The organism is Paenacidovorax caeni (assembly GCF_001298675.1).
GTDB classification, from domain to species: domain Bacteria; phylum Pseudomonadota; class Gammaproteobacteria; order Burkholderiales; family Burkholderiaceae_C; genus Paenacidovorax; species Paenacidovorax caeni.
The window spans coordinates 1-57,671 of the sequence record NZ_CYIG01000020.1 but is presented as its reverse complement, the minus strand read 5'-3'; the positions used below and the strand labels follow the sequence as shown (position 1 = coordinate 57,671).

Genomic DNA, 57,671 nt, shown 5'->3' with positions numbered 1-57,671 from the left:
CAGGTACAGCAGCAGCGGCAGGGGCGCGCCCTCGGTGGGCGCGTACAGGCGCGCTGGCAGGGCATGGCCGTCGCGTGCGGGGATGTGCAGGTCTTCCACACGGGGCAGCGCGGCCTTGGGCAGCTCCAGCACGCCAGCGCCGGCCTCGTAGGCGGCACGCGCCTGCGCCACGGGCAGGGTGTGCAGCGGCGCGCGCGCGGCGCGCTCCATGCCCTGGAGCACGGCGCGCATCTGGGGGGTGAGGCGGTGGGAGGAAACGGGGGCGGTCACGGGCGGGCTCATTCACACGTTCTCAGCGGGCAAAGCCGGCCATCATGCCGGAAGAACGTGCGCACGCACGCCGATCGCGCCCATCGCGCCCATCGCGCCCCGCCGCCGGTCACTTGAACATGACCCGCACCGGCTGCGCGCCCGGCAGCCCCTCGTAGGTGGCCGTGACCGCGAGGCCCGGCTTGGGCGGCAGCAGTGGCGAGAACGATCCCAGGCTGACCAGGTCGCCCGGCTGCAGTGCGATACCTTCCTGCTGCAGCGCCTGCGCCAGCCACACCACGGCGTTCAGTGGGTGCTCCAGGATGTCGCTGCCCTTGCCCCGGCCTAGCACGGCGCCCTGCGCATCGGTCAGGGTCACCTGCATGTTCTGCAGCGCGTCCAGCAGCGCATAGCGTTCGGCACGCAACACCGGCACGGCCAGGGGCTGGCCGGCCACGCCCAGGCGCGCGCCCACATTGATGGCCCCTACCCCGGCACCATTGAGCTTGGACGGCGCCTGTACCAGCAGGTCGGGCAGCTCGATGAAGGGGACCACCTGGTCAATGGCCTCCAGCACCTCCATGGGCGTGCGCGCCTGGTTGACGGCCGCGCTTTTCACGCGCACCAGCATGTCGGCCTCGAACAGCGGACGCGCACCGAACGCGGCGTCGATGGTGGCGCCGCTCGGCTGCACCATGCCCTCGTAGAGCTTGCCCCACACCGGCTTGTCGGTGCCGAAACGCTTTTGCACCGCTGGGTTGGTCAGCCCGGCCTTGTAGCCCACCACCTTGCCCAGGCGCGGGGCGATGCGGGCGTTGAACTTGGCGCGGGTGCACGCGCCATCGGCATCGCTCAGGCCCTCCAGGTTGGCCGCTGGCGTGCGGGCCAGGTAGTGCGCCGCCAGGTCGTCCGCCTGGGCGTCGCTGAGGCATTCGGCCTGCGCGCTTGTCGCGCAGGCGACGCCCAGCAGCAGGGCGATGAGGGTTTGCTTTGTATGCATATTTGTCTCCTGGGAATAAAGTTCGCAGCCATCCTATCTGCAACCGTTGGCACCGCACACCATGGCTTTCATCAACTACGTTACCCAGATTCAGTTTGAATTCGGCGCCGTGCGCCTGCTCGCGCAGGAATGCGCGCGCGTGGGCATTGCGCGCCCGCTCGTCGTTACCGACCCCGGCGTAAAGGCTGCCGGTGTGCTGCAAAAGGCCCTGGATGCAATGGCCGAACTGCCCGTGGCCGTGTTCGACCAGACCCCGCCCAACCCCACCGAGGCCGCTGTGCGCGCCGCTGCCGCGCTCTATAAGGCGCAGGGCTGCGACGGCCTGGTGGCCGTGGGCGGTGGCTCGGCCATCGACTGCGCCAAGGGCGTGGCGATCGCCGTGGCGCACGAAGGCCCCCTGACGCACTACGCCACCATCGAGGGCGGCTCACCGCGCATCACCGAACGCGCCGCGCCACTGATCGCCGTGCCCACCACCAGCGGCACCGGCAGTGAGGTGGCGCGCGGCGCCATCATCATCGTCGACGACCACCGCAAGCTCGGCTTCCACTCGTGGAACCTGGTACCCAAGGCCGCCATCTGCGACCCCGAACTGACGCTGGGCCTGCCGCCCCTGCTGACGGCGGCCACCGGCATGGACGCGATTGCACACTGCATGGAGACCTTCATGTCGGCCGCGTTCAACCCTCCGGCCGATGGCATTGCGCTGGACGGGCTGGAGCGCGGCTGGGCGCACATCGAGGCGGCCACGAAGAACGGTGGCGACCGCGAGGCGCGCCTGAACATGATGAGCGCCAGCATGCAAGGTGCCATGGCCTTCCAGAAGGGGCTGGGCGCAGTGCACAGCCTGAGCCACAGCCTGGGCGGCGTGAACCCGCGCCTGCACCACGGCACGCTGAACGCCATGTTCCTACCCGCCGTGGTGCGCTTCAACGCCAGCGCCGAATCGGTACAAAAAGAAAATCGCCTGGAGCGCATGGCCCACGCCATGGGCCTGGCCGCGGCCGGCGATATTCCCGACGCCATCCGCGCCATGAACGCCCGCCTGGGCCTGCCCAGCGCCTTGGCCGCCATGGGCGTGACACCCGACGTGTTTGACGACGTGATCAAGGGCGCGCTGGCGGACCACTGCCACAAGACCAACCCGCGCATCGCCACGGCCGAGGAATACCGCGAGATGCTGCACGCCTCGCTGTAGCCAACGCTTTTGTTTTGATAGCTGCCAACGCTTGCTGGCAAAGGGCTGAAGGCCTATTTCCCTCAAAATTGAGGGGGAAGGCCCTCACACATAGTCGCCCGCGTCCGGCCGCGCCGTCCAGTCGATCGGATCCTGCTGCAGCACCATGTCGATGTCCAGCCCCAGCGCCAGCCCGACCTCGCCCGGAAAAGACACGGCCAGCTCTTTCTCGCCCCAGCCAATTTCGCGCGCGCGGGCGCGCCAGGCCGCCAGGTGCAGCACCCCAGCCAGCGGCTCGTACACGTCGTTGTCGAAGGGCGCGCTGAGGTAGCGCAGCGCATCCACCACCACCTCAGGCAACTGCCAGCGTTGCGCCATGGCGGCACTCACCTGGGCGTAGCAATAGCCAAAGATGCGCTGCTCGATCTTGGCGCGGCGCGGGTCGAACGGTGGCACCAGCGTGTCCACCGACTGCGCCTTGTCGGTATCCACCAGGTGCAGCACCACCTCCCCCAGGCCATGCAACAGGCCCGCGGTATACGCCGCGATCTGGTTGTGGTGCACAAAGCCGGCCAGCGAGCGCGCCATCTTGGCGGTGTTCAGGCTGTAGCGCCAGAACTGCGGCAGGTTCACGCCCGGCACCGTGCGCGAGGCCGCGCCCAGCGGCGCCGCAGCCACCAGTGCGCGCAGCTGGGCTGTGCCCAGCAGGGCCAGCGCCTCGGGCACGCCCACGATCTGCCCCGGCGCCTGGAAGGTGGCCGAGTTGGCTTGCTCCAGCAGGCGGGCCGACAAGCCCGGGTCGATGCAGAAGAGCTGGTTGACCCGCCGCAGATTGGGCTCTGCCGGGGCCAGCGCATTCATCAGCAGCGCCACCGTGCGCGGCATGCAAGGCAAGGCGACGGGGGTCGCCAGCAGGGCGTTGATCTCCATGGAAAGCCTGAGTGGGGGTGCCCGCGATTATGTACCGCAGGCACGTTTTGTTACCGCCCCGAGGGCCGGTCAGCGCCCGCGCTGTTGCAGTTTGGCGAATGCCGAGGCCATGGCGCCCTGCGGCGCGGGCTCATTCGTTCGGCGCTGCGGCGCGGCATAGCCACGGCCCGCGCCCTCGAAGCGGTTGTCACGCGGGCCATCGCGGCGCGGGGCCTGTGCGTCCAACTTCATCGTCAGGCTGATGCGCTTGCGCGCCGCGTCCACCTCCAGCACCTTCACTTTGACAATGTCGCCGGTCTTGACCACCTCACGCGCATCCTGAACGAACTTGTGGCTGAGCTGGCTCACGTGCACCAGCCCGTCCTGGTGTACGCCCAGGTCCACGAAGGCGCCGAACTGGGCCACGTTGCTCACCGTGCCCTCCAGCACCATGCCTTCCTTGAGGTCGGCAATGTCTTCCACACCCTCGTTGAAGCGCGCCACCTTGAAGTCGGGGCGCGGGTCGCGGCCGGGCTTTTCCAGCTCGCCCAGGATGTCGCGCACGGTGATCACGCCGAACTTTTCGTTGGCGAACAGCTCGGGCTTGAGCGTCTTGAGCATCTCGGCGCGGCCCATGAGCTCGGCCACCGGCTTGCCGGTCTTTTCCATGATCTGCTCGACCACCGGGTAGGTCTCGGGGTGCACGCCGGTCATGTCCAGCGGGTTGTCGCCATCGCGGATGCGCAAAAAGCCCGCCGCCTGCTCGAAGGTCTTGGCGCCCAGGCCGCTGACCTCCATGAGCTGCTTGCGGTTCTTGAAGGCACCGTGCTGCTCGCGCCAGCGCACCACGGCCTTGGCCACGCTGCCCGACAGGCCCGACACGCGCGCCAGCAGCGGCGCGCTGGCGGTGTTCAGGTCCACGCCGACGGAGTTCACGCAGTCCTCGACCACGGCGTCCAGCGTGCGCGCCAGCTCGCTCTGGTTCACGTCGTGCTGGTACTGGCCCACGCCGATGCTCTTGGGCTCGATCTTTACCAGCTCGGCCAGCGGGTCCTGCAGGCGGCGCGCAATGCTGGCGGCGCCGCGCAGGCTCACGTCCACGTCGGGCATTTCCTGGCTGGCGTACTCGCTGGCCGAATACACCGAGGCGCCGGCCTCGCTCACCACTATCTTTTCAATAGCTGGCAGCGCTTGCCCCGCCTGGTCTACGGCCTGTTTTTGCATTAATTTGATCAGCTCGGCCGCCAGCTTGTCGGTCTCGCGGCTGGCGGTGCCGTTGCCGATGGCGATGAGCTGCACGCCGTGCTTCATGCACAGGCGGCCCAGCGTGGCCAGGCTGCCGTCCCAGTCGCGGCGCGGCTCGTGCGGGTAGACGGTGGCGGTCTCCACCAGCTTGCCGGTGCGGTCCACCACGGCCACCTTCACGCCGGTGCGAATGCCCGGGTCCAGCCCCATCACGGCGCGCGGGCCGGCGGGCGCGGCCAGCAGCAGGTCGCGCAGGTTGTCGGCAAACACCTTGATGGCCACCTTCTCGGCCTCTTCGCGCAGGCGCGAGAACAGGTCGCGCTCGGTGGACAGGCTGAGCTTCACGCGCCAGGTCCAGGCCACGCACTTGCGCAGCAGGTCGTCGCTCTTGCGGCCCTGATGGCTCCAGCCCAGGTGCAGGGCGATCTTGCCCTCGGCAATGCTGGGCTGGCCCGGCTCGGGCTCCACGGGCAGCACCAGCTTGGCTTCCAGTATTTCCAGCGCGCGGCCGCGGAACACCGCCAGCGCGCGGTGCGAGGGCACGCGGCCAATCGGTTCGTCGTACTCGAAGTAGTCGCGGAACTTGGCGACCTCGGGGTCGCTTTCGTTCTTGCCCTCCACCTTCTTACTGCGCAAGAGCCCCTCGGCCCACAGCCATTCGCGCAGCGACTGCACCAGCACGGCGTCCTCGGCCCAGCGCTCGGACAGGATGTCGCGCACGCCGTCGAGCACGGCGAAGGTGGTCGAAAAATCGGGCCCCGGCTTGCCGTCATCGAGCGTGGTGGCGGGCTGGCAGAAGGCCTGGGCCTCGGCGTGCGGGTCCAGCGTGGGGTCGGCCAGCAGCTTGTCGGCCAGCGGCTCGATGCCGAACTCCTTGGCAATCTGGCCCTTGGTGCGGCGCTTTTGCTTGAAGGGCAGGTAGATGTCTTCCAGCTCCTGCTTCGTTGGAGCAGCAGCAATGGCGGCGCGCAATGCGTCGGTCAGCTTGCCCTGCTCGTCGATGCTTTTCAGCACCGCCACGCGGCGGTCTTCCAGTTCGCGCAGGTAGGCCAGGCGCGCTTCGAGCTCGCGCAGTTGCACATCGTCCAGGCCGCCGGTCACCTCCTTGCGGTAGCGTGCGATGAAGGGCACGGTGGCCCCGCCATCGAGCAGTTCCACCGCGGCGCGGACCTGGGATTCGGTGATCTTGATTTCTGCGGCCAACTGCCGGACGATTTGCTGCATATGCCTTGAGGGACTCGGGAAAATGCGAAGCGCGGGAGTTTGCCATAGCGCGGCAGATGCCTCGGGCCGCAAAGCCCGCCAGGCGGCCACGCCCACAATCGATGACCTTTTTGATGCAGGACGACCTCTTCGGCGCCACGCCGCCCCACCTCCAGCCCCCTGAAAAAGCCAACGCCAAAGCCCCTGCACGCCGCGCCGGCATCCAGCCCGTGGTGTGGGACGAAGCCCTGCATGCGCTGGCCCGCCGCCTGCCGCCGCAACTGCGCTTGGGCACCTCGTCGTGGAGCTACCCCGGCTGGCAAGGCCTGGTCTGGGAAGGCGCGCATTCCGAGCCCACGCTGGCCAAGAAGGGGTTGCCCGTGTACGCCCAGCACCCGCTGCTGCGCACCGTGAGCATCGACCGCAGCTTCTACCGCCCCTTGAGCGCCAGCGACTACCTGCGCTACGCCGAACAGGTGCCGGCGGATTTCCGCTTCGTCGTCAAGGCGCCCAGCCTCGTCACCGATGCGCTGGTGCGCAGCGAGGACGGCCAGGGGCGCGCGCCCAACCCGGCCTTTCTGGACCCGCTGCTGGCCACGCAGGAGTTCGTGGCGCCTGCGCTTGCGGGGCTGGGGGCACGCACCGGCGCACTGGTGTTCCAGCTCAGCCCGCTACCCTGGCAGCAGCTGGAACGCCTGCCCGTGGTGCTGGAGCGCCTGCGCGCCATGCTGCAAACCCAGCCACCCCTCACCGCGCCCGATGCCGTGCTGGCCGTGGAGGTGCGCGACCCCACCTGGCTGGCGCCCGCGCATCTGCCGCACTTCGCCGATGTGCTGCGCAGCACCGGCGCCACCTACTGCCTGGGCCTGCACGCACGCATGCCACCACTGCAAGCACAGCTGCCCCTGCTGCGCCTGCTCTGGCCCGGCCCCCTGGTATGCCGCTGGAACCTGCACCCGGCCAATGGCCCGCACGGCTACGAGGATGCGCAAAAGCGCTATGCGCCTTATGACCGCATCCACGACCCGGAGCCGCAGCTGCTGGCGGAACTGGCGCGGGTGATCGCCGGCACCACGGGGCGCGGCCAGCGCGCGTACGTGACCATCAGCAACCACGCCGAGGGCTGCGCGCCGCTGACCGTGCGGCGCCTGGCCGAGCAAATCGTGGCACGCCTGGATTGACGCTCCTGGATTGATAGCTTCCAGCGCTTTCCAGTAAAGGCCTAGAGGCCTCCTGGGGCATCAAAATGAAGCAAGACTCAACGCGGCGCGTGGCGCGCCCTGCGCCGCCGCTCGGGCAGGCACTGCGGCGTCACGACCAAGCGAATGCACGTGCCCTGCACCGCGGGCGGGCCAAGAATCTGCAGCGTGCCCCCCCCAGCAACTGGGCCCGCCTGCGAATGCCCACCAGGCCATGGCCCGTGGCGGCGGTGACGTGCCCCTCCGGCACGGTGATGCCGTGGCCGTTGTCACGCACCTCCAGCAGCAAGCCGGCCTGCCGGTGCAGCGGCTCCAGCAGCACCTCCACGCGCGTCGCGTGGGTGTGGCGCAAGATATTGCCTAGCGCCTCCTGCACGATTTTCAGCACGTGCACCGTGCTTTGCGCAGGCAGCCACTGCGTGTCCATGCCGTCCGCGATCCGCCATACCAGCTCAATCACCCGGTGGTTCAGCGCCGGCTGGATGCGGTAGCGCAGCCCTCCAATGCGCAGCGACAAGACGGATACCAGCTTCGCGGCGATGATCCATCTCGCAGCCGGGGTTATCAACTCTCGGTAATTCTCAACAGACCCTACGCCGAAGCCATCCGGATGTACCAGATTGCCGCATCTGCGGGCAGCCGGCCCGCACAGCACATGCTCGGGCTGATCTCCTCCCGCCCCAACAGCGCTGGGGGCGTTGACATTGCCTGGATGCAGCAGTTGGCCAGGCTGGATGTAGAGCATGACCAAGGCACCCAGGCCCTGTCGGCACAATTACCGACCCTGCCAGCCGTGAGCCCGCAGCTCTACGTGCACGACCCCACGCCCCTGTACGATCTTCTGCCCGCGTACTGGCGATCCCGGCCCTGAGAGCCTGCTCATGATCTTTTCCTAGCGCCCGTTGCCCCGCAAAAGTGGCAGGTGCAAGGCGCAAAGCGCAGCCGGGCTGGTGGCCCGGCGAGCATTGGCAACGCCGCAGATGCCACCTTTGCGGGGCAACCCTTCGGGCAAGGCAGCAAAAAGCCGCACTCGGCGTTGCGCACCTTGGCCAGGCCGCCAGCATGGCCTGCGGCGCGCGCCTGGATTGCGACTCTCTGCTGCCTTGCGGGCACTAGGAAAAGATCATGAGCAGGCTCTGAGAGCAAGCAAACCCAGGGTCCCTACGGGCTGTCACCGCTGATGCCATGGGCGACAATCAGCACAACCCGCCCACAGGAGTGTTCCGCCATGCCCATCCTGCGCCGCCTCTGGATCGTGCTTGCCCTACCGGCCTGTGCCTGGGGCCAGGGCGCCCCACTGGCGCCGAACCAGCCCCATCTGCAGCCCTCTGACGATGGCGCCTATGTCATCGATACCCAATCGCGCCTGGCGTGGCCGCGCTGCGTGGAAGGCATGTCATGGACGGGCAGTACCTGCATGGGCACGCCGCGCACGCTCACGCACGCACAGGCCCTGGCACTGGCAACCCAGCGCTGGAAAGCCGAAGGCGTGCGCTGGCGCCTGCCGCGCGTACCTGAGTTGCGCCGCCTGGTGGACAAGAGCAGCCAGCCGCCGGGCCTGAACCCGCGCCTGTTTCCGCGCGCCCCCGCCGACTGGCACTGGACCGCCACGGCCAACGTGAACACCGCCGCCGTCAACCCTTACGCCTATGGCAATGTGACACGCGGCGGCCAGGGCGAAAGCAGCCTCTCGCTGGTTCAGGGCTGGGCCGTGGACACCGGCAGCGGCGAAGCACGCTCGGACTTTGGCCGGGGCACGCCGCTGTATGTGCGCCTGGTGCGCCCCGCCCCGCAACTGCCCCAGCCCGAGGCGGCAGCGGCAGACAGCGAGGACGAGGACGACAACTAAAGCGCAGTGCGCGGCCTCAGCCGGCGCGCAGCGCCGCCTTGAGCTGCGCGCCCACCTCCGGCCGCTCCAGGAACGGATCGGCCGGGTTCTCGATGCGCAGGATGCTCTCCATGCGGCTTTGCAGGTTGCCCAGCGCCTTCGGGTGGCTGAAGATGTAGAACTGGTCGGCCGCAATGGCGTCAAACACCTTCTGTGCCACGTCCGCCGCCGTCACCTTGCCGCTGGTGACTGCCTTGTCCGTCATGGCCTGGCCGATGAGCTGGCTCTTGGTCGGTTTCTCATCGGCCATGCTGGCCGGGCGGTTGCGCTCGCTGTGGCTGATGCCGGTGGGCACGAAGTACGGGCACAGCACGCTGGCGCCGATCTGGTCGGTCACAAGGCGCAGATCCTGGTACAGCGTCTCCGACAAACTCACCACGGCGTGCTTGCTGACGTTGTACACGCCCATGTTGGGCGGCGTGAGCAGGCCGGCCATGCTGGCGGTATTGACGATGTGGCCCCGGTAACCCGGGTCGGCCTGGGCGGCAGCCAGCATCATGGGCGTGAACAGGCGCACGCCGTGGATCACGCCCCAGAGATTGACGCCCAGCACCCACTCCCAGTCGCGCACGGTGTTTTCCCACACCAGGCCGCCCGAGCCCACGCCCGCGTTGTTGAACACGAAGTGCGGCGCACCAAAGCGCTGCTGCACCGCGTCGGCCAGCGCCTGCATTTGCGCGGCGTCAGACACATCCACACGCTGCGCCAGCACTGCGCAGCCCGTGGCCTGCAGCTCGGCTGCAGCTGCATCCAGTGCGTCCTGCTGCACGTCCACCAGCACCAGGTTCATGCCCAGGCACGCGCCGATACGCGCGCACTCGAGCCCGAAGCCCGAGCCCGCGCCGGTCAGCACGGCGGTCTTGCCTTTGAAGTCTTGGATCATGGCCGCGCCCTCAGACCAGCTTCACCAGCTGCTTGCCGAAGTTCTTGCCCTTGAGCATGCCCAGGAAGGCTTCAGGCGCAGCAGCGAGGCCCTGCGCCACCGACTCGCGCGGGCGCAGCTTGCCCGTGGCCACCAGGGTACCGAGCTCCTTGAGCGCCTCGGGCCACACCTCCATGTGCTCGCTCACGATGAAGCCTTCGATCTTGACGCGGTTGATGAGGATAAGCGCGGGGTTCTGCAGCGGCAGCGGCTGGCCGTCGTAGCCCGCGATCATGCCGCACAGCGCAATACGCGCAAAGGCGTTGGCGCGCAGCAGCACGGCGTCGAGGATGTGGCCGCCCACGTTCTCGAAAAAGCCGTCGATGCCATCGGGGCAGGCCTCCTTGAGCGCGCGCGCCATGCTCTTGAGGTCGGGGTGCTCGCGGTGGTCGATGCAGGCGTCAAAACCCAGTTCCTCGGTAGCGTAGCGGCACTTTTCCGGGCCGCCGGCTATGCCCACCACGCGGCAGCCGCGCGCCTTGGCCAGGGCGGCAAAGGCGCTGCCCACGGCGCCGGTGGCGGCGCTGACCACCATGGTCTGGCCCGGCTTGGGGTCGATGATCTTCACCAGCCCGTACCAGGCGGTAACGCCAGGCATACCCACGGCGCCCAGGTAGTGCGACAGCGGCACGTGCGTGGTGTCTACTTTGCGCAGCAAGCCGGGCGTGTTGCCGTCCACCACGCTGTATTCCTGCCAGCCCCCCATGCCCACCACTTTGTCGCCCACGGCGTACTTGGGATGGCGGCTTTCCACCACCTCGCCCACGGTGCCGCCGATCATCACCTCGCCCAGCGGCTGGGAGGCAGCGTAGCTCTTGCTGTCGTTCATGCGGCCGCGCATGTACGGGTCCAGGCTCAGATAGTGGTGGCGCACCAGCACCTGGCCGTCCTGCAGCGGCGGGGTGTCGGTGGCAACGAGCTTGAAGTTGCTCGCCGTGGCTTCGCCTTGCGGGCGGTTGTCAAGCAGGATTTGCTGGTTGCGTGGCATGGAGTGTCTCCTGGTCGGTGAACTATGTTTTTGAGAGCTGCCAGCGCTTGCCTGGCAAGGGCTGGAGGGATTTTTGGTATCTAAAAAAGGCTCAGTCGGACGCCACGGTGCCCCCCGCCTGCGCGGCGGGCACGAGCTTGAACGTGCCCGAAGCATGGCAGCACAGGTTGCCCTGGGTGTCGAACACGCTGCCCTCGACAAAGGCCATGGCGCGCGTGCGGTGCAGCAGCCGCCCACGCGCCACCAGCGGGCCGCGTGCGGGCTGCAGGAAGCTGGTCTTCATCTCGATGGTGACGGCCCCCATGCCCGGCGCCACGCTGCGCGCGGCGATGGCCATGGTGACGTCCAGCAGCGTCATGCTGGCGCCGCCATGGGTGACGCCGAAGGAATTGAGATGCCCGGGCTGCGCTTCGTAGTGCAGCTCCGACTCGCCATGCTCTGCCCGCGCCAGGCGAAAGCCCAACGTGTGGACAAAGGGAATGTCAGCGCCGAATTCGCGCATGCGCTGCGTTGTGCCGGTGTCCATCCGTCGCCGCTCAGCCGCCGACGAGCGCGCTCACGCCACCGTCCACCGCCATCCACTGGCCGGTGATGTGCTTGCCTGCGGCGCTGGCATAGAGCATGGTGATGCCCTTGAGGTCTTCATCGTCGCCCAGACGGCGCAGGGGGGCGTGGCGCTTCATTTCATCCTCGCCCAGGGTGTCGATGAGCACCTCGGCCATCTTGGTGCGGAAGAAGCCGGGGCAGATGGCATTCACCGTGATGCCGTGCACGCCCCACTCGCCCGCCAGGGCGCGCGTGAAATTCAGCACCGCGCCCTTGGAGGTGTTGTAGGCAATGGTCTTCATGCCCACGGGGTTACCACCCAGCCCGGCGATGGAGGCGATGTTGATGATGCGGCCGCTTTGGCGCGGAATCATGCTGTGCTTGGCGATGGCCTGCGACAGCAGGAAGTAGCCGCGCACGTTCAGGTTCATGACCTTGTCCCAGGCGGCCAGCGGGTGGTCTTCTGCCGGTGCGCCCCAACTCGCGCCGGCGTTGTTCACGAGAATGTCCACATGGCCCATGCGCTGCAGCGTCTCAGAGGCCAGGCGGGCGATGTCCTCCTCCTTGGCGCAGTCGGCGGCGATCCAGCGCGCGTCGATGCCCTGGGCCTGCAGCTCGGCCGCGGCCTGCTCCAGGTCCGCCGCCTTGCGCGAGGTGAGCATGACACGCGCGCCCGCTTCGCCCAGCGCCTGCGCCATCTGCAGGCCCAGACCGCGCGAGCCGCCGGTGACGAGGGCGGTCTGGCCCGTGAGATCGAAAAGTTGTTGCACGCTGCGCGCCATGGTGTGTTCTCCTGATAGTGGTTCTTGCGAAAAAGTATTGTGAAGAGAGCCGGGCAGCGCGGCTGTCGCCTGTGCGATTGGCACAGGTTTGGCTGCCCGCAAGCGTCTCAGAAGGCGTCTTCGGCCAGCCCTGCGCAGGTGGCATCGCGCGTGCGCACCACGGCCAGCCAGGCGCCGATCTTCGGCAGCTCGTAATGAAAGAAATAGCGTGTAGCGCCCATGCGGCCAGCGCTAGCAGCTACTGAAAGCGTAGCATCCGCAGCGAGCACGCTGCACGCCACGTCAAGCCACATCCATGCCAACACCACATGGCCGAAGGCCTGCATGTAGGGCACGGCATTGGCCAGGGCCTCGCCCGGGTTGCCCGTGGCCCAGGCGGCCTGGGTGGCTTCGCCCACGTCCTGCAGCGCCTGGGCGAGCTGGCCTGCGTACACCGCCAGCGCCGGGTGCTGGCGCGCCTTGGCAAGGGTGGCTTCGATGGTGCGCGCCAACAGCTGCAGCCCGGCTCCGCCTTGCATCACGACCTTGCGGCCCAGCAGGTCGGCGGCCTGGATGCCGTGCGTGCCCTCGTGGATCATGTTCAGGCGGTTGTCGCGCCAGTACTGCTCCACCGGGAAGTCGCGCGTGTAGCCGTAGCCGCCGTGGATCTGGATGGCCAGCGAGTTGGCCTCCAGGCAGAACTCGCTGGGCCAGCTCTTGGCGATGGGCGTGAGCACCTCCAGCAGCAGCTTGGCCTGGGCGGCGGCCTCGGCATCGCCCGTGCGGCCCTCGTCCACCAGCTTGGCGCAATACAGGTTGAGCGCCAGCGCGCCCTCGCTGTAGCTCTTTTGTGCCAGCAGCATGCGCTTGACGTCGGCATGCTCGATCAGACGCACCTGGGGCGCGCTGGCGTCCTTGCCGCCATTGCCGACCGGACGGCCCTGCAGGCGCGTCTTGGCGTAGTCCAGGCTGGCGTAGTAGCCCGCCAAGCCCAGCATGGTGGCGGCCATGCCGATGGAGATGCGCGCCTCGTTCATCATGTGGAACATGCACTTGAGGCCCTCGCCCGGCTTGCCCACCAGGTAGCCGATGGCGCCCGCACCACCACGCACGGGGTACTTGCCTTCGCCAAAATTCAGCAGCGTGTTGGTGGTGCCGCGCCAGCCCAGCTTGTGGTTCAGGCCGGCCAGGGCTACGTCGTTGCGCTCGCCGGTCAGGTTGCCTTCGGTGTCCACCAGTTTCTTGGGCACGATGAACAGCGAGATGCCCTTCACGCCCGGCACCAGCTTGCCGTCGGGCCCCGGAATCTTGGCCAGCACGAGGTGCACGATGTTTTCGGTCAGCTCATGGTCGCCCGAGCTGATCCACATCTTGTTGCCGCGCAGGCGGTAGCGCGGGCCCAGCGGGTCGGCCTCGAAACCCTCGCCATCGGCTTCGGCGCGGGTGGTGATGTCGCTCAAGGAAGAGCCAGCCTGCGGCTCGCTCAGGCACATGGTGCCCGCCCAGCGGCCGTTGAACTCGTTGGCGGCAAACACCTGCTGCTGCATGGGCGTGCCGTGCACCAGGATGGCGTTGGCGTTGCCGGTGGTCAGCAAGTTGGAGCCGATGCTGATGGACGCGCAGGCGAAGAAGCTGCCCGCCGCCGACTCGACCACGTAGGGCAGTTGCATGCCGCCCATTTCATAGTCCTGCGCGGCGCTGAGCATGCCGCTGTCGGCAAAGGCCTTGCGCGCGTCATAGGTGCACTGCGGCAGGATGACCTTCTCGCCGTCGAACTGCGGCTCTTGCGTGTCCACAGTGCGGTTGAACGGCGCGTACTTCTCGCGCGCGATGCGCTCGCAGGTATCGAGCACGGCATCAAAGGTCTCGCGCGAGTGGTCGGCGAAGCGCGCACGCGCGGTGAGCGAACCCGCTTGCAACCAGTCGTAGAGCAAAAAATCGAGGGTGGAGCGAAGGGAGGTGGTCATGCGGCAAATTATGAAAGCACCACCCCGGCGCGGCATGTCCGCTGCGTGACGCAGCGAGGCGGCAAGACGGCTAGCTCGCCCGGCCCCGCGTTGCCAGCCAGCACAGGATGGCCCCGCCGCACACCATGAACGCGCCGATCCAGAACGAGGCCGGCAGCGGCACCCGCAGCAGCGCCGCCGCCAGCGAGGCCGAGAGCACCGGGATGAAATACGACGCCCCCGCCAGGATGGTGACGTTGCCATGCAGGATGCCCACGTTCCACGCCGCATAGCCGAACCCCATGGCCGCCGCCGCGAGTGCCAGCTGGATAACCGTGGGCACACTCCAGTGCATGCCGCCCCCCCCGCCCACCAGGAACTTGCCCCACAGCGCCAGGGCCGTGAGCATGAAGAACAGCGTGATGCCGTTCTTGCCCTCGGCCATGCGTGCCGTGACGGCGCAGTAAGCGGCCCAGATCAGCGCGCCCGAAAAGGCCAGCCCGTAGCTCAGGGGGTTGTCCTGCACGTTCTCCAGCATGCCCGCCAGGTCCACGCCGCGCTCGCCCCCCAGCACCCAGCCAATGCCGGCCAGCGACACCAGCAGCCCTGGCACCACAAGCCAGTTGGCGCGCTGCCCGTTGAAAAGGATGGCCGCCACCATGGTGAAAGTGGGCCAGAGGTAGTTGACCATGCCCACCTCGATGGCCTGCTGCCCCGTGTTGGCGTAGCCGATAGACAGCGACAGGCACAGCTCATAGGAAACAAACAGCAGGCTGCCCCAGAACAGGTAGCGCCGGGGCATGTCGCGCAGCCGCGTGAAGCCCACCGTGGCCAGCAGCAGCGCCGAGGCGACGGTGTAGATCATGGCCGCGCCCCCCGTGGCCCCCAGCCCCTGGCTGACGCCACGGATCAGCCCCACGATGGAGGCCCACAGGACGATGGCGATGAGGCCGATGAGCGTGGCTCTGTTCTTGCTAATCATGGGCGGGGATTATCCGCAGGCTTGGAATACGCAGCATTTTGGCCTGAAAACCGCTTGCAGCAAGCGCTAGAAGCTATCAAAAATGAAGTCCATCGGTCGCAGCGACACCACGACTGCGCCCCCGCACGGCGGCATTTCTGGGCATGAGAGCGCACAGCGCATGCACATGCGCTTAATGCATTTGTACGATGGACGCCCTCTGCACGCTTCTCTAGACTGCAGCGCATTTGCGCAACCCGAAGGATCTCCGCATGAAACGACGCACCCTGCTTCAGCACTCCGCCGCCCTGCCCTTGCTGGGCTTGCTCACAGCCTGCGGTGGCAGCGGCCCCAGCGAGGACTTGCCGAGCACGGCGCAGACCACGCTGCTGGTGTATCTGGTGGCCTCGGACCTGCTGGATGGCAGCGGCGCCGAGCGCGACCTGCTCAACATGCTCAAGGCACGCAACAGCGCCAACGTGAGCGTGGTGCTGCAGATCGGCGGTGGCGCCACGGCAGGCCAATACCCGGGCATCGACATGCAGGAAACGCGCCGCTACCGCCTGGTGCCGCGCCCGGGCACGGCCGAGGGCTGGGCGCTGCAGGCCCTGCCGGATGTCCAGCAACCGCCCGCCGTGGCCATGAACCTGCCGCAGACGCTGCAGGATTTCATCCAGTGGGGCACGCGCCTGTTCCCGGCCAGGCAGTACGCACTGGCGCTGTGGGACCATGGCGGCGGCCCCATCCACGGCTTCGGCAACGACAAGGCCCTGGGTGGCGGCAAGGCGCTGTCGCTGGCGGACATTGCCTCGGCGCTGAAGAACGCGGGCGTGGGCTTCGAACTGATCGGCTTCGACTGCTGCCTGATGGCCAGCCTGGAGGTGGCCTCGGGGCTGGCCCCGCACGGCCGCTACCTGGTGGGCTCCGAGGAGGTCACCACCGGCTGGGACTGGACCAAGGTAGTGGATTTCATCGCCGCCAACCCGCAAGCCAGGGGAGACGCCCTGGGCCGCGCCATCGTGGACAGCTACAAGGCGTTCGACGAAACCGACCCGCTGGATTTCACGGCCTACTCGGTCTCCGACCTGGGCAAGACCGCGGCGCTGGTGCAGGTGCTGGACCAGGTGGCGCTCACGCTCCAGAGCGCCATTGCCTCCCAGGGGCTGCAAGCCTGGTGGGCCATCGCCGTGGCGCGGCGCGCGGCGCAGGACTTCCAGTCCAACCTGTTCCAGACCGATGCGGACCTGGTGGACGTGAAGTCATGGATCCATGAACTCGCCAAGGTGGACATGCTGCCGGCGGCACTGGTCAGCCAGTTCGACGCGGCCTTCGGCGCGATGGTGGTGCACGCCGATGGCGGCGAAGACGACGCCTATGGCCTGATGATGTATTTCCCGCTCTACTCCACGCTAAATGCCCAACTGCTGGCGAAATACCGCGCGGTGCCGTTCTCATCGACCTACCACGCGCTCATCGACACCTATACGGCCTTTGCCGCCAGCGACCAGATGCCGTACATCGACGTGGGCACGCCCCGCATCGAGGGCGGCGTGGCCGTGGCCGACGTGCGTACGGTGCCCCGCCCCACGCTGCAAAAGGCGTTGCCGGTGCTCACGCGCCCGTTCGACGAAGGCTTTTGCGCCCTGGCCGTGGACGGCATGGCGGTGTCGATGCAGGCGGCCACCGTCCAGGACCAGCAGATACGCATGGCGCGCCACCAGCTCTGGCCCATGGTGCAAGGCCAGTTCGTCACGCTGCTGCCGGAAGACCCGCAGGACGACAGCCTGTACCAGATTCCCGTGCTGCGGGTGGACGGCGGCCGCGACGACAACGGCCTGCTGATGGCCATGCGCGAGAGCGACGGCCGCCTGCGCATCCGCTGGTTCGTCGCGCAGGGCACGCTGGCGGGCTCCTCCGCCGCCATGCTCACGCTGTCCCCTGGCGAACAGTACCAGCCGCAGCGCCTGAACCTGGAAACCCATGCCTGGGAGCCTGCCGATATCGCGCTCACGGCCCCAGAAGGGGACTGGCTGGTGACCCTGCAAGCGCCTCCACCGCCAGTGGAGTACTACACCCTGCACATGGTGGCGTCGGATCTGACCGGCCAGTTGCGCAGCTCAACACCCGGGCTCGTGCTGTAAGCCGGGTGCCGCGCCACATCGGGTTTACCGGTGTGGCGCGACACGCCCCGCGCAGCGGCGCGCCGGCGGGAAAAGCATCCCATGAGAAAATCGCGGGTTATTTCAAATCAAGAGCCAGGACACCCGCACCATGGAAGCAGAACGCATCAACCTCATCGGCACCACCCTCGAAGACCTGTCGAACCGGACGCAAGAGTTACGGAGGTATCTTTGACTACGATGCTAAGTACGAACGCCTGCGCACGGTAAACGCCTCGCTGGAAGACCCCGGCGTCTGGAACGACCCGAAAAAGGCCCAGGAACTGGGCAAGGAAAAGAAGTCGCTCGACGCCGTGGTGCTGACGCTGCAAAAGCTCACCACCGAACTGGCCGACAACGCCGAGCTCTATGAAATGAGCAAGGAAGAAGGCGACGACACGGGCCTGGAAACCATCGAGGCCGAAACCGCCAAGCTGCGCCCGCTGATCGAGGAGCTGGAGTTCCGCCGCATGTTCAGCAACGAGGCCGACCCGCTCAACTGCTTCGTGGACATCCAGGCCGGCGCCGGTGGCACCGAGGCCTGCGACTGGGCCAGCATGCTGCTGCGCCAGTACCTGAAGTACGCCGAGCGCAAGGGCTTCAAGGCCACGGTGGAAGACGAAACCCCTGGCGACGTGGCCGGCATCAAGAGTGCCACGATCAAGATCGAGGGCGAATACGCCTATGGCCTGCTGCGCACCGAAACCGGCGTGCACCGCCTGGTGCGCAAGAGCCCGTTCGACAGCTCGGGCGGCCGCCACACCTCGTTTGCCTCGCTGTTCGTTTACCCCGAGATCGACGACTCGATCGAGATCAACATCAACCCTGCCGACGTGCGCACCGACACCTTCCGCGCTTCCGGTGCGGGCGGGCAGCACATCAACAAGACCGACTCGGCCGTGCGCCTGACGCACATTCCGACCGGCATCGTCGTGCAGTGCCAGGACGGCCGCAGCCAGCACAGCAACCGCGATGTGGCGTGGCAGCGCCTGCGCTCGCGCCTGTACGACTTCGAGATGCGCAAGCGCATGGAAGAACAGCAGAAGCTGGAAGACACCAAAACCGATGTGGGCTGGGGCCACCAGATCCGCTCGTACGTGCTGGACAACAGCCGCATCAAGGACCTGCGCACCAACGTTGAAGTCTCCGCCACACAGAAGGTGCTGGACGGCGACCTGGACGTGTTCATCGAAGCCTCGCTCAAGCAGGGCGTTTAAGGAAGCATGATGAAAGAAGGACAAGCCACCGCCATCCACCGCCTCGACTATGCGCCTCCGGCGTACTGGATCGACACGGTGGACCTCGCATTCGACCTCGACCCCGTCAAGACCCGCGTGCTGAACAAAATGCGCCTGCGCCGCAACCCGGCCGTGGCGCCCCAGCCGCTGCGCCTCGATGGCGAAGAGCTGAACCTGGCGCGCGTGCTGGTCAACGGCGCGGGCACCTCGTTCAAGATGGAAGGTGGCCAACTGGTGCTGGAGAACCTGCCCGAGGGCGATGCGCCGTTCGAGCTGGAGATCTTCACCACCTGCGCGCCGGCAAAGAACACCCAGCTGTCGGGCCTGTACGTGAGCGGCGACACCTTCTTCACACAGTGTGAGGCCGAGGGCTTCCGGCGCATCACCTACTTCCTCGACCGGCCCGACGTGATGGCCAGCTACACCGTCACGCTGCGCGCCGACAAGGTGGCCTACCCGGTGCTGCTGTCCAACGGCAACCTGGTGGACAGCGGCGCGCTGGAAGACGGCCCCAACGGCCCCCGGCATTTCGCCAAGTGGGTCGACCCCCACAAAAAGCCCTGCTATCTGTTCGCCCTGGTGGCCGGCAAGCTGGTGGCACGCGAGCAGAAGATCAAGAGCCGCGCGGGGCGCGAGCACCTGCTGCAGGTGTACGTGCGCCCCGGCGACCTGGAGAAGACCGAGCACGCCATGAACTCGCTCATGGCCAGCATCGCCTGGGACGAGGCGCGCTTCGGCCTCTCGCTCGACCTCGACCGCTTCATGATCGTCGCCACCAGCGACTTCAACATGGGTGCGATGGAGAACAAGGGCCTGAACGTCTTCAACACCAAGTTCGTACTGGCCAGCCAGTCCACCGCGACCGATGTCGATTTCGCCAACATCGAAAGCGTGGTCGGGCACGAGTACTTCCACAACTGGACCGGCAACCGCGTCACCTGCCGCGACTGGTTCCAGCTCTCGCTGAAAGAGGGCCTGACCGTGTTCCGCGACCAGGAATTCAGCATGGACATGGCGGGCAGCGCCTCGGCACGCGCCGTCAAGCGCATTGAGGACGTGCGCGTGCTGCGCACCGTGCAGTTCCCCGAGGATGCCGGCCCCATGGCCCACCCGGTGCGGCCCGACAGCTACGTTGAAATCAACAACTTCTACACCGTCACCATCTACGAAAAGGGTGCCGAGGTCGTGCGCATGCAGCACAACCTGGTGGGCCGCGAGGGCTTCGCCCGGGGCATGAAGCTCTACTTCGAGCGCCACGACGGCCAAGCCGTAACCTGCGACGACTTCGCCCAGGCCATTGCCGACGCCAACCCGGGCAGTGAGCTTGCCAATCGGCTGGAGCCCTTCAAGCGCTGGTACAGCCAGGCCGGTACGCCGCGCGTGCGAGCCGAAGGACAGTACGACGCAGCGGCCCGCAGCTACACCCTCACGCTGACGCAAAGCTGCCCACACACGCCGGGACAAGCAGAGAAGCAGCCCTTCGTCATCCCGGTCACCCTGGGCCTGCTGGCGCCGGACGGCACCGCCCTGCCGCTGCAACTGGCCGGCGAAGCCGCACCTGGCGCCACCGAGCGTACCGTGGTGCTGGCCGAGCCGCAGCTGACGCTCACCTTCGTCCACCTGGATAGCGCACCCGTGCCGTCGCTGCTGCGCGGTTTCAGCGCCCCGGTGGTGCTGGACTGCGCCTACAGCGATGCCGAACTGCTGACCCTGCTGGCCCACGACAGCGATGCGTTCAACCGCTGGGAAGCGGGCCAGCGCCTGGCACTGCGCTTTGCTATCAATGCAATAGCTGGTAGCGCAGACCAGGAAAGCGCTGGAGCCGAAAAACCCTTGCACCCCGCATTCGTGCAGGCCATGCGCGAGGTGCTGCGGCACCCGCAGCTTGACGCGGCGTTCAAGGAGCTGGTGCTCACCCTGCCCTCCGAGGCCTACATCGCCGAGCAGCTCGACGTGGTCGATCCGCAGCGTATCCACGCGGTTCGCGAAGCCATGCGTGCCCAGTTGGCCGACGAACTGCAGGCCGACTGGGCCTGGGCTTGGGAAGAGCACCAGGACTGCGGTGCCTACCGGCCTGATGCGGTGAGCACCGGCCGCCGCGCGCTGGCTGGCCTGGCGCTGTCCATGCTGTGCCTGGCGGCCCGCACCAGCGGGGACACGGTTTGGCCCGGCAAGACCTACCAGCGCTTCAAGACGGCGACCAACATGACCGACCGCTTTAATGCGCTGTCGGCCCTCGTCAGCAGCGGCCACGAGCTGGCCCAGCCGGCGCTGGCGCGTTTCCATGCCCTGTTCAAAGACGAGGCGCTGGTCATCGACAAGTGGTTCGCCCTGCAGGCCAGCGCGCCCGACCGTGGCGGCGACGTGCTGCCGGCCGTGCGCCAGCTCATGAAGCACCCGCAGTTCTCGCTCAAGAACCCCAACCGCGCGCGCAGCGTGATCTTCAGCTACTGCAGCGCCAATCCGGGCGCCTTCCACCGCGCCGATGCGGCGGGCTACGTGTTCTGGGCCGACCGCGTGCTGGAACTCGACGCCCTCAACCCCCAGGTGGCCGCCCGTCTGTCGCGCGCGCTGGACCGCTGGCGCAAGCTGGCCGAGCCCTACCGCACCGCGGCCCGCGAAGCCATTGCCCGCGTGGCCGCCAAGACCGACCTGTCCAACGACGTGCGCGAAGTCGTAACGCGCGCGCTGGCTGACGGCACCGATTGACCAAGGAGTTTGAAACCATGAAGCAAAAGAACATCAGCCTGACCCGCTACCTGGTGGAGCAGCAGCGCGTGGACGGCCTCATTCCCGGCCAGCTGCGCCTGCTGCTCGAAGTGGTGGCACGCGCCTGCAAGCGCATCGCCCTCGCCGTCAACAAGGGCGAGCTGGGCGAAGTCATGGGCTCCGCCGGCACCGAGAACATCCAGGGTGAAGTGCAGAAGAAGCTGGACATCATCGCCAACGAAACCCTGATCGAAGCCAACGAATGGGGCGGCCACCTCGCCGCCATGGCCAGCGAGGAAATGGAAGGCATCTACCTGGTGCCCAACCGCTACCCGCTGGGCGAATACCTGCTGATGTTCGACCCGCTCGACGGCTCGTCCAACATCGACGTGAACGTCAGCATCGGCACCATCTTCAGCGTGCTCAAGAAACCCGAGGGCCACCCCGGCGTGACCGAGGACGACTTCATGCAGCCCGGCAACCAGCAGGTGGCCGCCGGCTACTGCATCTACGGCCCGCAGACCACGCTGGTGCTCACGGTGGGCGACGGCGTGGCCATGTTCACGCTGGACCGCGAGCAGGGCTCCTTCGTGCTCACGCGCGAAAACGTGCGCATTCCCGAGGACACCAAGGAATTCGCCATCAACATGAGCAACATGCGCCACTGGGACGAGCCGGTCAAGCGCTACATCGACGAATGCCTGCAGGGCAAGGAAGGCCCGCGCGGCAAAGACTTCAACATGCGCTGGATCGCCAGCATGGTGTCCGACGTGCACCGCATCCTGTGCCGTGGCGGCGTCTTCATGTACCCCTGGGACAAGCGCGAGCCCAACAAGCCCGGCAAGCTGCGCCTGATGTACGAAGCAAATCCCATGGGCTGGCTCGTCGAACAGGCGGGCGGTGCGGCCACCAACGGACGCCAGCGCATCCTGGACATTCAGCCCACGCAATTGCACGAACGCGTGAGCGTGATCCTGGGCTCGAAAAATGAAGTGGAACGCGTGACCAGCTACCACAGCGGCACCTGAGTTCGCCCCGCGCGGGCGTTGGGCCATGGACTCGCCCAAAGTCCATGGCCCGTCCTACGATCGCACTACACGTCGATCAAAGAAAGCGGCAAACATAGGCAATCCAGCGGGCTGGCTTAAAATCCTTGCCCCCACCTCATCCGCCAGGCCGCCCTGCGGAACCTCCATGAATTCACATGCCCACGAAGCGGCCGCGACTTCTGCGACCGCCAAGACACCCAAGGTCGGGTTCGTCTCCCTCGGATGCCCGAAGGCACTCACCGACTCCGAACTCATCCTCACGCAGCTCTCTGCCGAGGGCTACCAGACCTCCAAGACGTTTGAAGGCGCGGACCTGGTGATCGTCAACACCTGCGGTTTCATCGACGATGCCGTGAAGGAAAGCCTCGACACCATCGGCGAAGCGCTGGCGGAGAACGGCAAGGTCATCGTCACCGGCTGCCTGGGCGCGCGTGCCGACGATGGCGGCGGCAACTTGGTGAAAGGCGTGCACCCCAGTGTTCTGGCGGTCACGGGCCCGCATGCCACGCAGGAGGTGATGGAAGCCGTGCACACGCACCTGCCCAAGCCGCACGACCCCTTCCTGGACCTGGTGCCCGGCGCCTTTGGCGAGGCAGGCATCAAGCTCACGCCGCGCCACTATGCCTACCTCAAAATCAGCGAGGGCTGCAACCACCGCTGCACCTTCTGCATCATCCCGTCGATGCGCGGCGACCTGGTGTCGCGCCCCGTGGGCGATGTGCTCAAGGAAGCCAAGGCACTGTTCGAAGGCGGGGTGAAGGAGCTGCTGGTCATCAGCCAGGACACCTCGGCCTACGGCGTGGACGTGAAGTACCGCACAGGCTTCTGGGACGGCAAGCCGGTCAAGACGCGCACGCTGGAGCTGGTGCGTACGCTGGGCGAGATTGCCGCGCCCTACGGCGCCTGGGTGCGCCTGCACTACGTGTACCCCTACCCGAGTTTGGACGAGATCATTCCGCTGATGGCCGAAGGGCTGGTGCTGCCCTACCTGGACGTGCCCTTCCAGCACAGCCACCCCGACGTGCTCAAGCGCATGAAGCGCCCGGCCAGCGGCGAGAAGAACCTGGAGCGCATCCAGCGCTGGCGCGCCATGTGCCCGGATCTGGTGATCCGTAGCACGTTCATCGCGGGCTTTCCAGGTGAGACGGAAGAAGAATTCCAGCACCTGCTCGACTTCATGCGCGAGGCGCAGATCGACCGTGCGGGCTGCTTCGCCTACAGCGATGTGCATGGCGCCGACGCCAACCAACTGCCCGGCATGCTGCCGCAGGCAGAGCGCGAGGCGCGCCGTGCGCGCTTCATGGCCGTGGCCGAAGAAGTCTCCACCACCAAGCTGCGCAGCCGGGTGGGCGCCACCATGCAGGTGCTGGTGGACCATGCACCGGCCATGGGCCGCAAGGGCGGGCGCGGGCGCAGCTATGCCGATGCGCCCGAGATCGATGGCGTGGTGCACCTGCTGCCGCCCGAGAAGATCAGCAAGCAGTTCAAGGTGGGCGACTTCGTGCGCGCGCGCATCGTCCAGGCGCAGGGGCATGACCTCGTAGCGCAACCGCTCTGAAACTTCATTTTTGATAGCTGCTAGCGCTTGTCAGCAAAGCGCTGGAGCACGATTTCATGCCTAAACCTTACCCCTGCAGCCCCGGCGGGCTCTGGGATAGGGACGGCTAGAATCCCCCTCCTATGTCCTATCTCGTACTCGCCCGCAAGTACCGCCCGCGCAATTTCTCGGAAATGGTCGGGCAGGAGCATGTGGTGCAGGCGCTGACCAACGCCCTCACGCAGCAGCGACTGCACCATGCCTACCTGTTCACCGGTACGCGCGGCGTGGGCAAGACCACGGTGTCGCGCATCCTGGCCAAGTCGCTGAACTGCCAGGGGCCGGACGGCCAGGGTGGCATCACCGCCACGCCATGCGGCGTGTGCCCGGCCTGCACAGCCATCGACAGCGGGCGTTTCCCCGACTACACCGAGCTGGATGCGGCCTCGAACCGCGGTGTGGACGAGGTGCAGGGCCTGCTGGAGCAGGCCGTGTACAAACCGGTGCAGGGGCGCTTCAAGGTCTTCATGATCGACGAAGTGCACATGCTCACGAACACGGCGTTCAACGCCATGCTCAAGACGCTGGAGGAGCCGCCCGAGTACCTCAAGTTCGTACTGGCCACCACCGACCCGCAGAAGGTGCCGGTCACCGTGCTCTCGCGCTGCCTGCAGTTCAACCTGCGGCCGATGGCACCCGAAACCGTGCTGGAGCACCTCACGCGCGTGCTGGCCCAGGAGAACGTACCCGCCGAGCCGCAGGCGCTGCGCCTGCTGGCGCGCGCGGCGCGTGGCTCCATGCGCGACGCGCTTTCACTCACCGACCAGGCCATCGCCTTCGGCAGCGGCCAGCTGCAGGAAGCCGGCGTGCGCCAAATGCTGGGCGCCGTGGACCGTTCGCATGTGCTGCGCCTGATTGAGGCGCTGGCACTCGGCGATGGCCGCGCGGTCGTGGAGACGTCGGACACGCTGCGCGTCAACGGCCTGTCCGCCGCATCCACGCTGGAAGACATGTGCGCCGTGCTGCAGCGCATGGCCGTGCTGCAGGCTGTACCGCAAATGGCCGAGGCGGTCGATGGCAGCGACCCTGAGGCTGCGGAAACCGTGCGCCTGGCCCAGTTGCTGCCCGCCGACGAAACCCAGCTGCTCTACAGCATTTGCCTGCACGGACGCACCGAGCTGGGGCTGGCCCCTGACGAATACGCCGCACTCACCATGGCGCTGCTGCGCCTGCTGGCGTTCAAGCCCCCGGGGTTTGTAGCGGGCAGCGTGGAAAAAAAAACTCTAACGCCTGCTGAGCCCGTGCCCTCGGGGGGCTCCGAGACCGTCACGGCCACGCCAACAGCCACGGCGGCGCACGCCGAGCAAAGCCCTGGCGTGCCACCCATGCCTCCTGCGCCGGCCGATGCGGGAGTCCCCGAGGCATTTGACACCTCCGCGCCCCCTTTCGAGGAAACCTTCCCCACGCCGGAATCCCCGCCCGAGCCAATGGCAGTGGATGCCGCCGCCCCCATCGCCCTGCCCGTGCGCTCCATCGAGGAGGTGGCACAGCGCGTACCGCTGGAGCCACCCGCTGCGCATGAGCCGCCACCCGTCATGCGCATTCCCGTGCGCGAAGCGCCAGAGCCCGGGCCGCGCCTGCAGCGACAGGGCGCCAGCAGCGGCGCGGCAACGCGCTTCACGCCCACGCCGGATGGCGCCTTTTGGCACACCACGGTGCAGGCGCTGATCGCGGCAGAGGCCATTACGGCGCTGGCGCGCGAGCTGGCTCTACAGTCCCAGCTCGTGGCCCGCGACGGTGCGCACTGGATGGTTCGCGTCGAGCGCGAGTCGCTCAACCAGCCCACGGCACGCGAGCGCCTGCGCACCGCCCTGGAAGCCGCCGGCCACGCCCAACAGCTCACGGTGGAGGTGGGCGCCGTCACCGACACCCCGGCGCGCCGCAACGCCGCCGCGGCCGCCGAGCGCCAGCGCGTGGCAGAAGATATCGTGAACAACGACCCGACCGTACAGGCCCTGGTGCGCGAGCACGGCGCGAAAATCGTGCCCGGCAGCATCAAGCCCGTTCAACCCTAGACCATTGAAAGCAAGGAAACACGCATGTTCAACAAAGGACAACTCGCCGGCCTCATGAAGCAAGCCCAGGCCATGCAAGAAAACCTCAAGAAGGCCCAGGACGAACTGGGCAACATCGAGGTCGAAGGCGAATCGGGCGCCGGCCTGGTGAAGGTTGTGATGACCTGCAAGCACGACGTAAAGCGCGTGACCATCGACCCCAGCCTGCTGGCCGACGACAAGGACATGCTCGAAGACCTGGTGGCCGCCGCCTTCAACGCCGCCGTGCGCAAGGCCGAGGAAACCTCGCAGGAAAAGATGGGCAAGCTCACCGCAGGCATGCCCGGCCTGCCCGGCGGGATGAAGTTCCCGTTCTGACCGATGGCAGACGCGGGCGCGCTTGACGCGCTGGTCCAGGCCCTGCGCATTCTGCCGGGCGTCGGCATCAAGTCCGCACAGCGCATGGCGTTCCATTTGCTGCAACGCGACCGCGCGGGCGCCGGCCAACTGGCCCTGGCCTTGCAAACGGCAGCGACCTCGGTGCGCCACTGCGAGCGCTGCCACACCTTCACCGAAGCACCGGTGTGTGCCACCTGCCTCGACCCGGCGCGCGACCGGGCCCGGCTGTGCGTGGTCGAAACCCCGGCCGACCAGGCTGCCATGGAGCGCACCGGCGCCTATGCCGGGTTGTACTTCGTCCTCATGGGGCGCCTGTCTCCGCTGGACGGTGTCGGCCCCAAGGAAATCGGACTCACCCAGTTGATTGAGCGCGCCTGCGACGGCCAGGTGCAAGAAGTGATTCTGGCCACCGGCTTCACAGCCGAGGGCGAGGCCACGGCCCATGCCATCAGCGAAGCGCTGAAGCGGCGCGGGCTGCACGTCACCCGGCTGGCGCGCGGCGTGCCCGTGGGCAGCGAGCTGGAATATGTCGATCTGGGTACCATTGCCCACGCATTGGTCGATCGGCGATGAGCGTACAGCGGCTCTTTTTGCTCACCTATTCATAGCACCTAGCGCACGGCTGGCGGGCGCAAGAACCCTCAAAGGCTTGAAATGAACACCCCCTTGCATGTTGCCCGCTTCACGGTGGCTTACTGGTGCGTTCTGGTTGCGGCTGTGCTGCCGCTGGTATGCGCTTTGCTCGCCAAGCGGGCGGGCATGGACAAGTCCTCCCGCCAGGGTGGCTATGACAACCACGACCCGCGCGGCTGGCTGGCGCGCCAGACGGATTGGCGCGCCCGCGCCAATGCGGCGCAGGCCAACAGCTTTGAAGCGCTGCCGTTCTTCATTGGCGCCGTGGTCATTGCCCACCAACTGGGCGCGCCCCAAACCCTACTGGACCTGCTGGCGTGCCTGTACATCCTGCTACGCGGCTTTTACATCATGATGTACGTCGCCGACATGGCCACCGCGCGCAGCGCAGTGTGGGGGGTGGCCTTTCTGGTGAATATCGGTATCCTCTTCATCGGCTATCGCTGACAGCCACCAGCGCCACGGCCCGCAAGCAGCGCGCCCGGATTCTCAGCGGCGCTTCACCTTCGAGGGCGTACCGCCTCGGCGCGAAGGCTTGCTCTCCCTGGCAGGTGCCTGCGCGGTCTTGCGCGTGCCGCCACCGCCCTTGCCCGCGCTGGCACGCACGGGCAGGTGCAAGACGATCTGCTGGCCAACCTTGAAGGCCGAACCCAGCTTCACATCGTTCCAGTCGGCCACGCTGGAGGCGCTGACCCGGTAGCGCTGGGCGACGCTGGCGACGGTGTCGCGCTTGCCAGCGCGCACGGTGGTGCGCTTGGTAACAATCTCTGGTGCGAGCGCCAGTTGGCCGTTATCGGCCAGGCGGCCAGTCACGTCTTCCTGGATGGCGCTGCCACGCGGCACGATCAGGGCCGAGCCTGCCTTGATGAGCATGCGTGGGGGAATATCGTTGAGGCTACGCAGGGCACTTTCACTCATGCCCACGCGCTGTGCGGCGTCGCTCACGCTCAAGGTACGTGGTGCCGTCCAGACGGTCCAGCTCGCGTACTGGCCCTGGTCGTAAGCCTCCAGGTTGCGGCGGAACACCTGGGCGTTATCCCAGGGCAGCAAAATCTGCGGTGTGCCTGCAGCAAAGATCACCGGCTTATTGAGCGAGGGGTTCAGCGCGCGGAAGTCCTTGAGGTCCACGCTGGCCAGCTTGGCCACCAGTTCCACGTCGATGTCCCGATCGATCTCCACGGTCTGGAAATAGGGGTGGTTGGCGATCAGGGGCAGCTCGGCCCGGAAGCTGTCCGGGTCGGCCACGATGTTTTTTACCGCCTGCAACTTGGGTACATACAAGCGCGTCTCGGCAGGCATGTTCAGCTCCGTATAGCTGGTGCCCAAGCCCAGGCGCTGATTGCGGGCAATGGCCCGGCTCACACTGCCCTCGCCCCAGTTGTAGGCGGCCAGGGCCAGGTGCCAGTCACCAAACATGCCGTACAGCTTTTGCAGGTAGTCCAGCGCCGCACGGGTGGAGGCGAGCACATCGCGCCGGTCATCGCGGAAAGCGTTTTGCTTGAGGTCGAAGTAAGTCCCCGTGGCAGGCATGAATTGCCACATGCCTGCGGCCTTGGCACTGGAAACAGCCTGCGGGTTGAAGGCACTTTCGATATAGGGCAACAGCGCCAGCTCGGTGGGCATGCCACGGCGCTCCAGTTCCTCAACGATGTGAAACAGGTACTTACTGGAGCGCTGCGTCATGCGCAGGATGTAATCAGGCCGGGTGGAGTACCACTGCTCGCGCTCCTGCACCAGGTCCGTCTGCAGGTCCGGCATGGCAAATCCGCGCCGGATGCGATCCCACAGGTCGGCCGGTGGCGTCAGCGAAGCCACGCCGGGGCGCCGCACTTGCGCCGGCGTGATGGGCTGCAGAGGCTGTGAGGGTATGAGGCTGCTGGAGGTTCCTTGGGACTCAGAGGCAACGTCGCTGGAGGAGCTTGCGCCCCCCTGGGTGGTGGCGCAGCCTGTGAGCCACAGCAGGCCGGCGAGCAAGAGAACGTGCAATAACTTCATCGAAAATCGTTTTTCCAAGCACGCAGCGCGGCAAGCACCGCGACTGCATTGTGGGGATCAACCTGGGGATCATGCGCCTGGGCGCTGGCAGCCACCGCCTTTTCGCGCGTACGCAGGAAGGGGTTGATGGCACGCTCCTGGGCCATGCGCGCTGGCAACGTGGGCAGGCCCTGCGCACGCAAGGCCTCACACTCGGCCTGGTAATGGAGCAACGCTGCGTTGCCTGGTTCCACGGCATGCGCGAAACGCAGGTTGGAAAGTGTGTACTCGTGCGCACAACACACGCGGGTGTCGTCCGGCAGCGCAGCCAACTGATCGAGCGAGGCCAGCATCTGGGCTGGCGTTCCCTCGAACAAGCGGCCACAGCCGCCGGAGAACAGCGTGTCGCCGCAAAACAGTAGCGGTGCTGCATCGTCCGGCACAGCGTAATAAGCAATGTGCCCTGCTGTGTGGCCAGGAACATCAAGCACCTGCCAAGAGCATCCCAGCAAATCCAGGGCCTGTCCCTGGGACAGGCCCGTGAAGGGCCCTGGGATGGCCTCCCGTGCGGGACCGTACACGGGCGCACGGGTGGCTGCGTGGAGTTGTGCCAAGCCACCGACATGGTCGCCATGGTGGTGGGTGACTAGAATGGCTTGCAGCTGCAGCCGCAGGTTTTGCAAGGCCTGCAGCACCGGCGCAGCATCGCCTGGATCGACCACCAGGGCCTCGCGCCCATCGTGCAGCATCCAGATGTAGTTGTCGGCGAAAGCAGGCAGTGGCAGCAAATACATGAGCGACGAAATTATAGGTTTGCACCAATGGTTCGAGTCTGCCCCGGGCCGTTACCTGCTCGAATGGGAACAGGCGCATCTGGATGATGCCGTGGCCGATGTATTCGGCTACCACGCGTTGCAGGTGGGCATGCCCTGGCTGCAGGGGCTGCGCGCCAACCGCATGACGCACCGCTGGCTGGCCCTTGGGACGGAGTACCTGGCACAGCCAGTGCAGCAGCCCGCCCTGTGGGCTGATCCCGTGGCACTGCCCTTCCCGGCAAACAGCCTGGATCTCGTGCTCCTGCCGCACGCCCTGGAACACAGCCCCGACCCCCATGCCGTATTGCGGGAGGTGGCGCGCGTGCTGGTCCCCGAGGGGCGGGTTGTGGTGTGCAGCATCAACCCGGCCAGCCTATGGGGACTACGCCAGCGCCTGAGCTGGGGCCAGTTGTACCTGCCCGACGCCGGCGAGTTCATCGGCCACTGGCGCCTGCGCGACTGGCTGCGGCTGCTCGACTTCGAGGTCGAGGGCACGCACTTCGGCTGCTGGCGCCCGGCGGTGCGCAGCAGCCAATGGCTGGAGAGATTTCGCTGGTTTGACGTCTGGGGCCGCCGCTGGTGGCCGATACTCGGGGCCGCTTATTTTGTGGTGGCGGTCAAACGCGTGCATGGCATGCGCCTGCTTGAGCCCGCGTGGCGCAGCCAGCGCCAACGTGCCGGGGCCTCGGTCCCGCTGGTCAGCCGCGCGCCAGGCACCTGGGCCGGCCACCACCTTCACAAGGACTGAGTTTGAACCAAGTCGAGATTTATACCGATGGTGCCTGCAAAGGCAACCCGGGCCCCGGGGGCTGGGGCGTACTTTTGCGCGCGGGCAATGTGGAAAAGGAGTTGTTTGGCGGTGAGCTGGGCACCACCAACAACCGCATGGAGTTGCAGGCCGTGATTGAGGCCTTGTCCGCACTCAAGCGCCCTTGCGCTGTCACGCTGTACCTGGACAGTGAGTATGTGCGCAAGGGCATCACCGAATGGATCCATAACTGGAAGGCCAAGGGCTGGCGCACAGCGTCCAAGCAGCCGGTCAAGAACGTCGAACTATGGCAGCGCCTCGACCACCTTGTGGGCCAAGCGGGCCACCGCATCGAGTGGCGCTGGGTGAAAGGACACGCTGGTGACCCTGGCAATGAGCGTGCGGACGCCCTGGCCAACAAGGGCGTCGACAAGGCGCTGGGCAGGGGATAGCGCGGCGGCGCACGCTGCATGCGGCAAGATAGCCGCCGCCCCTGCACGCTTTGGGCAGGCTTTTACCAGGGACAAGTGCTCCTCCAGGGAGGCTCAACACACGCCCGAGTGGTTCACGCAGACCATCCCTGGCTAGAATGCTCTTTTACCGTTTTTTCCTGCGGACATGACCTCTCCCAGCGCCCCCCTCACCGGCAGCATCGTCGCCCTCGTCACACCCATGCACGAGGATGGCAGCGTGGACTACGCCACGCTGCGTACATTGATCGACTGGCACATTCAGGAAGGCACGGACTGCATCGGTGTGGTCGGCACCACCGGCGAATCCCCCACGGTCAACGTGGAAGAGCACTGCGAAATCATTCGCGTTGCTGTGGAACAAGCTGCCAAGCGCGTGCCCATCATGGCGGGTTGCGGCGCCAACTCGACGGCCGAAGCCATCGAACTGGCAAAGTTCGCCAAAAAGGTCGGGGCTGACAGCCAGCTTCAGGTCGTGCCGTACTACAACAAGCCCACGCAGGAAGGCCAGTACCAGCACTTCAAGGCCATTGCCGAAGCCACCGGTGAACTGCCCATCATTTTGTACAACGTGCCCGGCCGCTCGGTCGCAGACATGCAGCACGACACAGTGCTGCGCCTGGCGCAAGTACCCGGCGTGATCGGCATCAAGGAAGCCACGGGCAACATTGAGCGCGCCCAATGGCTGATTCGTGATGTGCCCAAGGGCTTTGCCGTCTACTCGGGCGATGACCCGACAGCGGTTGCGCTGATGCTGTGCGGCGGCCAGGGCAATATCAGCGTAACGGCCAACGTAGCCCCGCGCCTGATGCACGAACTGTGCGTGGCAGCTCTTGCGGGCGACGTGCGCCGGGCCATGGAAATCCAGTTCCAGCTGATGCCCGTGCACAAGCACCTGTTCGTGGAAGCCAACCCCATCCCCGTGAAGTGGGCCATGTCCCGCATGGGTCTGTGCAAGGGCACTATGCGCCTGCCCATGACGCCGCTGAGCACCGCCAACGAACCAGTGGTCGAAGGCGCGCTGCGCGCTGCAGGCCTGCTGTGATCCAGTAACCCTTCACCTGTTCCAGACAACCGAGGACGACCGCGTGAACACAACGACCCGTGTAGGCCTGCTGGGCGTAGCCCTGGCTTTGAGCGCCTGTGCCAGCAGCTCCTTCGAAGGCGACAAAATCGACTACAAGAGTGCCGTCAAGGGCTCCACCCTGGAGGTGCCCCCTGATTTGACACAGCTTGCACGCGATAGCCGTTACACCACGCCAGATGGCGTGGTGTCGGCCACGGCCTATCAGGCCGGCCAGGACGCCAAGCCCACTTCGCCCACTGCCAAGACCGGTGCCGTCAGCCTGGGCGACGTGCGCATCGAACGCGACGGCAACCAGCGCTGGCTGGTGGTCAAGCGCCCGACAGAGGCCCTGTGGGATCCGGTGCGCACCTTCTGGGCCGACAGCGGCTTCAACCTGGCGACAGAAAACCCAGACATCGGAATCATGGAAACCGACTGGGCCGAAAACCGCGCGAAGCTGCCCCAGGACGTGATCCGCCAGACCATCGGCAAGGTGTTCGACTCGCTGTACTCGACGGGCGAACGAGACAAGTTCCGCACCCGCCTGGAGCGCAACGCCAACGGCGACACCGAGATTTACATCAGCCACCGTGGCATGGTCGAGGTTTACAGTTCGGAGCGCAAGGATTCGACCGTGTGGCAACCGCGCCCGGTCGATCCTGAGCTGGAAACCGAATTCCTGCGCCGCCTCATGGTCAAGCTGGGCGTGAGCCAGGAAGAATCGAAGGCACTGGCCAGCACCCCCGTGCAGCGTCCGGCCTCAGCACGCTCCGTGACTTTGAGCGGCGCCCCGGCAATTGAAATGGACGAAGGCTTCGATCGCGCATGGCGCCGCGTTGGCCTGTCGCTGGACCGCACCGGCTTCACCGTGGAAGACCGCGACCGCAGCCAAGGCCTGTACTTCGTGCGCTACGTGGACCCCGGCAGCACCGACAAAAAGGAGCCAGGCTTCTTCGGTAAGTTGTTTGGCAGCTCGTCGGCGGCCACACCGCCGCTCAAGTACCGTGTGCAAGTGCGCGGTGAAAGCGCCAAATCCACGGTGATGGTTCTGAATGCCACTGGTGCGCCGGACAGCTCGCTGAACGCGGCACGCATCATCAAGGTTCTCGCCGACGATCTGAAGTAATTCCCTTCGCCCCATCCGTCGATCCCGATCTCAGATTTCGGCGGATGGAAAAACGGCATTGCCTTGATGTGCCATGCCGTTCCCCCTGAAACCAGGCGCCCATAAAAAAACCGATTGCACAAACTGCAATCGGTTTTTTTATGGGCTGCACAAGGCCTCAAAAAGGCCACGGTGCAACGGCAAGAATTACTTGGCTTCGGAAGCAGCGCCAGCAGCAGCGGTGGCGGCGGCATCAGCAGCAGCCTTGGCAGCGTCTGCAGCAGCGTCGGTGGCAGCGGGAGCTGCAGCCTCGGCGGCAGAAGCAGCGGCTTCAGGAGCGGAAGCGGGGGCTGCGGGTGCAGCTTCAGCGGGGGCAGCTGCGGGAGCGGGAGCCTGTGCCGGAGCCGGTTCTTCCTTCTTGCCGCAAGCAGCAAGGGCAGCAGCAGCGATCACGGCAGCCAGGACGAGGGACTTGTTCATTTCAGTTTCCTAAAAGGGAGAGAGAGAATCTGGAAATGCCATAACGGCTCGCTTTTCAGCCGCAGTCGCTCTGGCAGAGTCGCTAGGTACGCGAATTTGACTCAGCTCAGAATTATAAGAATATTCTGTCAATAGTGGCTAACACCAAGGGTTAGACCTCAGGCACTAAAACGCAAATTTATGCAAAGACAGGGCGCTACAGACCCAAAACCGTCGCCGGAAAGCCTGGCGCACTGCGCCGCAGCAGCCACTCATCCAGGGTTTCCCGCAGCAGCACCCGGCGATTCGGCTCATCGCCGGTCACGCCAACACAGCGTTCGGCATCAAGCCGGTGCAACACCCAGGTGGGAGACCACAGCGCGCTAGGGATATCTGCCGCGTTGGCAGCCGGGCTGCGCCGGCAGGTAATTTTGTGATCCCAGGTGCCACGCCAGCGCACGAAGCGCGGATGGCGGCGCACGACTTCGTCGTAGGTCCGGGCCAACAGCGTCAGACGCCGCCCCTGGCGCACCCAGGCATTCAGTGCCTCGATCACCGCGCCCTCCCCCAGCGGCCAATCCCAAAAATCGGCATCGCTCAAAATCAGTTCGGGCCATCCCTCGCGCGCAGCGCAATCCAGCGCGGAACGCACCAGGCCCTGGAACTCCTCACGCCCGGCAAAACGCCCCACGGGCAATGGCGCTTGCTGTGCGTCCGTCATGGTCCGAACTCAGCGGGCGTGCGCCCAGCCTGCCTCACACCAGGAGGCCAGCAACTCCAGGGCCTCGTCGCTGGCCTTGGCCAGGTCAGCGGGTGCGAGTGCCCGCGCATCAGCCAGGCGACGCATCAATGCGGCATCCTTGCCCGAAGCACGGTAGCTTTCGCCATTGATGAAGATGTGTTTGGCGTCGTACATCATGCGCGTGCGCCGGTCGAGCGCCACGGCTTCCATCATGCCCCCGGGCTCGCCCGGCTCGAACCACACATTCGGCTTGGGCTCCGTCATGTACTCGCCCAGGGCGCGTTCCAATGCCAGGGGCTGGGCCAGGGCGCGCTGCAAGGCCTCGCGGGCAAACTCCTGCAGCGCAGCGGGAATTGCGCCAGGCTGGCTCACAGCTTCCTGCTCCGGGTCGCGGTAGATCACGGGGTGCTTGCCGTCATCCTCCTCGTCCTCGTCGGTCAGTCGCAGCAGCAGTTCGCGCGCCATCTCATCGCGCTCGGGCGAGCGGAAACCGATGGAGTAGGTCATGCACTCGCCTTCCGCAATGCCGTCGTGCGCCCAGCGCGGCGGCAGGTAGAGCATGTCACCAGGCTCCAGCACGTACTCCTGTTCTGGCACGAAGTCGGTGAGAATCTTCAGTGGCACACCCTCCTGGAGGTGCAGGTTCTTTTGGCGCCCGATGCGCCAGCGGCGCTTGCCATGGGCCTGCAGCAGGAATACGTCGTAGCTGTCGAAGTGGGGTCCCACACCGCCACCGTCGGTGGCGTAGCTGATCATCAAATCGTCCAGACGCGCCTCAGGCACGAAGCGGAACTGCTGCATCAGCGCGTGCACGGCATCGTCGTGCAGATCTACGCCCTGCACCAGCAAAGTCCAGCGCGGCGTTTGCAGCGTAGGCAGGGCGCGGCGCGCAAATGGGCCATGGCGCAGAGTCCAGCCGGTCTCCTGGTGCTGGATCAGGCGCGATTCGACGCCCTCCTGCCCTGCCAGGGCCAGCAGCTGCGTGCGCAGAACCGGCGGCGCAAAGCCGGGGATGGCCTGGCGTACCAGCAGGGGCTTCTTGTGCCAGTGGCGCTGCATGAACTGCGCGGGCGTCAAGCCGCCGAGCAGGGTAAGGGGTTGGTCGGTTTTCATGGCAAAGGCAGTCAGCCCCGCAGGGCATGGGTCAAGCTGCGACAATTCTCCTATGGAAATCACTCCCCAATGCGTGGTCGCTTTGACCTGGATCTTGAAAGACACCCTGGACGAGGAATTGGACGTGCTGGCCGAGCCCGTTGAGTTTCTCGTGGGCGGCGACGACCTCCTCGCCCGCATCGAGGAGGCCCTGCAGGGCCACCGGGCAGGTGCTACCGTCAAACTGCATCTGGAGCCTGAGGAAGGCTTCGGCGACTACCAAGACCAACTCATCTTCCTGGAGCCCCGGGCACTGTTCCCCGAAACGCTTGAAGAAGGCATGACGTTTGAGGGCAGCGCCCTGCCCCAGGGCTGCAGCCCGGCCGCTCCGCGCGACCACCTCTACACCGTGACCGACATCTATCCCGAGCATGTGGTGCTGGACGGCAACCACCCACTCGCCGGCATCGCCCTGCGGCTCACCCTGTTGGTGCATAGCGTGCGCGAAGCGACCGAGGAAGAGATCGGCAGCGGCTCCGCAGGCACGGGGTTCTTCCGTATCCAGCCTGGCGCAGCAGGAAACGGCCTGCTGCACTGAGCAGACCGCCTCCCGGCGCGCGCCAGCGCCGGCGGTCAATAACGCGAAATCTGGCCGTTGACCAGCCGCACGCGGTCGCCCACGCGCAGGTCGCCGGGTGAGCTGACGTCGTAGGCGCGCATGCCGCCCTGGTCGAGCTGGATGCTGATACGGTAGGCCTGGGTATAGCCCTGGTTCATGCGCCCTTCGATGGCATTGCCCGCCACGGCGCCCCCCACGGCGCCCAGCACCGTAGCGGCCGTGCGGCCGCTGCCGCCGCCAATCTGGTTTCCCAGAACGCCGCCCACCAGGCCACCGAGCACGGCGCCCCCGCCCGACGTGTTGCCGCCCTGGGGTACCTGCATAACGTCGATGCGCGAGACACGGCCGTACTCGGTTGGATACGCCTGCTGCGGGTAAGAGGGATACGACTGGTAGTGCTGGCGCGGTGGCGCAGCGCACGCCGCCAGCGTAGAGGCCAGAACGATGCCTGTAATCAGCGAGAGCCCGCGGGGGATGGAAGGCATGAAATTCTCCTGTGGTGTGGCAGCCGCCGGTCTCTCAGGCGGTGCGCTTGGTGGATGGGATAAGCCCTTCGCAGCAATGTTCCCATGATTTTGTTGCAGAGTTGCCTACACCGGCCTGCACACCCCACGAACCGGGCCGCCACCCAGCGCTTGCAGCGCTACCATGCACCAAGCCAACCGATCGCCTGCCCCAACGCCTGGAAAGCCATGCCATGACGCCCCAACCGCCAGGTGATGCCCCCGGCCGCCGTGTACCCGCGGCGCCATGGCTCAGCAGCGTGACCGCGCCATGGCGCTTCACCGTCTTGCTGGTGTGCGCGCTGGCTGTGGCCAGCATCTGGCTGGCCACGCTGCAGCGCATCGCTTTCGAGCGCGAGCAAGCAGCCAGCGCGGTAATGCAGTCCAATGCCAACCTGGCCATCGCATTCGAGCAGCAGATGTTCCGCACCCTCAAGGCGGCGGAGCAGATAGCCGCCTTCGTGCGCGAGGAATACCTGCGCAGCGGTCCCGACATCCCCCTGCAGCAGTGGGTGCAGGACAACGTGATCCGCGAGGAAATGTTCACCATCGTCATCGTGGTGGACGAAGCCGGCAACGTCGCTGCCAGCAGCCGTCCACACACCGGCCACGTGAACTACGCCGATCGCGATTTCTTCAAGGCGCAGCGCGATGAGCGGTCCGACCACCTCTTCGTCAGCCCGCCGGTACTGGGCCGCATCACGGGCCGCTGGCAGGTGCCGATGTCGCTGCGCATCACGCGCCCTGACGGCAGTTTCGGCGGGGTTGTGGTCATGTCGGTCGACCCCTCGCACCTCACCAACTTCTACCGCCAAGGGCGCCTGGGCACCCAAGGCCTGTTGGAAGTCAGCGGGCTTGACGGCATGGTGCGCGCCCGCGAAACCGGAGGACAAGCCCGCTTCGGCATGCCGGCGCACGCCATGCCCTGGATGCAGCGCCAGGCCGCCGTTCCCGAAGGCAGCTTCGTAGACAGCGGCCAGGCCGGTGACGGCGTGCCGCGCATCGTCAGCTACCGCACCATGCGCGACTACCCCTTGGTGCTCACGGTGGGCACGGCCTATGCGCAGGCCATGGCGTCGGCGCAGCAGCGCCGCGCCCGCTACCTCACCGTCGCTGGCGGCGCCACGGCGGCGCTGGTCGGCGGCGCTGGGCTGTTGCTGTGGGCGCTGGCACGCCAGCGCCGCGTGGCGCGCGCCCTGCATGCCAACGAAGCGCTGTTTCGCGCCACCTTCCACCAGGCGGCCATGGGCATCGTGCACATCACACCGCAAGGACACATCCTGCGCGCCAACGAGAAGTACTGCCACATGCTGGGCTACACCAGCGAAGAGCTGCGCACACGCAGCCTGTTCGACCTGAGCGAGGGGCCGGCCCGGGAGGCCGCGCGCCAGTTCCTGGCCGAACGCCTGGCCGACCACTCCCACACGCTCTCGCCAGAGATCGAGAAGCCCTACCTGCGCAAGGACGGCTCGACCCTGTGGGTCTGCGAGGCGCTGAGCGTGGTTCGGGGCGCAGGCGGCACGCCGGACCTGCTGGTGGCCGTGGTGCAGGACATCACCGCGCGCAAGAACCTGGAGGCACGCCTGGCCCACGATGCGCGCCACGACGCCCTCACTGGCCTGCCCAACCGGCTGTTGTTCCAGGACCGCTTTACGCAGGTGCTCGACTCGGCGCGCCGCCATGGCCGGCGCGCCGCCGTGCTCTACCTGGATCTCGACGGCTTCAAGGCCGTGAACGACCTGCACGGCCACGCGGCAGGTGACCTGCTGCTGCGCCAGGTGGCGCAGCGCCTGCAGGGCTGCGTGCGCGCCGAGGACACGGTATCGCGCTTCGGCGGCGACGAGTTCGGCCTCGTGCTGACCACCGCCGACGCCGTGGACGACTGCGCGCAAGTAGCCGCCAAGGTGCTGCACGTGCTGGCGCTGCCCTTTGACCTGGATGGCGTACGGGTGCAGGTATCCGCCAGCGTGGGCGCGGCGCTGTTCCCCGACCACGGCGACGACATCGCCACGCTGGTGGCGTGCGCCGACAGCGCCATGTACGCCGCCAAGAAGGCCGGCAAAAACCGCTTCTGCTACTACGCTCCTGATTACATAGCTGCTAGCGCTTTCCCAGTAAGGGCTTGTGCCGTTTTTCGTTATGAATCACTGCGCAGGCGCCGTGGCCTCCCAGCGGCCTGCTACGTTCTTCAGCAGCGTGGCAGCCGCGGCCAGGCGTCGCTGGCGCACGCCGATCAGGCCGCTTTGCGCCGACAGCACCTGCGCCTGGGCGCTCAGCACGTTCAGGTAGGCCACGGTGCCGGCGCGGTACTGGTTGTTCACCACGCCGAGCGCGCGCTGCGCGGCCGCCACGGCTTCGGTCTGCACGGCCTGCTCGCGCTCCAGCGCGGCGCCAGCCACCAGGTTGTCTTCCACTTCCTGCAGCGCCACCAGCACCGTCTGGCGGTAGCTGGCGGCCGCCTGCTCCAGCGCGGCGCGGGCTGCATCCACGGCGGCGCTGCGTGCGCCACCGTCAAACAGCGTGGCCGCCAACGCCGGACCGACGGACCAGACCAGGTTGGGCGCGCTCACCAGGTCGCCCCAGGACGTGCCGCGGTAGCCCGCCGAGGCCGAGAGCGTGAGCGCGGGGAAGAAGGCCGTGCGTGCCACGCCCACCTGGGCGTTGGCAGCGGCCACGCGCCGCTCGGCGGCGGCGATATCCGGGCGGCGCTCCAGCAGGCGCGAGGGCAGCTGCGCGGGCACCGGCGGTGGCGCGGGCAGTTCGGCCGTGGGCGCCAGGCTGAAAGCGGCGGGCACCTGCCCGGCCAGGGCGGCCAGCGCATGCTCCAACTGCGCGCGGCTGGACTGCGCCTCAATGCGCTGTGCCTGGGTGGACAGGTAGGTGGCCTGGGCCTGCGCCACGTCGGCGCTGGAGGCCACGCCGGCGCGGTAGCGGTTTTGCGTCAGATCCCAGCTGCGCTGGTAGGCCGCCAGGGTTTCGCCCAGCAGGCGCTCCTGCGCCTCGGCGGCGCGCAGCGCGAAATAGGTCTGCACCACACTGGCCTGCACCGACAGGCGCATGGCCGCCAAGTCGTCAGCACTGGCCTGCAGATTGGCCTGGGCGACCTGCGCGCTGGCCGAGAGGCGCCCCCACAGGTCCAGCTCCCAGCCCGCCGCGAGGCCGATGCTGTCGGCCGTGGCGATGCTGGTGCCCGCGCTGCCGTTGCTGCGCGCACGCGTGCTGCCGGCGTTGGCCCCGAGCGTGGGCGCCAGCGCGGCGCGGCTGCTGTCCAGCGCCGCATGGGCGGCGCGCAGACGCGCCAACGCCAGGGCGATGTTCTGGTTGGCCTGCTGCGCCTGCTGCTGCAGCGCATCGAGCACCGGGTCGTTGAACAGGCGCCACCAATCATCGGGCACGGCGTCTTGTGGCTGGGCGGTCTGCCATACGCTGCTGCCGGGCACGCCTTCTTTGAAGGCCGCGGGCACGTGCAGCGCCGGGGGCTCGGAGGGCGGCACCGCGCTGCAGGCCGCCAGGCCTGCCAGGCCTGCCAGGTTGACAAGCAAAAAAGCCCTCCAGCCCTTGCTGGTCAAGCGCTGGCAGCTATCAAAAAAGGAGTTTTCAGACGGCATGGGGAATTTCCTTGCGGCGCGGGCGCTGCACGCGCTGGCGCAGGCGGTCGAGCACCACATAGACCACGGGCGTGGTGTAGAGCGTGAGCAGCTGGCTCACCAGCAAGCCCCCGACCACGGCAATGCCCAGCGGCTGGCGCAGCTCGGCGCCATCGCCCTGGCCCAGCGCCAGCGGCAGCGCGCCCACGGCGGCGGCCAACGTGGTCATGAGGATGGGGCGCAGGCGCAGGTTGCAGGCGCGGTAGATGGCCTGGGCTGCCCCGGTGTGGCCCTGGCGCTGGCGTGCGAGAGCGAAGTCAATCATCATGATGGCGTTCTTCTTCACGATGCCGATGAGCAAAATCACGCCGATCAAGGCAATGAGCGAGAACTCGGTCTTGAACAGCATCAGCGCCAGCAGCGCGCCCACGCCCGCCGAAGGCAGCGTGGACAAAATGGTGAGCGGGTGTACCAGGCTCTCGTAGAGCATGCCCAGCACCAGGTAGATGGCCACCATGGCCGCCAAAATGAGCAGCGGCTGCCCCGCCAGCGCCTGCTGAAAAGCCCCCGCCGTGCCGCTGAAAGACCCGCGCACCGACACCGGCACCCCCAACTGGACCACCGCCTGCTGAATGGCGGCCGTGGCCTGCGACAGCGATACGCCCGGCGCCAGGCTGAAGCTCACCGTGCTGGCGGGCGTGCCGCGCTCATGGTTGACGGACAGCGGCGTGTTGCTCTGCGTGATGCGCGCGAACGCCGTCAGCGGCACGCGCTCGCCGCGGCTGTTGACGAAGAAAAAGCCGCGCAGCGTCTCGGGGCTCTGCAGGAAATGGGGCGCGGCCTCCATCACCACGCGGTACTGGTTCAGCGGGTTGTAGATCACGCCCACCTGGCGCTGGCCAAAGGCGTCGTTCAGCGTGGCGTCGATCTGCGCCATGTTCAGGCCCAGGCGCGCCACGGCGTCGCGGTCGATTGCAAGCAGGGTCTGCACGCCGAAGTCCTGCACGTCGCTGTTCACGTCTTCCAGCTCGGGCAATTGCGCCATGGCCTGGCGGATGCGCGGCTCCCAGGTGCGCAGGTCCTGGATGTCGTCGGCCTGCAGCGTGTAGTCGAGCGAGCCACTGCTTTGGCGCCCGCCAATGCGGATGTCGCGCTGCGGCACCATGAAAAGGCGCGCGCCCGGCTCGTTCTTGAGCTGCTGGCGCAGGCGCTCAATCACCTGCTCGGACGAGAGCTTGCGCTCCGCCAGCGGCTTGAGCGACATGAACATCATGGCTGCGTTGCGCTGCCCGCCGCCAGTAAAGCCCGTGACATGCTCCACCGCCGGGTCGGCCTGCACGATGGCCAAAAAGCGCTGCAGGCGCTGCTCCATGGCCTGGTAAGAGCTGGCCTGGTCGGCGCGGATAAAGCCCATCACCCGGCCCGTGTCCTGCTCGGGCATGAAGCCTTTTTCAATCGCGGTGTACAGGGTCACGTTCAGCCCGATGACGCCAGCCAGCGCCAGCAGCACCAGCAGCGGGTGGCGCAGGCACCAGGCCAGGCTGCGCCGGTAGCCACGCAGCACGCGCGCGGCCAGGGCGTCCAGCCCGCGCCCCACCCGCCCGCGCTGCGGCGTATGCAGGGGCTGGCGCAGCAGCTGCGCGCACATCATGGGCGTGGTGGTGAGCGAGACCACCATCGACACCAGAATGGCCGCCGCCATGACCACGGCAAACTCGCGGAAAAACCGCCCAACGATGCCGCCCATGAACCAGATGGGCACGAACACGGCAATCAGCGACAGGCTCATCGACACCACGGTGAAGCCCATCTCGCGCGAGCCCCGCAGCGCCGCCTCGAGCGCGCCCATGCCGCGCTCCATGTGGCGCATGATGTTCTCCAGCACCACGATGGCGTCGTCCACCACAAAGCCGGTGACCACCGTGAGCGCCATGAGCGAGAGGTTGTCCAGCGTGTAGCCCGCCAGGTACATCACGCCGAAGGTGCCCGCCAGCGACGCGGGCACGGCCACGCTGGGAATGAGCGTGGCGCGCCCGTTGCGCAGGAACAAAAACACCACCAGGATGACCAGCCCCACGGCCAGCGCCAGCGCGCGCTCCACCTCCACCAGCGAGGCGCGCAGCGTGGGCGTGCGGTCGGAGACGATGGTGATGTCAATCGCCTCGGGGATGGAGGCCTTGAGCTGCGGCAGCAGCGCGCGCACCCGCTGCACCGCCTCCAAAATGTTGGCCCCCGGCTGCTTGTACACCTGCAGCAAGATGGCGGGCTTGCCGTTGGCCACGCCGTAGTTGCGCACGTCTTGCACCGAATCGACCACGTCGGCCACGTCGGCCAGGCGCACGGCGCTGCCCTGGTTCCAGCGCAGCACCAGCGGCGCGTAGTCGGCCGCCACGCGCGCCTGGTCGTTGGCGCCCACCTGCCAGTAATGGTCTTCGCGCTCCACCGCGCCCAGCGGGCGGTTGGCGTTGGTGCTGGTGATGGCGCTGCGCACCTGCTCCAGCGAAATGCCGTGGGCCGCCAGGCGCACCGGGTCCAGCGCCACGCGCACCGCGGGCAGGGCGCCGCCGTTCACGCTGGCCTGGCCCACGCCCTCGACTTGCGAGAGCTTTTGCGCCAGCACGGTGGAGGCGGCGTCGTACATCTGCCCGCGCGTGAGCACGTCGGAGGTGAGCGCCAGGATCATGATGGGCGCGTCCGCCGGGTTCACCTTGCGGTAGGTCGGGTTGCTGGGCATGCCCGTGGGCAGCAGCGTGCGCGCGGCGTTGATGGCGGCCTGCACATCGTTGGCGGCGCTGTCGATATCGCGGCTGAGGTCAAACTGCAGCGTGATGCGCGTGCTGCCCTGCGAGGAGCTGGAGGTGATTTCGTTCACCCCGGCAATGGCGCCCAGCGTGCGCTCCAGCGGCGTGGCCACGGTGGCAGCCATGGTGTCGGGGCTGGCGCCCGGCAGGCTGGCCGAGACGGAAATGGTGGGGTAGTCCACCTGCGGCAGCGGCGCCACCGGCAGCAGAAAAAAAGCCACCGTGCCCGCCAGCATCAGCCCCAGCGTGAGCAGCCACGTGCCAATCGGGCGGTGAATGAACGGTGCCGAGAGGTTCATGCCCGCCCCCCTGGCAACACAGGCATTTTTTGGTCAAAAAGGCCTCCAAGCCTTGCGCAGCAAGCGCAAGCAGCTATGGTTTTTGATAGCTTCAGCTCAGGCATGGCGCCACCTCTGCGCCCACTCCTCAAAGGTGAGGTAGATCACCGGCGTGGTGAACAGCGTGAGCAGCTGGCTCAAAATCAGCCCGCCCACCATGGTCACCCCCAGCGGGTGGCGCAGCTCGCTGCCCACGCCCGTGCCCAGCATCAGTGGCAGCGCGCCCAGCAAGGCGGCCAGCGTGGTCATCAAAATGGGGCGAAAGCGCAGCAGGCAGGCCTGGGTGATGGCTTCGCGCGCACCCAAGCCCTCGTGGCGCTGCGCATCGAGGGCGAAGTCGATCATCATGATGGCGTTCTTCTTCACGATGCCGATCAAGAGCACGATGCCGATGATGGCGATGATGTCGATGGCCAGCCCCGCCCACAGCAGCGCCAGCAGCGCCCCCACCCCCGCCGAGGGCAGCGTCGAGAGAATCGTGACCGGGTGGATGGTGCTCTCGTACAGCACGCCCAGCACGATGTACATGGTGACCACCGCCGCCAAGATCAGCAGCAGCGTGTTCGTCAGCGAAGCCTGGAAGGCCAGCGCTGCGCCCTGAAAGGCCATCTCCACCGACAGCGGCATCTGCCCCTCGCCCTGCAGCGCCGCGTGGGCGCGCTCAATGGCCTGCACCGCCGCGCCCAGCGACACGCCCGGCGCCGTGTTGAACGACAGCGTGGCCGCAGGCAGCTGGCCCACGTGGTTCACCGCCAGGGCGGTGCTGCGCTCCTCGATGCGCGCCACCGACGCCAGCGGCACCGGCGCCCCCAGGCTGGAGGGCACGTAAATGCGCTCCAGCGCCTCGGGCCCGAGCTTGAACTGCGGCGCTACCTCTAGCACCACGCGGTACTGGTTGGACTGGGTGAAGATGGTGGAAATCAGGCGCTGGCCAAAGGCGTTGTACAGCGCCGTGTCGATGCCCGCCACCGTCACGCCCAGGCGGCTGGCCTGGGCGCGGTCGATCTGCACAAAGGCCTGGCGGCCCTGGCTTTGCAGGTCGCTGGCCACATCGGCCAGCTCAGGGGCGGCGCGCAGGCGCTCCAGCAGTGCGGCGGTGCTGCGCTGCAGCTGCGCCATGTCGGCCGAGGACAGCAGCACCTGGTACTGGGTGCGCGCCACGCGGTCTTCCATGGTCAGGTCTTGCACCGGCTGGGCGTACAGGCGAATGCCGGGCACGTCCTGCGTGTCGTGCGCCAGGCGGCGCAGCACCACGTCCAGCGCCTCGCGCTGGCCATGGGGCTTGAGGTCGATCTGCAGGCGCCCGGTGTTCAGCGTGGTGTTGGTGCCGTCCACGCCGATGAAGGACGACACGCTTTGCACCGCTGGGTCGTGCAGCACGCGCTCGGCCAAAGCCTGCTGGCGTTCGGCCATGGCGGCAAACGAGATGGACTGGTCGGCCTCGGTGGTGGCCTGCAGCGTGCCCGTGTCTTGCACCGGGAAAAAGCCCTTGGGCACCACCAGGTACAGCAGCGCCGTAAGCGCCAGCGTGGCCGCAAACACCAGCCAGGTCAGCCCCCGGTGCGCCAGCACCCAGCCCAGGGCGCGCCCATAGCGGGCGATGGTGCGCTCGAAAAACTGGCCCGTGGCCTGCGCCAGGCGGCCCTGCGGGGCTTCGCCTGCGCGCTGCTGGCGCAGCAGGCGCGCGCACAGCATGGGCGTGAGCGTGAGCGAGACCACGGCAGAAATCAAAATCGCCACCGCCATGGTGATGGCAAATTCATGGAACAGCCGCCCCACCACGTCCCCCATGAACAGCAGCGGGATCAGCACCGCAATCAGCGAAATGGTGAGCGAGATGATGGTGAAGCCAATCTGCTGCGCGCCCTTGAGCGCCGCCGCCAGCGGGGCCTCGCCCTGCTCCACGTAGCGGGCGATGTTCTCGATCATGACGATGGCGTCGTCCACCACGAAGCCGGTGGAGATGGTCAGCGCCATCAGCGTGAGGTTGTTGATGGAAAAGCCCATCAGGTGCATCACGCCAAAGGTGCCAATGAGCGACAGCGGCACCGCCAGCGCCGGAATCAGGGTGGCGGTGCCGCTGCGCAGGAACACAAAAATCACGCCCACCACCAGGGCAACGGCCAGCAGCAGCTCGGCCTGCATGTCTTTCACGCCCGCGCGGATGGTGACGGTGCGGTCGGTGAGCACCTGCACGTCCAGCGAGGCGGGCAGCGTCTCTTGCAACTGCGGCAGCAGGGCCTTGATGCGGTCCACCGTGGCAATCACGTTGGCGCCGGGCTGGCGCCGGATGTTCAGAATCACCCCGGCCTTGGCGCCGGTGTCGGGCGTGCCGGCCCAGGCGGCCAGGCGGGTGTTTTCGGCGTCGTCCACCGTCTCGGCAATGGCCGACAGGCGCACCGGTTTGCCGTTTTTGTAGGCAATGATGAGGTCGCGGTACTCCTGCGCTGACTGCAGCTGGTCGTTGGCATCGATGGCGGAGGCGCGCTCGGGCCCGTCAAAGCCGCCCTTGGGCTGCTTGACGTTGGCCGCCGTGATGGCGCTGCGTACGTCCTCCAGCGTCATGCCCAGCCCCGCCAGCGCCGTGGGGTTGGCCTGGATGCGCACCGCCGGCCGCCGTCCCCCGGCAATGGCCACCAGCCCCACGCCATTGACCTGCGAAATCTTGGGCGCCAGGCGGTTTTCCACCAGGTCGTTCACGCGGATCACCGGCAGCGAGGGCGAGGTAATGGCCAGCGTGAGGATGGGCGCGTCCGCCGGGTTCACCTTGCTGTACAGCGGCGGCATGGGCAGGTCGCTGGGCAGCAGGTTCGAGCCCGCGTTGATGGCCGCCTGCACCTGCTGCTCGGCCACGTCCAGGCCGTAGTCCAGCGCAAAGCGCAGCGTGATGACCGAGGCCCCACCCGAGCTGGTGGACGACATTTGCACCAGCCCCGGCATCTGGCCGAACTGGCGCTCCAGCGGCGCGGTGACGTTGGAGGTCATCACGTCGGGGCTGGCACCGGGGTACAGCGTGGTGACCTGGATGGTGGGGTAGTCCACCTCGGGCAGGGCCGAGATGGGCAGCAGCCGGTAGGCCAGCAGCCCGGCAATCAGCACCGCCACCATGAGCAGCGACGTGGCGACCGGGCGCAGGATGAAGATGCGCGACAGGTTCATGGCAGGCGCCCGGCGTCAGTGCGATGCCGCAGCCGATGCAGCCGATGCCGGGCCCTGCGCGGCACGCGCCTCGCGCAGGCTGCGGATGTAGGCCCGCCGCTCCTCCTGGCCCATCTTGGAGAGCTTTTCGCGCTGCTCGGGCGTGAGGTTTTTCAACAATTCGGCGCGGCGCTGGCTGGCCTCTTGCGCGCCTTGCTCCAGCTTCGCTGCGGCAGCCCCGGCGTCGATCACCGTGACCTTGGTGCCGTCGCGCAGGCGGTCCATGCCGTCCACCACCACGTGGTCGCCCTCCTGCAGCTCGCCCTGCACGCTCACGCGGTCGCCATCGACCACGCCCACGCGCACACGGCGCAGCGCCACCGTGCCATCGTCGCGCACCAGGTACACGGCGTTGTTTTGCAGCGCCGAAGCGGGCACGGTGAGCACGCCCTCCAGGCGATCGACCTGCAGCTTCACGTTGACGAACTGGTTGGGGTACAGGCGCCCGTCCTCGTTGGCAAACGCGGCCTTGACCTTGATGGTGCCGGTGCTGGTGTCGATGGCGTTGTCCAGCGCACTCACGCGCCCACGCGCCAGCATGTTCTTTTGCGCACTGTCCCACAGCTCCACAGGCAGCACGGCGCCTTGCCCCAGGCGCTCGCGGATGCGCGCCAGGTGCGCCTCGGGCACCGAGAACACGGTGTCGATGGGGCGCACCTGCGTGATGGTGACGATGCCGTTGGCATCGCCCGGGTTCACCACATTGCCCAGGTCGGCCTGGCGCAGGCCCAGGCGCCCGCCAATGGGCGCGGTGACGCGCGTGTAGTCAAGCTGCAAGCGCGCGGCATCCACCTGGGCCTTGTCCGCCGCCACCACACCCTCGTACTGGCGCACCAGCGCCGCCTGGGTGTCCACCTGCTGGCTGGCAATCGAGTCCTGGGCTTGCAGCGCCTGGTAGCGCTGCAGGTCGAGCCGCGCGTTGTGCAGCAGCGCCTGGTCACGCGCCAGCGTGCCCTGCGCCTGCGCCAGGGTGGCCTGGTAGCTGCGCGCGTCAATTTCGGCCAGCAGCTGCCCGGCCTGGACCTCGTCGCCCTCTTTGAAGCGCAGGCTTTTCAGCTCGCCCGCCACCTTGGCACGCACCACGGCCGTGGCGCGCGCGTTCAGCGTGCCAATGGCGCTGACCAGCACGCGCACATCCGCACGCTGCACCTGGCCCACCGACACCGGCTGCGCCGCGCCCCCTGGGCCAAAGCGCGGCGCACCGCTGGCCGCCGGGGCGGCTGCCTGGTGCTTCTGCCACCACCAGCCACCCGCGCCCGCTGCCAGCGCCACCGCCAGCAGCACGCCCCACAGCACAGACCGGGAGCGGCCCGCCTGGCGGTACCGCGCAAAAGAAAAAGAAGGGGTGGAGGCGGGCTGGAGCGGATCGGCAGGCATGGACAAAGGCAGCGAAGGCACGGGGAAGCCAATGGTAGCCAGCCGCGCCGCCGCCGATGCAGCCTGGAGGCACTGGTCTGCCGCTTTCACCGGCCTTTTACCCTGGCTTTACCTTGGAGACGGCCCGATGGCCTCTTTTTAATAACTGCCAGCGCTTACGGGACGGGCGTTGAATGCCGAAAGCCGGCGAAGATGAGGGGCCGAATGGATACGGAGCAAGCGCATGGCACACGTCAACGCAGACCGCAGCATGGACCGCAAACGCGCGCTGGCGCGCATTCCCGCCGCGGTGTGGGCGCTGGGCCTGGTGAGCATGTTGATGGACATCTCGTCCGAGATGATCCACAGCCTGTTGCCAATGTTCATGGTCGGCGCGCTGGGCATGTCTGCCTTCGCGGTCGGTTTGATCGAAGGGCTGGCCGAAGCCACGGCGCTGATCGTCAAGGTGTTCTCGGGGGCGCTCAGCGACTGGCTGGGCAAACGCAAGGGCCTGGCACTGTTCGGCTACGCGCTGGGCGCACTGACCAAGCCACTGTTCGCAATCGCCTCGGGCCCCGGGCTGTTGGTGGGAGCCCGGCTGACGGATCGCATCGGCAAGGGCATACGCGGTGCGCCGCGCGATGCGCTGGTGGCGGACATCACGCCACCGGAGATTCGCGGCGCGGCCTTTGGCTTGCGGCAGGCGCTGGATACGGCGGGAGCCGTCCTGGGCCCCTTGCTTGCCGTGGGGCTGATGCTGCTGTGGGCCAACGACTTCCGCGCTGTGTTCTGGGTGGCCGTGGTTCCAGGCGCTCTGTCGGTGCTCGTGCTGCTGCTGGGCGTGCGCGAGCCCACGCCGCAACAGGGTACGCCGCGCACCAACCCGATACGGCGCGAAAACATCCGCCAGCTCGGTGGGGCCTACTGGCGCGTGGTGCTGCTGGGTGCCGTGTTCACGCTGGCGCGGTTCAGCGAAGCGTTCCTGGTGCTGCGCGCCGAGCAGGTGCACATCCCCATCGCGCTGGTGCCGCTGGTCATGGTGGCGATGAATCTGGTCTACGCGGCCTGCGCCTATCCGTTCGGCAAGCTGTCGGACCGCATGCGCCATACCCGGCTGCTGGCCTGGGGCCTGGCCGTGCTGATCGCCGCCGACGTGCTGCTGGCGGCCGCGCAGCACTGGAGCGTGGTGATCGCCGGAGTGGCGCTGTGGGGCATCCACATGGGCATGACGCAAGGGCTGCTGGCCACGATGGTGGCCGATACCGCACCGGCCGGGCTGCGCGGCACCGCCTATGGCGTGTTCAACCTGGCCAGCGGCATTGCCATTCTGGCGGCCAGCGCCATTGCCGGACTGCTGTGGGATGCCTACGGGCCGTCGATGACGTTTTGGGCCGGTGGCGGGTTTGCGCTGCTGTGCCTGGTGGGGCTGCGGTGGCATGGCCCTGGCGCCGCCACTCCAGGCCGCGTGCCGAACTGAGAACGTGTCGGTGTTCTGAGGCTACAAGGCCAGGACAATGGCCGCGGCATCGGCCCGCAGGCACACGCGGGCGCGGGCACGCAGGCCGCTGCCGGGCGGCGCGAAGCCCACCATCTGCACCCCGGCATCCAGCGTGGCGGCCACTTCGTCACCGGCCTCGCCGCGCGCCACGCGGGTCACACGCCCCGTCCAGGTGTTGGGTGCCAGCGCGCCCCCCGCTTCCTGCCCCTTCCCCACCTGCACCGCCGTGGCCTTGCACAGCGCCAGCACCGGCAAGCCTGGCGCCAGGCCCAGCAGCTGCGCGCTTTCCTGGGTGATGCGTGCCGTCAACGCCAGCGCCTGGGCTGCGCCAGTCCCACCCAGGTGCACGTGCACCAGCGGGCCAACCGCCTCCAGCGCCCGCACCACGCACGGCCACTGGTTGCGCATGCTGGTGCGCACCCCCAGCCGGGCAGCGGCGGCAGGCTGCGCGCCCTGCCCGGCCAGGCGCTGCAGCACCTCGGCACGCGCCTGGGCCATGGCGTCGGCGGCCCTCAGGAGTGCGTGCCCGGCGTCGGTCAGCACGGCGCCGCCACCGCCCGTGCCGCCCACGGCGCGGTGCACCAGGGGCACGCCGGCCAGGTTGGTCAGGGTGTCGATGGCCTGCCACGCGGCCTTGTAGCTCACGCCCACGGCGCGCGCGGCTTGCGAGATGGAGCCGCCCTGGCCGATCTGGCGCAGGATGTCGATGCGCTTGTCGGCCATGTCGTGGCCCAGCGCCTGCGCGAAGGAAGGGAGCGAAGAGGAAGCTTGTTGCATGCCCCATCATGCCCCGGCCCTTGCCCGCAGGGGAAGAGTGGCTGGCTATACTCGCTCGCTATTCATTTACGGAATAGCGAAGGAATCTTCCCATGACTGCCCTGCTGCGCCCCCTGGCAATCGCTGCCGCTTTTTTCAGCCTGCACGCCCATGCCGACGAAGTGGCGGTGGCCGTGGCCGCCAACTTCACCGCGCCGATGCAGAAGATCGCCGCCGCGTTCGAGAAGGACACCGGCCACAAGGCCACGCTGTCGTTTGGCGCGACGGGCAAGTTCTACGCGCAGATCGCCAACGGCGCGCCCTTCGGCATCCTGCTGGCCGCCGACGACACCACGCCCGAGAAGATCGGCAAGGAGGGCCTGGGCGACAGCGCCACGCGCATCACCTACGCCATCGGCCAGCTGGTGCTGTGGAGCAAGCAGCCCGGCTATGTCGATGCCGAGGGCAAGGTGCTGCAAAAGAGCGACTGGCAGCACATCGCCATCGCCAACCCCAAGCTGGCGCCCTACGGTCTGGCGGCCATGCAGGCGCTGGACAAGCTCGGCCTCACGGCCCAGGTGCGGCCGCGCATCGTGCAGGGCGAAAACATCGGCCAGACCTACCAGTTCGCCGCCTCGGGCAACGCCCCGCTGGGCTTCGTCGCGCTGTCGCAGGTGATGGAAAACGGCGCGCTGCGCGAGGGCTCGGCCTGGGTGGTGCCGGGGAATCTGCATGCACCGATCCGCCAGGACGCCATCGTGCTCAAGCCAGGCCAGGGCAACGCGGCCGCCGCAGCGCTGATGCAGTACCTGCGCAGCGACAAGGCACGCGCCGTGATCCAGTCCTACGGCTATTCTTTTTGAAGCGCCTGGCGCTTGATGCCTGGGCCTTTGCGTATCATCAGGCTCTCAAAGTGGCTTAGAGCAAGCGCTAAACGCTCTTTTATCTATAGCAAATCCCCACGTGCCATTCAGCCCCGACGACTGGGCCGCCATCCGGCTGACACTGGAGCTGGCCGCCACCACCACCGTGCTGCTGCTGCTGCTGTGCACGCCGCTGGCGTGGTGGCTGGCGCACACGCGCTCGCGCTGGCGCGGCCCGGTGGGCGCCGTGGTGGCGCTGCCGCTGGTGCTGCCGCCGACCGTGATCGGCTTCTACCTGCTCGTCACCATGGGGCCGAACGGCCCTATCGGCCACCTCACCCAGTCGCTGGGGCTGGGGCGGCTGCCCTTCACGTTCCCGGGCCTGGTGGTGGGCTCGCTGGTGTACTCGCTGCCCTTTGCCGTGCAGCCGCTGCAGCGCGCCTTCGAGGCCCTGGGCACGCGCCCGCTGGAGGCCGCCGCGACGCTGGGCGCCGGGCCGCTGGACCGTTTCTTCACCGTGGCGCTGCCGCTGGCGCGGCCCGGCTTCATCACGGCGGCGGTGCTGGCGTTCGCTCACACGGTGGGTGAATTTGGCGTGGTGCTCATGCTCGGCGGCAACATCCCGGGCGTGACGCGCGTGGTGTCGGTGCAGATTTACGACCACGTCGAGGCCATGGAGTACGCGCAGGCGCACTGGCTGGCCGGCGGCATGGTGGCGTTCTCTTTCATCGTGCTGATGGCGCTGCACTGGCTGCAGCCGCGCAGCAGGCCGCTATGAATGACATCCTCGCCCGCCTGCGCCTGGAGCGCTCTGGCTTCACGCTCGACGTGGACCTGCAACTGCCCGGCCACGGCGTCTCGGCACTGTTCGGCCCCTCGGGCTGCGGCAAGACGACCTGCCTGCGTGCGCTGGCCGGGCTGGAGCGCGCCCCCCAAGGCCGCGTGGTCGTGCACGGCGAAGTCTGGCAGGACGAAGCCCGTGGGCAGTGGCTGCCCCCACACCGGCGCGCGCTGGGCTACGTGTTCCAGGAAGCCAGCCTGTTCGACCACCTGAGCGTGCGCGGCAACATCGAATACGGCCTGCGCCGCCTGCCACCCGCACGCCGCCGCGTGCCGGTGGAACAGGCGGTGGAGCTGCTCGGCCTGACGGCGCTGATGGCGCGCCGTCCCGCCACGCTCTCGGGCGGCGAACGCCAGCGCGTGGCCATCGCGCGCGCACTGGCGGCCAGCCCCGCGCTGCTGCTGATGGACGAACCACTGGCCGCGCTCGATGCCGCGCGCAAGGCCGAGCTGCTGCCCTACCTCGACCGGCTGCAGCGCCAGCTGGACATTCCCATGGTCTACGTCAGCCACTCGCCCGACGAAGTGGCGCGCCTGGCGCACCACCTGGTGCTGCTGCGCGCCGGCCAGGTGGTGACCAGCGGCCCGACGCTGGCGCTGATGGCGCGGCTCGACCTGCCGCTGGCCCAGGGCGACGCCGCGGCCTGCGTGGTGCTGGCCGAGGTGGCACGCCACGACGCCGCCGCCTGCCTGACCACCGTGCGGTTTTCCGGCGGCGAGATGCACCTGGTGAGCACGCAGGCGCGCGCGCCAGGCGAGCGCCTGCGCCTGCGCGTGCAGGCGCGCGACGTCAGCCTCACGCTGGCGCGGCAGGAGGGCACCAGCATCCTCAACATCCTGCCCGCACGCGTGCTGCAACTGCGCGAAGATGGCCCGGGCCAGGCCATGGTGGCGCTGGATGCCGGGGGCACGGCGCTGCTCGCGCGCGTCACCCAGCGCTCGGCACAGGCGCTGGCCCTGGCGCCTGGCCTGCAGATTTTCGCGCAGGTCAAGGGGGTGGCCTTGCTGGATTGACACCTGCTGGTAAACCCGCAAGACATACGCAATTTCCCGCATTGCTATCTTTTTCAAAGCAATGTCGCCTTGGTGGGCCAGGGAAAGGCTTGGTACGACCGCCTGCAAAGCGCGCCGTTGTTTCGTAGAATCGCCCTCCTACCCATGCTCCCGGCTGCTGCGCGCTCACCCCATGGCGTGCCCCTGTGCAGCCCTTGCCAGCCTCACCATCGGAGACACCATGCAGGCGCTACTCTTCCTGTCCCGGGCCATCGACAGGCTCAATGCATTCGTCGGCAAATACAGCATCTGGCTGATCTTTGCCGCCACCTTCGTCAGCGCCGCCAACGCCATCGTGCGCAAGGTTTTCGACACCAGCTCCAACGCCTTCCTTGAAGTGCAGTGGTACCTGTTCGCCTGGTCGTTCCTGGTCGCCGCCGGCTACACGCTGCTGCACCGCGAGCACGTGCGCATTGACGTGCTGAACAGCCGCCTGTCGAAGAAAGCCCAGGTGTGGATCGACATCTTCGGCTTCGCCTTCTTCCTCACGCCGCTGTGCATCGCCATCCTGTACCTGAGCATCCCCGAGGTCGTCCAGAAATACACCTCGGGCGAGATGTCGGGCAACCCCGGCGGCCTGATCCGCTGGCCCGTGTGGGTGGCCATTCCGGTGGGCGTCACGCTGTTGATGCTGCAGGGCTGGTCCGAGCTGATCAAGCGCATCGCCTTCCTCACGGGCGACGGCCCCGACCCGATGGGCAAGCTCAGCGACAAGAGCGCCGAAGAGGAACTGCTTGAGGCGCTGCGCGCCGAGGAAGCGAAGAAACAGGCCCAGGCGCCCGCCGCCGCACACCGCTGACCCAGCCGCCGGAGCGCATACACCATGGAATTTCTCACCACCAACTACGCCCCGATCATGTTCGCGGGGCTGATCGTCTTCCTGCTGCTGGGCTTCCCCGTGGCATTCAGCCTGGGCGCCTGCGGCCTGCTGTTCGGCTTCGTTGGCATCGAGCTGGGCGTGTTTCCCGCCTCGGTCATGGCCTGGCTGCCGCAGCGCCTCATCGGCATCATGGCCAACGACACGCTGCTGGCGGTGCCGTTCTTCACCTTCATGGGGTTGATACTGGAGCGCTCGGGCATGGCCGAGGACCTGCTCGATACGGTGGGCCAGGTGTTCGGCCCGATCCGTGGCGGCCTGGCGCTGGCCGTGATCTTCGTCGGCGCGCTGCTTGCCGCCACCACCGGCGTGGTGGCGGCCTCGGTCATCTCCATGGGCCTGATCTCGCTGCCCATCATGCTGCGCTACGGCTATGACCGGTCGCTGTCCAGTGGCGTGATCGCTGCCTCGGGCACGCTGGCGCAGATCATCCCGCCATCGCTGGTGCTGATCCTCATGGCCGACCAGCTCGGCCGCAGCGTGGGCGAGATGTACAAGGGCGCGTTCATTCCCGGCTTCATGCTCATGGGCCTGTACGTGCTGTGGGTGGTGATCCTGGCGATCTTCAAGCCGCACGCCGTACCCGCCCTGCCCCCTGAGGCACGTATCTACCGCGAGGACGACGGCCGCTCCGGCTACCTCTCGCTGGCGGTGGTAATGGTGCTGTCCACCGGCTTGGCCATCTTCCTGGCAGCCCACATGGCCGACGTGCACACCTGGTGGCAAGGCGAGGAAGTGCTGGACGTGCCGACCGATGAAAAGGTCGTCACCGCCATGTGCGGCGGCACGTTCCTGGCGTTCGTGATCGCCAGCATCAACCGCGTGTTCAAACTGGGCCTGCTGTCGCGTCTGGCCGAGCGCGTGACCTTCGTGCTGATCCCGCCACTGCTGCTGATTTTCCTGGTGCTGGGCACCATCTTCCTGGGCATTGCCACCCCGACCGAAGGTGGCGCCATGGGCGCCATGGCGGCCCTGGTCATCGGCTTCGCACGCGGCCGCTTGAACATGAAGCTGCTGCAGCAGGCACTGGCCTCCACCACCAAGCTGGCCAGCTTCGTGATGTTCATCATGGTGGGCGCCACCACCTTCAGCATGATCTTCCAGGCCGCCGACGGTCCGAAATGGGTCGAGCACCTGATGTCCAGCCTGCCCGGCGGGCAGATCGGCTTCCTGATCGTGGTGAACCTCATGATCTTCTTCCTGGCGTTCTTCCTCGACTACTTCGAGCTGTCGTTCATCGTGGTGCCGCTGCTGGGCCCCGTGGCCGAGAAGATGGGCATTGACCTGATCTGGTTCGGCGTGCTGCTGGCCATGAACATGCAGACCTCGTTCATGCACCCACCGTTCGGCTTTGCGCTGTTCTTCCTGCGCTCCGTGGCCCCGGACAAGCCTTACCTGGACCGCGTGACGCACAAGACGATCCAGCCCGTGACGACGATGCAGATCTACAAGGGCGCGATTCCCTTCGTGCTGATCCAGCTCATCATGGTGAGCGTGCTCATCGCCTTCCCCGGCATCGTCACTGGCAGCCTGGACAAGAAGGTTGAGGTGAACATGGAAGCCGTGGGCAGCCAGATGATGGATGCCCTGCAGAACAACGAAGGCTACGGCAACAGCGACGACCCGTTCGCCACCCCGCCCGCTGGCGAGGAAGCCACACCCGAGCCACCGGCCCCGGAGGACGCCACCGACCCCGCCAAGGCACTGCAAGATGCGCTGGACGCGGCGGCGGCACCGCCTGCCTCCGAAGCGGCACGCTAACGCCGCTGCCACCCCCAACGCCAGCGCCCTTCGGGGCGCTGGCTTTTTTTATGCCGCACGCATAACGACATGCGATAAACATGCTTCGCCGTGCGCCGCCGAGGTTCTCTAATCAGCCCCAAGCCCCGGGGCTGGAGCCGCCCGGCGCGCATTGCGCAAGCCATTGGCCCGGTCCCTTGCCTGTTGACTCCACATGACAAGGACTTTCCATGACCCAAGCCGCCACTGCCTCGCCGGAGATTTTCTGGTTCCTGCCCACATCGGGCGATACACGCTACCTCGGCACTTCGGACTTCGGTCGTGCACCCACCAACGCGTACATGCGCCAGATCGCCGTCACCGCCGAACACCTGGGCTACGACGGCTTGCTCATTCCCACCGGCAGCTCCTGCCTTGACCCCTGGGTGACGGCCGCGAGCCTGGCGCCCATCACACAGCGCATCAAGCTGCTGGTGGCGCTGCGCACCTCGCTGGGCGCGCCGGTGTCCACCGCGCGCCAGGCTGCCACGCTCGACCAAGCGCTGGGCGGGCGGCTGCTGCTGAACGTGGTGCCCGGCGGCGACGCGGCCGAGCTGGCCGCCGACGGCATCTTCCTCGACCATGACGCACGCTACGCCCACGCCGCCGAGTTTTTGAGCATCTGGCGGCGCCTGCTCTCGGGGGAAACCGTGGACTTTGAGGGTGAGCACTTCAAGATCGAGCAGGCGCGCAACTACTTCCCGCCGGTGCAAAAACCCTATCCACCGCTGTATTTCGGTGGCTCGTCCAACGCCGCGCACGAGCTGGTGGCCAGCCAGCTAGACGCCTACCTGACCTGGGGCGAGCCACCGCACGCCGTGGCGGAAAAATTTGCCGACGTGCGTGCCCGCGCCGCACGCCATGGCCGCCAAGTTAAGCTGGGCGTGCGCCTGCACGTGATCGTGCGTGAAACCAACGAAGAAGCCTGGGCCGATGCCGAGCGCCTGATCAGCAAGCTCACCGACGAAGACATTGCCAAGTCCCAGGCCAGCTTTGCCCGCATGGACTCGGTCGGCCAGGCGCGCATGGCCGCGCTGCACGGCGGGCGGCGCGACAAACTCGAAGTCGCGCCCAACCTGTGGGCCGGCGTGGGGTTGGTGCGCGGCGGCGCTGGCACCGCGCTGGTGGGCGACGCGGCCACCGTGGCCGAGCGGCTGCAGGAGTATGTGGACCTGGGCGCCGACACGTTCGTGCTCTCGGGCTACCCGCACCTGGAAGAATCGATTCGCTTTGCCGAACTGGTATTCCCGCTGCTGGGCAAGCAGGCCGTGACCGACAGCGCGCGCGCGCAAACCGGTGGCGCCTTTGACATTCGCGGCGTACAGCAGCTGAAAGTGTCGGCCTCATGAGCCGCCGCATCATCGACATGCGCTGCAGGCCGGCATTCCTGCACGACTTTTTCGGTGCCACGCCCGGCTCGCCCGAACACGCCACGGCACGCTGGCTCAACCGGCGCGTGGGCACGCGTGGCCCCGACAACCACTTCGAACGCTCACTCACGCAGGACGGCTTTCTGCAGGAAGTGCGCGATGCCGGCCTGGCGAAGGCCGTGGTAGTGGGCCGGCACACCCCGAGTCAGCACCTGCCCAACGACACCATCCACAAGATCGTGCACGGCCATGACGCGCTGCTGGGCATTGCCGGGGTCGATCCGGCGCTGCAGGGCACGCAGGCGGCGCTGTCCGAGATCGAGCGCGCCATCAAGGTACTCGGACTGTCGGGCGTGGGCATTGAGCCGGGCTTTGGTGCACCGCCGCGCTATCCCGACGATGCGCTTTACTGGCCCGTGTACGAGCTGGCGCGCAGCCTGGGCGTACCGGTGTTCCTGATGAGCGGCCCGACCACACCCGACCCGCGCTTCAACGACCCCGCCGGCCTGGCCAAGGTGGCGCAGGCCTTTCCTGACCTGCCCCTGGTGGTCTACCACGGCTACTGGCCCAACGTGCAAGCGGCCATTGGCCTGGCTTTCCGCCACGAAAACGTGCACCTGGTGCCCGACATGTACCTGTTCCAGCCGGGCAAGGACGCCTATGTGCAGGCGGCCAACCAGTTCCTAGCGGCGCAGCTGCTGTTCGGCTCCTCGTACCCGTTTCGCCCGATCGGCCAGAGCATCGACGACTTCGCCACGCTGGGCTTCAAGGACGAAGTGCTAGACGGCCTGTTCTACGGCAATGCGACGCGCCTGTTCAAGCTGGCATAGCCATTTTCATGGAAAAATAGCCTCTAGGGAAGGTCTGCAAAACCCCTGGTCATTCCGACTGGCGCAGAGCCTGATGAGGACCGACGATCACGGACATGGATCAGATCACGCTTGGCCTTGACCCCCTGCCCAAGAAAACCCGCAAAGAGGTCTTCCTTGA

General features: G+C 67.2%; 48 protein-coding genes and 1 pseudogene (1 of these 49 running past the window's edge). 27 read left to right on the top strand and 22 right to left on the bottom strand.

All coding sequences use genetic code 11. The features are described from left to right. Both BN2503_RS10285 and BN2503_RS10280 read right to left on the bottom strand, forming a co-directional pair. Positions 1–231 carry the 5' portion of an alpha/beta hydrolase gene (locus BN2503_RS10285; protein WP_175537946.1) on the bottom strand. Its footprint begins 690 nt before the window's first position, so the window shows 231 of its 921 coding nt (coding positions 1–231); its start codon is at positions 229–231; its stop codon lies beyond the left edge, outside the window. 148 nt (positions 232–379) lie between these two features. Continuing rightward, positions 380–1,249 (bottom strand): 2-keto-4-pentenoate hydratase, encoded by an 870-nt coding sequence (locus BN2503_RS10280; RefSeq protein WP_054256566.1) that lies wholly within the window; start codon positions 1,247–1,249, stop codon positions 380–382. A 61-nt stretch (positions 1,250–1,310) separates the two neighbouring features. On the opposite strand from BN2503_RS10280, the gene gbd reads away from it, so the two are divergent. Then, positions 1,311–2,447, top strand: coding sequence for a 4-hydroxybutyrate dehydrogenase (gbd, locus tag BN2503_RS10275; protein WP_054256565.1), 1,137 nt, complete (start codon positions 1,311–1,313; stop codon positions 2,445–2,447). Between the two features lie 84 nt (positions 2,448–2,531). Here the strand turns inward: gbd and BN2503_RS10270 are convergent, their stop codons facing one another. Beyond that, complete coding sequence (locus BN2503_RS10270; protein ID WP_054256564.1) at positions 2,532–3,356, bottom strand: HDOD domain-containing protein; 825 nt, start codon at positions 3,354–3,356, stop codon at positions 2,532–2,534. Between the two features lie 69 nt (positions 3,357–3,425). Next, the gene (locus tag BN2503_RS10265) at positions 3,426–5,804 is read right to left on the bottom strand and encodes a Tex family protein (protein WP_054256563.1); all 2,379 of its coding nucleotides are present in this window, start codon (positions 5,802–5,804) and stop codon (positions 3,426–3,428) included. Between the two features lie 113 nt (positions 5,805–5,917). Here BN2503_RS10265 and BN2503_RS10260 point away from each other — a divergent pair, with 113 nt between their 5' ends. Next, positions 5,918–6,964 (top strand): DUF72 domain-containing protein, encoded by a 1,047-nt coding sequence (locus tag BN2503_RS10260; RefSeq protein ID WP_054256562.1) that lies wholly within the window; start codon positions 5,918–5,920, stop codon positions 6,962–6,964. A gap of 130 nt (positions 6,965–7,094) precedes the next feature. On the opposite strand, the gene BN2503_RS20505 is transcribed toward BN2503_RS10260, so the two are convergent. Then, a complete protein-coding gene (locus BN2503_RS20505; protein WP_054256561.1) occupies positions 7,095–7,499 on the bottom strand; it encodes an ATP-binding protein in 405 nt (134 codons plus the stop codon). Positions 7,500–7,592: 93 nt separating this feature from the next. On the opposite strand from BN2503_RS20505, the gene BN2503_RS20500 reads away from it, so the two are divergent. Together BN2503_RS20500 and BN2503_RS10245 are read left to right on the top strand one after the other, a co-directional pair. Continuing rightward, positions 7,593–7,853, top strand: a complete 261-nt coding sequence (locus BN2503_RS20500; protein WP_054256560.1) for a hypothetical protein — start codon at positions 7,593–7,595, stop codon at positions 7,851–7,853. Positions 7,854–8,210: 357 nt separating this feature from the next. Beyond that, entirely contained in the window at positions 8,211–8,831 is a 621-nt protein-coding gene (locus tag BN2503_RS10245; protein WP_054256559.1) for an Lcl C-terminal domain-containing protein, read from the top strand. 16 nt (positions 8,832–8,847) lie between these two features. On the opposite strand, the gene BN2503_RS10240 is transcribed toward BN2503_RS10245, so the two are convergent. From BN2503_RS10240 to yddG, 6 genes are all read right to left on the bottom strand, one after another. Continuing rightward, entirely contained in the window at positions 8,848–9,753 is a 906-nt protein-coding gene (locus BN2503_RS10240; RefSeq protein WP_054256558.1) for an SDR family oxidoreductase, read from the bottom strand. 10 nt (positions 9,754–9,763) lie between these two features. Beyond that, positions 9,764–10,780 carry an NADP-dependent oxidoreductase gene (locus tag BN2503_RS10235; protein ID WP_054256557.1) on the bottom strand — a complete coding sequence of 339 codons (1,017 nt, stop codon included), beginning with the start codon at positions 10,778–10,780 and terminating at the stop codon, positions 9,764–9,766. Positions 10,781–10,871: 91 nt separating this feature from the next. Next, entirely contained in the window at positions 10,872–11,282 is a 411-nt protein-coding gene (locus tag BN2503_RS10230; protein ID WP_054256587.1) for a PaaI family thioesterase, read from the bottom strand. A gap of 34 nt (positions 11,283–11,316) precedes the next feature. Next, positions 11,317–12,108, bottom strand: a complete 792-nt coding sequence (locus tag BN2503_RS10225; RefSeq protein WP_054256556.1) for an SDR family oxidoreductase — start codon at positions 12,106–12,108, stop codon at positions 11,317–11,319. Positions 12,109–12,215: 107 nt separating this feature from the next. After that, the gene (locus BN2503_RS10220; RefSeq protein ID WP_139235410.1) at positions 12,216–14,054 is read right to left on the bottom strand and encodes an acyl-CoA dehydrogenase; all 1,839 of its coding nucleotides are present in this window, start codon (positions 14,052–14,054) and stop codon (positions 12,216–12,218) included. A gap of 70 nt (positions 14,055–14,124) precedes the next feature. Further along, the gene (yddG, locus tag BN2503_RS10215; RefSeq protein WP_054256554.1) at positions 14,125–15,015 is read right to left on the bottom strand and encodes an aromatic amino acid DMT transporter YddG; all 891 of its coding nucleotides are present in this window, start codon (positions 15,013–15,015) and stop codon (positions 14,125–14,127) included. Between the two features lie 251 nt (positions 15,016–15,266). Between yddG and BN2503_RS10210 the strand changes: the two genes are divergently transcribed. From BN2503_RS10210 to BN2503_RS10170, 9 genes are all read left to right on the top strand, one after another. Continuing rightward, positions 15,267–17,135 (top strand): clostripain-related cysteine peptidase, encoded by a 1,869-nt coding sequence (locus BN2503_RS10210; RefSeq protein ID WP_054256553.1) that lies wholly within the window; start codon positions 15,267–15,269, stop codon positions 17,133–17,135. A 130-nt stretch (positions 17,136–17,265) separates the two neighbouring features. Further along, positions 17,266–18,370 (top strand): peptide chain release factor 2 gene (prfB, locus tag BN2503_RS10205; RefSeq protein ID WP_139235409.1). Its coding sequence is split into 2 segments (ribosomal slippage): positions 17,266–17,346 and positions 17,348–18,370, totalling 1,104 coding nucleotides; the frame shifts between segments, so codons are not numbered across the junction. A gap of 9 nt (positions 18,371–18,379) precedes the next feature. After that, a complete protein-coding gene (pepN, locus tag BN2503_RS10200) occupies positions 18,380–21,100 on the top strand; it encodes an aminopeptidase N (RefSeq protein ID WP_054256586.1) in 2,721 nt (906 codons plus the stop codon). Positions 21,101–21,117: 17 nt separating this feature from the next. Next, positions 21,118–22,128, top strand: coding sequence for a class 1 fructose-bisphosphatase (locus BN2503_RS10195; RefSeq protein WP_054256585.1), 1,011 nt, complete (start codon positions 21,118–21,120; stop codon positions 22,126–22,128). Between the two features lie 166 nt (positions 22,129–22,294). After that, entirely contained in the window at positions 22,295–23,707 is a 1,413-nt protein-coding gene (rimO, locus tag BN2503_RS10190) for a 30S ribosomal protein S12 methylthiotransferase RimO (protein WP_054256551.1), read from the top strand. A 122-nt stretch (positions 23,708–23,829) separates the two neighbouring features. Beyond that, positions 23,830–25,761, top strand: coding sequence for a DNA polymerase III subunit gamma/tau (gene dnaX / locus BN2503_RS10185; RefSeq protein ID WP_054256550.1), 1,932 nt, complete (start codon positions 23,830–23,832; stop codon positions 25,759–25,761). A 24-nt stretch (positions 25,762–25,785) separates the two neighbouring features. Continuing rightward, positions 25,786–26,118, top strand: a complete 333-nt coding sequence (locus BN2503_RS10180; RefSeq protein ID WP_054256549.1) for a YbaB/EbfC family nucleoid-associated protein — start codon at positions 25,786–25,788, stop codon at positions 26,116–26,118. 3 nt (positions 26,119–26,121) lie between these two features. Beyond that, on the top strand, positions 26,122–26,712 hold the full coding sequence (gene recR, locus BN2503_RS10175; RefSeq protein ID WP_054256548.1) for a recombination mediator RecR: 591 nt from the start codon (positions 26,122–26,124) through the stop codon (positions 26,710–26,712). A gap of 81 nt (positions 26,713–26,793) precedes the next feature. Next, positions 26,794–27,219, top strand: coding sequence for an MAPEG family protein (locus BN2503_RS10170; protein ID WP_054256547.1), 426 nt, complete (start codon positions 26,794–26,796; stop codon positions 27,217–27,219). Positions 27,220–27,261: 42 nt separating this feature from the next. On the opposite strand, the gene BN2503_RS10165 is transcribed toward BN2503_RS10170, so the two are convergent. Together BN2503_RS10165 and gloB are read right to left on the bottom strand one after the other, a co-directional pair. Continuing rightward, positions 27,262–28,767, bottom strand: a complete 1,506-nt coding sequence (locus BN2503_RS10165; RefSeq protein WP_054256546.1) for a transglycosylase SLT domain-containing protein — start codon at positions 28,765–28,767, stop codon at positions 27,262–27,264. Next, positions 28,764–29,540, bottom strand: a complete 777-nt coding sequence (gene gloB, locus BN2503_RS10160; protein ID WP_054256545.1) for a hydroxyacylglutathione hydrolase — start codon at positions 29,538–29,540, stop codon at positions 28,764–28,766. Before gloB ends, BN2503_RS10165 begins: the two co-directional genes overlap by 4 nt. On the opposite strand from gloB, the gene BN2503_RS10155 reads away from it, so the two are divergent. The 4 genes from BN2503_RS10155 to bamC all read left to right on the top strand — a co-directional run bounded on the left by BN2503_RS10155 (position 29,539) and on the right by bamC (position 32,971). Continuing rightward, positions 29,539–30,309 carry a class I SAM-dependent methyltransferase gene (locus BN2503_RS10155; RefSeq protein ID WP_054256544.1) on the top strand — a complete coding sequence of 257 codons (771 nt, stop codon included), beginning with the start codon at positions 29,539–29,541 and terminating at the stop codon, positions 30,307–30,309. The two genes, gloB and BN2503_RS10155, sit on opposite strands and share 2 nt — an antisense overlap. A 2-nt stretch (positions 30,310–30,311) precedes the next feature. Beyond that, entirely contained in the window at positions 30,312–30,761 is a 450-nt protein-coding gene (gene rnhA / locus BN2503_RS10150; protein WP_054256543.1) for a ribonuclease HI, read from the top strand. Between the two features lie 166 nt (positions 30,762–30,927). Then, positions 30,928–31,824, top strand: coding sequence for a 4-hydroxy-tetrahydrodipicolinate synthase (gene dapA / locus BN2503_RS10145; RefSeq protein WP_054256542.1), 897 nt, complete (start codon positions 30,928–30,930; stop codon positions 31,822–31,824). A 43-nt stretch (positions 31,825–31,867) separates the two neighbouring features. Then, the gene (gene bamC / locus BN2503_RS10140; protein WP_054256541.1) at positions 31,868–32,971 is read left to right on the top strand and encodes an NlpB/DapX family lipoprotein; all 1,104 of its coding nucleotides are present in this window, start codon (positions 31,868–31,870) and stop codon (positions 32,969–32,971) included. A 186-nt stretch (positions 32,972–33,157) separates the two neighbouring features. On the opposite strand, the gene BN2503_RS10135 is transcribed toward bamC, so the two are convergent. From BN2503_RS10135 to BN2503_RS10125, 3 genes are all read right to left on the bottom strand, one after another. Continuing rightward, positions 33,158–33,430, bottom strand: coding sequence for a hypothetical protein (locus BN2503_RS10135; RefSeq protein ID WP_054256540.1), 273 nt, complete (start codon positions 33,428–33,430; stop codon positions 33,158–33,160). A 196-nt stretch (positions 33,431–33,626) separates the two neighbouring features. Continuing rightward, the gene (locus tag BN2503_RS10130) at positions 33,627–34,130 is read right to left on the bottom strand and encodes a hypothetical protein (RefSeq protein ID WP_054256539.1); all 504 of its coding nucleotides are present in this window, start codon (positions 34,128–34,130) and stop codon (positions 33,627–33,629) included. A gap of 9 nt (positions 34,131–34,139) precedes the next feature. Next, positions 34,140–35,264 carry a cupin domain-containing protein gene (locus BN2503_RS10125; protein WP_054256538.1) on the bottom strand — a complete coding sequence of 375 codons (1,125 nt, stop codon included), beginning with the start codon at positions 35,262–35,264 and terminating at the stop codon, positions 34,140–34,142. Positions 35,265–35,316: 52 nt separating this feature from the next. Here BN2503_RS10125 and BN2503_RS10120 point away from each other — a divergent pair, with 52 nt between their 5' ends. Further along, complete coding sequence (locus BN2503_RS10120) at positions 35,317–35,841, top strand: FKBP-type peptidyl-prolyl cis-trans isomerase (RefSeq protein WP_054256537.1); 525 nt, start codon at positions 35,317–35,319, stop codon at positions 35,839–35,841. 35 nt (positions 35,842–35,876) lie between these two features. On the opposite strand, the gene BN2503_RS10115 is transcribed toward BN2503_RS10120, so the two are convergent. Continuing rightward, positions 35,877–36,347, bottom strand: a complete 471-nt coding sequence (locus BN2503_RS10115; protein ID WP_054256536.1) for an outer membrane lipoprotein — start codon at positions 36,345–36,347, stop codon at positions 35,877–35,879. A gap of 212 nt (positions 36,348–36,559) precedes the next feature. Here BN2503_RS10115 and BN2503_RS21335 point away from each other — a divergent pair. Then, positions 36,560–38,428 (top strand): annotated as a pseudogene (locus tag BN2503_RS21335) (sensor domain-containing diguanylate cyclase); the annotation flags it as partial. A gap of 81 nt (positions 38,429–38,509) precedes the next feature. On the opposite strand, the gene BN2503_RS10105 reads toward BN2503_RS21335, so the two are convergent. From BN2503_RS10105 to BN2503_RS10090, 4 genes are all read right to left on the bottom strand, one after another. Further along, a complete protein-coding gene (locus tag BN2503_RS10105) occupies positions 38,510–39,973 on the bottom strand; it encodes an efflux transporter outer membrane subunit (RefSeq protein ID WP_082366556.1) in 1,464 nt (487 codons plus the stop codon). Beyond that, positions 39,963–43,052 (bottom strand): efflux RND transporter permease subunit, encoded by a 3,090-nt coding sequence (locus BN2503_RS10100; protein WP_054256534.1) that lies wholly within the window; start codon positions 43,050–43,052, stop codon positions 39,963–39,965. Before BN2503_RS10100 ends, BN2503_RS10105 begins: the two co-directional genes overlap by 11 nt. Before the next feature lie 96 nt (positions 43,053–43,148). Continuing rightward, a complete protein-coding gene (locus BN2503_RS10095) occupies positions 43,149–46,250 on the bottom strand; it encodes a multidrug efflux RND transporter permease subunit (RefSeq protein WP_054256533.1) in 3,102 nt (1,033 codons plus the stop codon). A 15-nt stretch (positions 46,251–46,265) separates the two neighbouring features. After that, positions 46,266–47,666, bottom strand: coding sequence for an efflux RND transporter periplasmic adaptor subunit (locus BN2503_RS10090; RefSeq protein WP_082366555.1), 1,401 nt, complete (start codon positions 47,664–47,666; stop codon positions 46,266–46,268). Between the two features lie 223 nt (positions 47,667–47,889). Here BN2503_RS10090 and BN2503_RS10085 point away from each other — a divergent pair, with 223 nt between their 5' ends. Next, complete coding sequence (locus BN2503_RS10085) at positions 47,890–49,122, top strand: MFS transporter (RefSeq protein WP_233495048.1); 1,233 nt, start codon at positions 47,890–47,892, stop codon at positions 49,120–49,122. Between the two features lie 21 nt (positions 49,123–49,143). Here the strand turns inward: BN2503_RS10085 and BN2503_RS10080 are convergent, their stop codons facing one another. Further along, complete coding sequence (locus BN2503_RS10080; RefSeq protein ID WP_054256532.1) at positions 49,144–49,920, bottom strand: TOBE domain-containing protein; 777 nt, start codon at positions 49,918–49,920, stop codon at positions 49,144–49,146. Positions 49,921–50,012: 92 nt separating this feature from the next. Between BN2503_RS10080 and modA the strand changes: the two genes are divergently transcribed. The 7 genes from modA to BN2503_RS10045 all read left to right on the top strand — a co-directional run bounded on the left by modA (position 50,013) and on the right by BN2503_RS10045 (position 57,511). Then, positions 50,013–50,762, top strand: coding sequence for a molybdate ABC transporter substrate-binding protein (gene modA / locus BN2503_RS10075; RefSeq protein WP_054256531.1), 750 nt, complete (start codon positions 50,013–50,015; stop codon positions 50,760–50,762). A gap of 100 nt (positions 50,763–50,862) precedes the next feature. Then, positions 50,863–51,540 (top strand): molybdate ABC transporter permease subunit, encoded by a 678-nt coding sequence (gene modB, locus BN2503_RS10070; protein ID WP_054256530.1) that lies wholly within the window; start codon positions 50,863–50,865, stop codon positions 51,538–51,540. Continuing rightward, positions 51,537–52,616 (top strand): molybdenum ABC transporter ATP-binding protein, encoded by a 1,080-nt coding sequence (gene modC / locus BN2503_RS10065; protein ID WP_054256529.1) that lies wholly within the window; start codon positions 51,537–51,539, stop codon positions 52,614–52,616. The genes modB and modC overlap by 4 nt, the downstream gene beginning before the upstream one ends. A 220-nt stretch (positions 52,617–52,836) precedes the next feature. Next, on the top strand, positions 52,837–53,454 hold the full coding sequence (locus BN2503_RS10060; RefSeq protein ID WP_054256528.1) for a TRAP transporter small permease subunit: 618 nt from the start codon (positions 52,837–52,839) through the stop codon (positions 53,452–53,454). Positions 53,455–53,478: 24 nt separating this feature from the next. Further along, positions 53,479–55,293, top strand: coding sequence for a TRAP transporter large permease (locus tag BN2503_RS10055; RefSeq protein WP_054256527.1), 1,815 nt, complete (start codon positions 53,479–53,481; stop codon positions 55,291–55,293). Positions 55,294–55,502: 209 nt separating this feature from the next. Beyond that, on the top strand, positions 55,503–56,660 hold the full coding sequence (gene ssuD, locus BN2503_RS10050) for an FMNH2-dependent alkanesulfonate monooxygenase (protein ID WP_054256526.1): 1,158 nt from the start codon (positions 55,503–55,505) through the stop codon (positions 56,658–56,660). Then, positions 56,657–57,511: an amidohydrolase family protein gene (locus BN2503_RS10045; RefSeq protein ID WP_054256525.1), complete on the top strand. Its 855-nt coding sequence runs from the start codon at positions 56,657–56,659 to the stop codon at positions 57,509–57,511. Before ssuD ends, BN2503_RS10045 begins: the two co-directional genes overlap by 4 nt. Positions 57,512–57,671 lie beyond the last annotated feature (160 nt).

Coding starts and splice junctions, on each gene's coding strand:
- gloB (WP_054256545.1), bottom strand. CDS start 29,540: ATGTATTTGCTGCCACTGCCTGCTTTCGCCGACAACTACATCTGGATG.
- BN2503_RS10095 (WP_054256533.1), bottom strand. CDS start 46,250: ATGAACCTGTCGCGCATCTTCATCCTGCGCCCGGTCGCCACGTCGCTG.
- rimO (WP_054256551.1), top strand. CDS start 22,295: ATGAATTCACATGCCCACGAAGCGGCCGCGACTTCTGCGACCGCCAAG.
- ssuD (WP_054256526.1), top strand. CDS start 55,503: ATGACCCAAGCCGCCACTGCCTCGCCGGAGATTTTCTGGTTCCTGCCC.
- BN2503_RS10125 (WP_054256538.1), bottom strand. CDS start 35,264: ATGAAAACCGACCAACCCCTTACCCTGCTCGGCGGCTTGACGCCCGCG.
- gbd (WP_054256565.1), top strand. CDS start 1,311: ATGGCTTTCATCAACTACGTTACCCAGATTCAGTTTGAATTCGGCGCC.
- recR (WP_054256548.1), top strand. CDS start 26,122: ATGGCAGACGCGGGCGCGCTTGACGCGCTGGTCCAGGCCCTGCGCATT.
- pepN (WP_054256586.1), top strand. CDS start 18,380: ATGAAAGAAGGACAAGCCACCGCCATCCACCGCCTCGACTATGCGCCT.
- BN2503_RS10045 (WP_054256525.1), top strand. CDS start 56,657: ATGAGCCGCCGCATCATCGACATGCGCTGCAGGCCGGCATTCCTGCAC.
- modA (WP_054256531.1), top strand. CDS start 50,013: ATGACTGCCCTGCTGCGCCCCCTGGCAATCGCTGCCGCTTTTTTCAGC.
- BN2503_RS10170 (WP_054256547.1), top strand. CDS start 26,794: ATGAACACCCCCTTGCATGTTGCCCGCTTCACGGTGGCTTACTGGTGC.
- BN2503_RS10180 (WP_054256549.1), top strand. CDS start 25,786: ATGTTCAACAAAGGACAACTCGCCGGCCTCATGAAGCAAGCCCAGGCC.
- yddG (WP_054256554.1), bottom strand. CDS start 15,015: ATGATTAGCAAGAACAGAGCCACGCTCATCGGCCTCATCGCCATCGTC.
- BN2503_RS10225 (WP_054256556.1), bottom strand. CDS start 12,108: ATGGCGCGCAGCGTGCAACAACTTTTCGATCTCACGGGCCAGACCGCC.
- BN2503_RS10090 (WP_082366555.1), bottom strand. CDS start 47,666: ATGCCTGCCGATCCGCTCCAGCCCGCCTCCACCCCTTCTTTTTCTTTT.
- BN2503_RS10085 (WP_233495048.1), top strand. CDS start 47,890: ATGGCACACGTCAACGCAGACCGCAGCATGGACCGCAAACGCGCGCTG.
- BN2503_RS10055 (WP_054256527.1), top strand. CDS start 53,479: ATGGAATTTCTCACCACCAACTACGCCCCGATCATGTTCGCGGGGCTG.
- dapA (WP_054256542.1), top strand. CDS start 30,928: ATGACCTCTCCCAGCGCCCCCCTCACCGGCAGCATCGTCGCCCTCGTC.
- BN2503_RS10210 (WP_054256553.1), top strand. CDS start 15,267: ATGAAACGACGCACCCTGCTTCAGCACTCCGCCGCCCTGCCCTTGCTG.
- BN2503_RS10080 (WP_054256532.1), bottom strand. CDS start 49,920: ATGCAACAAGCTTCCTCTTCGCTCCCTTCCTTCGCGCAGGCGCTGGGC.
- BN2503_RS10120 (WP_054256537.1), top strand. CDS start 35,317: ATGGAAATCACTCCCCAATGCGTGGTCGCTTTGACCTGGATCTTGAAA.
- BN2503_RS10235 (WP_054256557.1), bottom strand. CDS start 10,780: ATGCCACGCAACCAGCAAATCCTGCTTGACAACCGCCCGCAAGGCGAA.
- BN2503_RS10240 (WP_054256558.1), bottom strand. CDS start 9,753: ATGATCCAAGACTTCAAAGGCAAGACCGCCGTGCTGACCGGCGCGGGC.
- modC (WP_054256529.1), top strand. CDS start 51,537: ATGAATGACATCCTCGCCCGCCTGCGCCTGGAGCGCTCTGGCTTCACG.
- BN2503_RS10165 (WP_054256546.1), bottom strand. CDS start 28,767: ATGAAGTTATTGCACGTTCTCTTGCTCGCCGGCCTGCTGTGGCTCACA.
- BN2503_RS10155 (WP_054256544.1), top strand. CDS start 29,539: ATGAGCGACGAAATTATAGGTTTGCACCAATGGTTCGAGTCTGCCCCG.
- BN2503_RS10280 (WP_054256566.1), bottom strand. CDS start 1,249: ATGCATACAAAGCAAACCCTCATCGCCCTGCTGCTGGGCGTCGCCTGC.
- BN2503_RS10105 (WP_082366556.1), bottom strand. CDS start 39,973: ATGCCGTCTGAAAACTCCTTTTTTGATAGCTGCCAGCGCTTGACCAGC.
- BN2503_RS10195 (WP_054256585.1), top strand. CDS start 21,118: ATGAAGCAAAAGAACATCAGCCTGACCCGCTACCTGGTGGAGCAGCAG.
- BN2503_RS10265 (WP_054256563.1), bottom strand. CDS start 5,804: ATGCAGCAAATCGTCCGGCAGTTGGCCGCAGAAATCAAGATCACCGAA.
- BN2503_RS10115 (WP_054256536.1), bottom strand. CDS start 36,347: ATGCCTTCCATCCCCCGCGGGCTCTCGCTGATTACAGGCATCGTTCTG.
- BN2503_RS10230 (WP_054256587.1), bottom strand. CDS start 11,282: ATGCGCGAATTCGGCGCTGACATTCCCTTTGTCCACACGTTGGGCTTT.
- BN2503_RS10060 (WP_054256528.1), top strand. CDS start 52,837: ATGCAGGCGCTACTCTTCCTGTCCCGGGCCATCGACAGGCTCAATGCA.
- BN2503_RS10135 (WP_054256540.1), bottom strand. CDS start 33,430: ATGAACAAGTCCCTCGTCCTGGCTGCCGTGATCGCTGCTGCTGCCCTT.
- BN2503_RS10260 (WP_054256562.1), top strand. CDS start 5,918: ATGCAGGACGACCTCTTCGGCGCCACGCCGCCCCACCTCCAGCCCCCT.
- dnaX (WP_054256550.1), top strand. CDS start 23,830: ATGTCCTATCTCGTACTCGCCCGCAAGTACCGCCCGCGCAATTTCTCG.
- BN2503_RS10270 (WP_054256564.1), bottom strand. CDS start 3,356: ATGGAGATCAACGCCCTGCTGGCGACCCCCGTCGCCTTGCCTTGCATG.
- BN2503_RS10100 (WP_054256534.1), bottom strand. CDS start 43,052: ATGAACCTCTCGGCACCGTTCATTCACCGCCCGATTGGCACGTGGCTG.
- BN2503_RS10130 (WP_054256539.1), bottom strand. CDS start 34,130: ATGACGGACGCACAGCAAGCGCCATTGCCCGTGGGGCGTTTTGCCGGG.
- BN2503_RS10245 (WP_054256559.1), top strand. CDS start 8,211: ATGCCCATCCTGCGCCGCCTCTGGATCGTGCTTGCCCTACCGGCCTGT.
- BN2503_RS10220 (WP_139235410.1), bottom strand. CDS start 14,054: ATGACCACCTCCCTTCGCTCCACCCTCGATTTTTTGCTCTACGACTGG.
- BN2503_RS20500 (WP_054256560.1), top strand. CDS start 7,593: ATGTACCAGATTGCCGCATCTGCGGGCAGCCGGCCCGCACAGCACATG.